Annotated in this window: 58 protein-coding genes, 1 tRNA gene and 1 pseudogene (1 of these 60 running past the window's edge); 33 read left to right on the top strand and 27 right to left on the bottom strand. The window is 37.3% G+C overall.

Translation table 11 applies throughout. The annotated features are described in order from the left end of the window. Window positions 1-367: the 5' end (the start) of a DNA polymerase IV gene (dinB, locus tag I6U49_RS11780; protein WP_198628843.1), read on the bottom strand. It extends 737 nt beyond the left edge of the window; 367 of the gene's 1,104 nt are visible here — the first part of the coding sequence; the start codon lies at window positions 365-367; its stop codon lies beyond the left edge, outside the window. A gap of 295 nt (window positions 368-662) precedes the next feature. Between dinB and I6U49_RS11775 the strand changes: the two genes are divergently transcribed. Genes I6U49_RS11775 through I6U49_RS11755 form a run of 5 tightly spaced genes read left to right on the top strand, consistent with a single transcriptional unit; the run spans window position 663 to window position 3,565 of the window. Next, the gene (locus tag I6U49_RS11775; protein ID WP_193711925.1) at window positions 663-1,328 is read left to right on the top strand and encodes an NAD(P)H-binding protein; all 666 of its coding nucleotides are present in this window, start codon (window positions 663-665) and stop codon (window positions 1,326-1,328) included. After that, window positions 1,329-1,796 (top strand): CYTH domain-containing protein, encoded by a 468-nt coding sequence (locus I6U49_RS11770; protein ID WP_198628842.1) that lies wholly within the window; start codon window positions 1,329-1,331, stop codon window positions 1,794-1,796. A gap of 10 nt (window positions 1,797-1,806) precedes the next feature. Continuing rightward, entirely contained in the window at window positions 1,807-2,307 is a 501-nt protein-coding gene (locus I6U49_RS11765) for a YciI family protein (RefSeq protein ID WP_198628840.1), read from the top strand. A 32-nt stretch (window positions 2,308-2,339) separates the two neighbouring features. Next, window positions 2,340-2,621, top strand: a complete 282-nt coding sequence (locus I6U49_RS11760; RefSeq protein WP_193711928.1) for a GNAT family N-acetyltransferase — start codon at window positions 2,340-2,342, stop codon at window positions 2,619-2,621. Between the two features lie 17 nt (window positions 2,622-2,638). Next, window positions 2,639-3,565, top strand: a complete 927-nt coding sequence (locus I6U49_RS11755; RefSeq protein WP_232804704.1) for a DUF5996 family protein — start codon at window positions 2,639-2,641, stop codon at window positions 3,563-3,565. Between the two features lie 78 nt (window positions 3,566-3,643). Here I6U49_RS11755 and trxA read toward each other — a convergent pair whose 3' ends face one another. The 7 genes from trxA to I6U49_RS11720 form a co-directional block, all read right to left on the bottom strand. After that, window positions 3,644-3,943: a thioredoxin gene (gene trxA / locus I6U49_RS11750; RefSeq protein ID WP_193711930.1), complete on the bottom strand. Its 300-nt coding sequence runs from the start codon at window positions 3,941-3,943 to the stop codon at window positions 3,644-3,646. A 134-nt stretch (window positions 3,944-4,077) separates the two neighbouring features. Continuing rightward, window positions 4,078-5,484 (bottom strand): efflux transporter outer membrane subunit, encoded by a 1,407-nt coding sequence (locus I6U49_RS11745; protein WP_193711931.1) that lies wholly within the window; start codon window positions 5,482-5,484, stop codon window positions 4,078-4,080. Window positions 5,485-5,486: 2 nt separating this feature from the next. Continuing rightward, complete coding sequence (locus I6U49_RS11740; RefSeq protein WP_198628838.1) at window positions 5,487-8,648, bottom strand: efflux RND transporter permease subunit; 3,162 nt, start codon at window positions 8,646-8,648, stop codon at window positions 5,487-5,489. A 9-nt stretch (window positions 8,649-8,657) separates the two neighbouring features. Then, a complete protein-coding gene (locus I6U49_RS11735) occupies window positions 8,658-9,779 on the bottom strand; it encodes an efflux RND transporter periplasmic adaptor subunit (protein WP_198628836.1) in 1,122 nt (373 codons plus the stop codon). Between the two features lie 16 nt (window positions 9,780-9,795). Further along, on the bottom strand, window positions 9,796-10,278 hold the full coding sequence (locus I6U49_RS11730) for a GbsR/MarR family transcriptional regulator (RefSeq protein ID WP_227740414.1): 483 nt from the start codon (window positions 10,276-10,278) through the stop codon (window positions 9,796-9,798). Between the two features lie 71 nt (window positions 10,279-10,349). Next, a complete protein-coding gene (locus tag I6U49_RS11725; protein WP_198628835.1) occupies window positions 10,350-11,189 on the bottom strand; it encodes a phospholipase A in 840 nt (279 codons plus the stop codon). 155 nt (window positions 11,190-11,344) lie between these two features. Then, window positions 11,345-12,421 (bottom strand): isoaspartyl peptidase/L-asparaginase family protein, encoded by a 1,077-nt coding sequence (locus tag I6U49_RS11720; protein ID WP_198628833.1) that lies wholly within the window; start codon window positions 12,419-12,421, stop codon window positions 11,345-11,347. 196 nt (window positions 12,422-12,617) lie between these two features. Between I6U49_RS11720 and I6U49_RS11715 the strand changes: the two genes are divergently transcribed. From I6U49_RS11715 to I6U49_RS11695, 5 genes are all read left to right on the top strand, one after another. Beyond that, complete coding sequence (locus I6U49_RS11715) at window positions 12,618-13,160, top strand: 3-hydroxyanthranilate 3,4-dioxygenase (RefSeq protein ID WP_193711936.1); 543 nt, start codon at window positions 12,618-12,620, stop codon at window positions 13,158-13,160. 60 nt (window positions 13,161-13,220) lie between these two features. Beyond that, window positions 13,221-14,774 carry an L-piperidine-6-carboxylate dehydrogenase gene (gene amaB, locus I6U49_RS11710; RefSeq protein ID WP_193711937.1) on the top strand — a complete coding sequence of 518 codons (1,554 nt, stop codon included), beginning with the start codon at window positions 13,221-13,223 and terminating at the stop codon, window positions 14,772-14,774. A 213-nt stretch (window positions 14,775-14,987) separates the two neighbouring features. Beyond that, window positions 14,988-15,380, top strand: coding sequence for a YkvA family protein (locus I6U49_RS11705; RefSeq protein ID WP_193711938.1), 393 nt, complete (start codon window positions 14,988-14,990; stop codon window positions 15,378-15,380). 72 nt (window positions 15,381-15,452) lie between these two features. Continuing rightward, window positions 15,453-16,142 (top strand): hypothetical protein, encoded by a 690-nt coding sequence (locus I6U49_RS11700; protein WP_198628831.1) that lies wholly within the window; start codon window positions 15,453-15,455, stop codon window positions 16,140-16,142. Between the two features lie 254 nt (window positions 16,143-16,396). Beyond that, window positions 16,397-16,747, top strand: coding sequence for a hypothetical protein (locus I6U49_RS11695; protein ID WP_198628829.1), 351 nt, complete (start codon window positions 16,397-16,399; stop codon window positions 16,745-16,747). A 306-nt stretch (window positions 16,748-17,053) separates the two neighbouring features. On the opposite strand, the gene I6U49_RS11690 is transcribed toward I6U49_RS11695, so the two are convergent. From I6U49_RS11690 to I6U49_RS11680, 3 genes are all read right to left on the bottom strand, one after another. Further along, window positions 17,054-18,058: an acyl-ACP desaturase gene (locus tag I6U49_RS11690; RefSeq protein ID WP_193711939.1), complete on the bottom strand. Its 1,005-nt coding sequence runs from the start codon at window positions 18,056-18,058 to the stop codon at window positions 17,054-17,056. Window positions 18,059-18,227: 169 nt separating this feature from the next. After that, a complete protein-coding gene (locus I6U49_RS11685) occupies window positions 18,228-18,956 on the bottom strand; it encodes a metallophosphoesterase family protein (RefSeq protein ID WP_198628827.1) in 729 nt (242 codons plus the stop codon). Between the two features lies 1 nt (window position 18,957). Continuing rightward, window positions 18,958-20,094 (bottom strand): ATP-binding protein, encoded by a 1,137-nt coding sequence (locus tag I6U49_RS11680; RefSeq protein ID WP_198628826.1) that lies wholly within the window; start codon window positions 20,092-20,094, stop codon window positions 18,958-18,960. 377 nt (window positions 20,095-20,471) lie between these two features. On the opposite strand from I6U49_RS11680, the gene I6U49_RS11675 reads away from it, so the two are divergent. From I6U49_RS11675 to I6U49_RS11625, 11 genes are all read left to right on the top strand, one after another. Next, entirely contained in the window at window positions 20,472-21,278 is an 807-nt protein-coding gene (locus I6U49_RS11675; protein ID WP_198628824.1) for a DUF4382 domain-containing protein, read from the top strand. A 134-nt stretch (window positions 21,279-21,412) separates the two neighbouring features. Then, window positions 21,413-22,417, top strand: coding sequence for an AAA family ATPase (locus I6U49_RS11670; RefSeq protein WP_198628823.1), 1,005 nt, complete (start codon window positions 21,413-21,415; stop codon window positions 22,415-22,417). A gap of 120 nt (window positions 22,418-22,537) precedes the next feature. Beyond that, a complete protein-coding gene (locus I6U49_RS11665) occupies window positions 22,538-23,404 on the top strand; it encodes a DUF58 domain-containing protein (protein WP_198628821.1) in 867 nt (288 codons plus the stop codon). A 5-nt stretch (window positions 23,405-23,409) separates the two neighbouring features. After that, window positions 23,410-25,035: an LPXTG cell wall anchor domain-containing protein gene (locus tag I6U49_RS11660; protein ID WP_198628819.1), complete on the top strand. Its 1,626-nt coding sequence runs from the start codon at window positions 23,410-23,412 to the stop codon at window positions 25,033-25,035. An 8-nt stretch (window positions 25,036-25,043) separates the two neighbouring features. Further along, the gene (locus I6U49_RS11655; RefSeq protein ID WP_198628817.1) at window positions 25,044-26,048 is read left to right on the top strand and encodes a vWA domain-containing protein; all 1,005 of its coding nucleotides are present in this window, start codon (window positions 25,044-25,046) and stop codon (window positions 26,046-26,048) included. An 18-nt stretch (window positions 26,049-26,066) separates the two neighbouring features. Then, complete coding sequence (locus tag I6U49_RS11650; RefSeq protein WP_198628815.1) at window positions 26,067-27,113, top strand: VWA domain-containing protein; 1,047 nt, start codon at window positions 26,067-26,069, stop codon at window positions 27,111-27,113. Between the two features lie 103 nt (window positions 27,114-27,216). After that, window positions 27,217-28,107, top strand: a complete 891-nt coding sequence (locus tag I6U49_RS11645; RefSeq protein WP_198628813.1) for a tetratricopeptide repeat protein — start codon at window positions 27,217-27,219, stop codon at window positions 28,105-28,107. Window positions 28,108-28,165: 58 nt separating this feature from the next. Next, window positions 28,166-29,920 (top strand): BatD family protein, encoded by a 1,755-nt coding sequence (locus I6U49_RS11640; protein ID WP_198628811.1) that lies wholly within the window; start codon window positions 28,166-28,168, stop codon window positions 29,918-29,920. Between the two features lies 1 nt (window position 29,921). Beyond that, window positions 29,922-30,671, top strand: a complete 750-nt coding sequence (locus I6U49_RS11635) for an SH3 domain-containing protein (RefSeq protein ID WP_198628810.1) — start codon at window positions 29,922-29,924, stop codon at window positions 30,669-30,671. A gap of 114 nt (window positions 30,672-30,785) precedes the next feature. Next, entirely contained in the window at window positions 30,786-31,040 is a 255-nt protein-coding gene (locus tag I6U49_RS11630; RefSeq protein ID WP_198628808.1) for a hypothetical protein, read from the top strand. Window positions 31,041-31,243: 203 nt separating this feature from the next. After that, window positions 31,244-32,803: a SulP family inorganic anion transporter gene (locus I6U49_RS11625; RefSeq protein WP_198628806.1), complete on the top strand. Its 1,560-nt coding sequence runs from the start codon at window positions 31,244-31,246 to the stop codon at window positions 32,801-32,803. Window positions 32,804-32,853: 50 nt separating this feature from the next. Here I6U49_RS11625 and I6U49_RS11620 read toward each other — a convergent pair whose 3' ends face one another. Then, a complete protein-coding gene (locus I6U49_RS11620; RefSeq protein ID WP_198628804.1) occupies window positions 32,854-33,399 on the bottom strand; it encodes a CvpA family protein in 546 nt (181 codons plus the stop codon). A 141-nt stretch (window positions 33,400-33,540) separates the two neighbouring features. Between I6U49_RS11620 and I6U49_RS11615 the strand changes: the two genes are divergently transcribed. From I6U49_RS11615 to I6U49_RS11605, 3 genes are all read left to right on the top strand, one after another. Further along, window positions 33,541-33,897 (top strand): hypothetical protein, encoded by a 357-nt coding sequence (locus I6U49_RS11615; protein ID WP_193711980.1) that lies wholly within the window; start codon window positions 33,541-33,543, stop codon window positions 33,895-33,897. A gap of 66 nt (window positions 33,898-33,963) precedes the next feature. Continuing rightward, on the top strand, window positions 33,964-34,983 hold the full coding sequence (pheS, locus tag I6U49_RS11610) for a phenylalanine--tRNA ligase subunit alpha (protein WP_193711954.1): 1,020 nt from the start codon (window positions 33,964-33,966) through the stop codon (window positions 34,981-34,983). Between the two features lie 208 nt (window positions 34,984-35,191). Beyond that, window positions 35,192-35,593, top strand: coding sequence for a hypothetical protein (locus I6U49_RS11605; protein WP_232804703.1), 402 nt, complete (start codon window positions 35,192-35,194; stop codon window positions 35,591-35,593). A gap of 5 nt (window positions 35,594-35,598) precedes the next feature. Here I6U49_RS11605 and I6U49_RS11600 read toward each other — a convergent pair whose 3' ends face one another. Next, window positions 35,599-36,594 (bottom strand): NAD(P)H-dependent glycerol-3-phosphate dehydrogenase, encoded by a 996-nt coding sequence (locus tag I6U49_RS11600; protein ID WP_198628802.1) that lies wholly within the window; start codon window positions 36,592-36,594, stop codon window positions 35,599-35,601. A gap of 377 nt (window positions 36,595-36,971) precedes the next feature. Between I6U49_RS11600 and lysM the strand changes: the two genes are divergently transcribed. After that, window positions 36,972-37,469, top strand: a complete 498-nt coding sequence (gene lysM / locus I6U49_RS11595; RefSeq protein ID WP_198628800.1) for a peptidoglycan-binding protein LysM — start codon at window positions 36,972-36,974, stop codon at window positions 37,467-37,469. 172 nt (window positions 37,470-37,641) lie between these two features. On the opposite strand, the gene I6U49_RS11590 is transcribed toward lysM, so the two are convergent. The 5 genes from I6U49_RS11590 to I6U49_RS11570 form a co-directional block, all read right to left on the bottom strand. Then, complete coding sequence (locus I6U49_RS11590) at window positions 37,642-37,836, bottom strand: hypothetical protein (protein WP_193711958.1); 195 nt, start codon at window positions 37,834-37,836, stop codon at window positions 37,642-37,644. A gap of 59 nt (window positions 37,837-37,895) precedes the next feature. Next, complete coding sequence (locus I6U49_RS11585; protein ID WP_198628798.1) at window positions 37,896-38,165, bottom strand: Bor family protein; 270 nt, start codon at window positions 38,163-38,165, stop codon at window positions 37,896-37,898. A 109-nt stretch (window positions 38,166-38,274) separates the two neighbouring features. Further along, window positions 38,275-38,859, bottom strand: a complete 585-nt coding sequence (gene nadD / locus I6U49_RS11580) for a nicotinate (nicotinamide) nucleotide adenylyltransferase (RefSeq protein WP_198628796.1) — start codon at window positions 38,857-38,859, stop codon at window positions 38,275-38,277. Further along, a complete protein-coding gene (gene gmk / locus I6U49_RS11575) occupies window positions 38,852-39,445 on the bottom strand; it encodes a guanylate kinase (protein WP_198628794.1) in 594 nt (197 codons plus the stop codon). The genes nadD and gmk overlap by 8 nt, the downstream gene beginning before the upstream one ends. Further along, entirely contained in the window at window positions 39,446-40,303 is an 858-nt protein-coding gene (locus I6U49_RS11570) for a YicC/YloC family endoribonuclease (RefSeq protein ID WP_198628791.1), read from the bottom strand. Window positions 40,304-40,451: 148 nt separating this feature from the next. Here I6U49_RS11570 and I6U49_RS11565 point away from each other — a divergent pair, with 148 nt between their 5' ends. Beyond that, window positions 40,452-40,877 (top strand): hypothetical protein, encoded by a 426-nt coding sequence (locus I6U49_RS11565; protein WP_198628790.1) that lies wholly within the window; start codon window positions 40,452-40,454, stop codon window positions 40,875-40,877. 57 nt (window positions 40,878-40,934) lie between these two features. Here I6U49_RS11565 and I6U49_RS11560 read toward each other — a convergent pair whose 3' ends face one another. Continuing rightward, window positions 40,935-41,903 (bottom strand): YheT family hydrolase, encoded by a 969-nt coding sequence (locus I6U49_RS11560; protein WP_198628788.1) that lies wholly within the window; start codon window positions 41,901-41,903, stop codon window positions 40,935-40,937. Window positions 41,904-42,117: 214 nt separating this feature from the next. Here I6U49_RS11560 and I6U49_RS11555 point away from each other — a divergent pair, with 214 nt between their 5' ends. Continuing rightward, a complete protein-coding gene (locus tag I6U49_RS11555) occupies window positions 42,118-42,612 on the top strand; it encodes an acyl-CoA thioesterase (RefSeq protein ID WP_193711965.1) in 495 nt (164 codons plus the stop codon). A gap of 195 nt (window positions 42,613-42,807) precedes the next feature. Then, window positions 42,808-43,314, top strand: a complete 507-nt coding sequence (locus I6U49_RS11550; protein WP_198628786.1) for a hypothetical protein — start codon at window positions 42,808-42,810, stop codon at window positions 43,312-43,314. 2 nt (window positions 43,315-43,316) lie between these two features. On the opposite strand, the gene I6U49_RS11545 is transcribed toward I6U49_RS11550, so the two are convergent. Genes I6U49_RS11545 through I6U49_RS11535 form a run of 3 tightly spaced genes read right to left on the bottom strand, consistent with a single transcriptional unit; the run spans window position 43,317 to window position 45,365 of the window. Further along, the gene (locus I6U49_RS11545) at window positions 43,317-44,216 is read right to left on the bottom strand and encodes a DMT family transporter (RefSeq protein ID WP_198628784.1); all 900 of its coding nucleotides are present in this window, start codon (window positions 44,214-44,216) and stop codon (window positions 43,317-43,319) included. After that, entirely contained in the window at window positions 44,209-44,562 is a 354-nt protein-coding gene (locus I6U49_RS11540; RefSeq protein ID WP_198628782.1) for an arsenate reductase family protein, read from the bottom strand. The genes I6U49_RS11545 and I6U49_RS11540 overlap by 8 nt, the downstream gene beginning before the upstream one ends. 11 nt (window positions 44,563-44,573) lie before the next feature. After that, on the bottom strand, window positions 44,574-45,365 hold the full coding sequence (locus I6U49_RS11535; RefSeq protein WP_198628780.1) for a DUF3298 and DUF4163 domain-containing protein: 792 nt from the start codon (window positions 45,363-45,365) through the stop codon (window positions 44,574-44,576). 90 nt (window positions 45,366-45,455) lie between these two features. Here I6U49_RS11535 and I6U49_RS11530 point away from each other — a divergent pair, with 90 nt between their 5' ends. Further along, a complete protein-coding gene (locus I6U49_RS11530) occupies window positions 45,456-46,598 on the top strand; it encodes a cystathionine gamma-synthase (RefSeq protein ID WP_198628888.1) in 1,143 nt (380 codons plus the stop codon). Window positions 46,599-46,830: 232 nt separating this feature from the next. Here I6U49_RS11530 and I6U49_RS11525 read toward each other — a convergent pair whose 3' ends face one another. Beyond that, window positions 46,831-48,057, bottom strand: a complete 1,227-nt coding sequence (locus tag I6U49_RS11525; protein WP_193711970.1) for a cysteine desulfurase-like protein — start codon at window positions 48,055-48,057, stop codon at window positions 46,831-46,833. Beyond that, window positions 48,057-50,450, bottom strand: coding sequence for a S9 family peptidase (locus I6U49_RS11520; protein WP_198628778.1), 2,394 nt, complete (start codon window positions 50,448-50,450; stop codon window positions 48,057-48,059). The genes I6U49_RS11525 and I6U49_RS11520 overlap by 1 nt, the downstream gene beginning before the upstream one ends. A 143-nt stretch (window positions 50,451-50,593) precedes the next feature. Here I6U49_RS11520 and I6U49_RS11515 point away from each other — a divergent pair, with 143 nt between their 5' ends. Then, complete coding sequence (locus I6U49_RS11515; protein ID WP_193711972.1) at window positions 50,594-52,144, top strand: M20/M25/M40 family metallo-hydrolase; 1,551 nt, start codon at window positions 50,594-50,596, stop codon at window positions 52,142-52,144. A 232-nt stretch (window positions 52,145-52,376) separates the two neighbouring features. Here I6U49_RS11515 and I6U49_RS11510 read toward each other — a convergent pair whose 3' ends face one another. The 3 genes from I6U49_RS11510 to I6U49_RS11500 all read right to left on the bottom strand — a co-directional run bounded on the left by I6U49_RS11510 (window position 52,377) and on the right by I6U49_RS11500 (window position 54,258). Then, the gene (locus I6U49_RS11510; protein WP_193711973.1) at window positions 52,377-52,742 is read right to left on the bottom strand and encodes a hypothetical protein; all 366 of its coding nucleotides are present in this window, start codon (window positions 52,740-52,742) and stop codon (window positions 52,377-52,379) included. 43 nt (window positions 52,743-52,785) lie between these two features. Then, on the bottom strand, window positions 52,786-53,775 hold the full coding sequence (locus I6U49_RS11505; RefSeq protein WP_198628776.1) for a DUF1028 domain-containing protein: 990 nt from the start codon (window positions 53,773-53,775) through the stop codon (window positions 52,786-52,788). 180 nt (window positions 53,776-53,955) lie between these two features. Then, window positions 53,956-54,258, bottom strand: a complete 303-nt coding sequence (locus I6U49_RS11500) for a hypothetical protein (RefSeq protein WP_198628774.1) — start codon at window positions 54,256-54,258, stop codon at window positions 53,956-53,958. 123 nt (window positions 54,259-54,381) lie between these two features. Between I6U49_RS11500 and I6U49_RS11495 the strand changes: the two genes are divergently transcribed. From I6U49_RS11495 to I6U49_RS11485, 3 genes and pseudogenes are all read left to right on the top strand, one after another. Beyond that, a tRNA-Arg gene (locus tag I6U49_RS11495) sits at window positions 54,382-54,453 on the top strand. Window positions 54,454-54,918: 465 nt separating this feature from the next. Then, window positions 54,919-56,244 carry a tetratricopeptide repeat protein gene (locus tag I6U49_RS11490; protein WP_198628773.1) on the top strand — a complete coding sequence of 442 codons (1,326 nt, stop codon included), beginning with the start codon at window positions 54,919-54,921 and terminating at the stop codon, window positions 56,242-56,244. A gap of 177 nt (window positions 56,245-56,421) precedes the next feature. Continuing rightward, window positions 56,422-57,386, top strand: a pseudogene (locus I6U49_RS11485) (hypothetical protein); the annotation flags it as partial.

The raw sequence follows: 57,386 nt of genomic DNA, 5'->3' as shown, positions 1-57,386 counted from the left end.
TGGGATTTCCTTTCTTATTTTCGGTAACATCCAGGTAAGCTTCGTCTAAAGAAAGCGGTTCCACCAAATCTGTATATTCATAAAATATCTCCCTAATTTGCTGCGAAATTTCGCGGTAACGGTCAAAACGGGTTTTAACAAAAATTAGATGCGGGCAATTACGTTTTGCAATTACGCTGCTCATAGCGCTTTTTACGCCATATTTGCGAGCTTCATAACTTGCTGCGCTAACAACCCCTCTTTCTGAAGTTCCGCCTACAGCAATGGCCTTACCTCGTAACTCGGGATTGTCCAGTTGTTCTACCGAAGCGTAGAAGGCATCCATGTCTATATGAATAATTTTGCGAATGGGAAGTTTTTGGCTCACTTTACAAATTTAGTGAAACTTCAACTTGTCGTGATATAAGAGACAGCAAATTGAATAGGTAAACTTATCTCCTGTGCCGGCAGGAATTTCTTTTGAAAATTAATCTTAGGTGAACCTTGCACCCTTTTAACCAGGTATGCTTTCTTAAAGTTTCGTTAGGGCATAGGTAGAGATGGCTTATTTTGTTTATATTATTTATTGGCACCGCCAAAGGGTCTAATACCCCGAGGTAGTTTACCGAAAGCTATTATTGTTGCCAAAACAAATTAGTAACCAATTAAAAAAAAAGAATACAATGCCAAAAACAGCAATAATTTTAGGAGCTACCGGACTTACCGGAGGAATTTTACTTCAGCAATTACTGGAAGACGAGCGCTATGAAAAGATTAAACTTTTCTCAAGAAACTCAGTAGAAGTAAAACACCCTAAAATTGAGGAACATTTAATAGACTTATTCAAACTGGAAGATTATAAAGATAAATTTAAGGCAGATGAGGTTTTTTGCTGTATAGGTACTACCAAAAGTAAAACACCAGATCACGAAACCTATACCCGGATAGATCGCGGAATTCCAATTACCGCTGCGAAATTGAGTAAAGAGAATAATATTGATACTTTTCTTGTAATTTCTGCGCTGGGTGCCAATCCTAAAAGTAGGGTGTTTTATAATCGTACCAAGGGGAAGATGGAAAAAGAAGTCTTGGCGCAGCAAATTAAGAATACCTATATATTGCAGCCTTCGCTTATTACCGGTGAGCGAAAGGAGAGTAGGAGTTTTGAAAAAATAGGAAAAATAATGCTGAATTTTATTAATCCGTTTTTTCTTGGAACTTTACGAAAATATAAATCTATTTCAGCTGAAAGTATTGCCAAAGCCATGGTAGCCATTGCCAATTCACCTGAATTGGACGTGCAAAGAATACCTTCAGATGAAATTAAAAACATAGCACATAAAAATTAGATGCAGGAAATAGAACGTAAATACCTTGTCACTTCAAAAGATTTTAAAAAAGAAGCTTTTAAGAACTTCTGTATAAAACAAGGGTTTTTAAATAAAGATCCGCAGCGAACGGTTCGGCTAAGAATAACCAACGATACCGCTTTTTTAACGATTAAAGGAAAATCTTCGAAAAGTGGATTATCCCGATTTGAATGGGAAAAGGAAATTGATATTAAAGAAGCTGAAGCTCTTTTTAAGCTTTGTGAACCGGGTATTATAGAGAAAACCCGGTATTTGGTCCAAGCCGGGGAGTTTGTGTTTGAAATTGACGAATTTTATGGAGATAACGAAGGTTTAATCGTTGCCGAAATAGAACTTAATACAGAAGCCGATTCTTTTAAAAAGCCAGATTGGCTGGGAAAGGAAGTTACCGGAGACGTAAAATATTACAATTCGCAGTTAAGTGAAAAGCCTTTTAAAAATTGGTAGTCCTCACGTTATGAGAAAATTAATATACATATTCGTATTACCGCTTTTACTGGTTTCCTGTAACGAGCTACCCAAACAAAAACGTGGCTATCCGCGGGTTGAAAAAGGTTTGGAGGAGAGATCTAAAATCAATATAGATTCCGTAGAAAATGATCTAAAGCAAAAAGGCTATCAAACCTTTAGGTATAAAGCCGATGACACCACCTATTTAATGCAACAATATTATATGGTTTTTCTAAAAACCGGAGAAAATAGAAGTCAGGATTCTACCGAATTAGCTCGTTTGCAAAAGGAGCATTTGGCCTATTTAAGCAAGATGGCTAGTGAGGGCTATGCCAGTTTAATAGGTCCTTTTGGCGGTAACGGGGAAATTCGTGGAATTGCAGTTTATAATACCGCCACCCTGGAGGAAGCCGATAGTTTGGCCAGGCAGGACCCAATGGTGAAAGCCGGTAGGCTGGAGGTTGAGGTTAACCCGTGGTGGACCGCCAAAGGCGGAAAATTAAACTAAATTTTAATGAATTGAATTTAAAAATTTGAAGTATGAAGATTGAGCAAATAGATGAAGTTACCAAAGGATTTTTTAAGGCTGTAGAGTCTGGGAAACAAGCGGGGAAGATAGAATACACCTGGGCCGGAAAGAATAAATTTATAGTAGATCACACCGAAGTGAACCCAGAGTTTAAGGGAAAAGGTGTTGGTAAGAAATTGGTACAGGCAACGGTAAATTTTGCAAAAGAAAATAAGTTAAAAGTAATCCCTCTATGTCCATTTGCTAAAAGTGTGATTGAAAAAACATCGGAATTCCAGGAAATACTTGCTTGATTTTTAATGATGTAATTATGAATAGTAACTCCCTTCCTGATTTAAAATATGTGGGTTTTGAGAAAGAAAAACTTAGCCTTCACCTTTTGCTACAAATGGTGGGTAAAATTAAATTGGGGCTTATGCCAAGAAAGAATCATTGGTGGAATATAACCCATTATGTGAATCAGCAAGGTCTTAGTACAGGGGCAATTCCTTATAACAATGGATTCAGTAATTTTTCTATTGATTTTAACTTTATTAAACATCAATTGGAAATAGCCACAAGTGAAGGTGGTTTTGAGCTTTTAAAGCTGAAAAACGGTTTAAGTGTTTCCTATTTTTACAATGATATTTTTAAGGTTCTAAAAACATTGGATATAAAAGTAGATATTGTTGACAAGCCTTTTGACCTTGGAATTCAAAACAAATTTTCAAATCTTTCAGAAGTTCATCATTATCATAAAGATTATGCTGAAAAACTTTGGAAAAGTTTAGTATGGATTAATGGAGTTTTTAATGAGTTTAGTGGGAGCTTCTATGGAAAAACCTGTCCGGTACATTTATACTGGCATTCTATGGATCTCGCGGTAACCAGGTTTTCCGGTAAAAAAGCTCCAAAAATGCCAGATGCAGCCAGACTTTCAGACAAGGATGCTTATAGTCATGAATGTATAAGTTTTGGTTTTTGGCCCGGGGATGATACCTTGAAGGAGCCGGCCTTTTATTCTTATACTTTTCCTAATCCTGAAGGCCTGGAAAAACAAACCTTACAACCCAAAACTGCGATTTGGGAAATGGAAAGTGGGAGTCCTATGGCTTTACTTACATACGCTAATCTTAGGAGTGAAAAGAATCCGCGACAGGCTTTATTAAATTTTATGGAGAGTGCATATCTGGCCGGTGCCGGGCTTTTAGGCTGGTCAATTGAAGCACTGAAAGTACCAAAACTTACCAATTTATAAATATTGAGCTGAATCTAAAAAAAGACTTCTGCTATAATCCTAAATTGATGTACTGTAATTTTTGTGATGTAATTTACATTATGACTTTGAATTGATAACTTCAATTATATCGGCCTTTTGCAATACCCCAGATTGTCTCCAAAGTTGCTGGCCATTTTTAAATAGAATCATGGTGGGAACTCCACGAACCTGATATTTTCCTGCCAGTTCCTGGTTTTTATCTACATCTATTTTTACAATTTTTACTGTATCGCCTAGTTCGGCTTTTACTTCTTTTAGAATTGGCGCAAGGGTTTTACAGGGGCCACACCAGGTTGCGTGAAAGTCGACCAATACGGCCTTTTCACCTTTTATAATATCACTAAAATTACTTTTCATAAGTCTTGGATTAAGCTTTTTTAAAGCTACTAAATTTCGTGCTTTAGTCGAAAACAAATTGTTTTTATAACAAAAAACAGCCACGAAATTCATCCCGTGACTGTCTTTTCAACAATTAACAAAAATTCAAAAAATTATTGCCAGCCTCCACCAAGGGCTTTATATAGGTTTACTATTGCGTTTAATTGATTGTACTCTGCATTAATTAAATTTAACCTTGAATTTAATGCGTTTTCTCTGGCGGTTAAAACTTCAAGATAATTGGCCAAACCATTATTCAGCAGTTCTTCTGAGTATCCAGAAGCTTTATTATAGGCTTCATATTCATTATTTAGTATTTCAATACGTTCTGTACTGGCAGTGTAATTAGAAAGTGCATCAGAAACTTCCCTACCGGCTACCAATATGGCTTTTTTAAAGTTCAGCAAAGCTTGTTGTTGCTGAGCCTGGGAAACTTCATACTGAGTTCTTATTTGCCTCTTGTTAATGATAGGTTGTAATAAAGACGCTCCTAAATTGGCAAAAAGAGAGTTTGCATTTAATAATTTATCTAACTCTAAGCTTTGGAAACCTCCCGAGGCAGTTAACCTAAGAGAAGGATAGAAGTTTGCCCGTGCTGCATTGGTAAGCTCAAAAGCGTTAATAAGCCCATATTCTGCGGCAATTACATCAGGCCTGTTTCTAAGAAGTTGAGAGGGTACACCGCTATTAAGCGAAGTGTTAATACGTTGCCTTGATAATTCACTTCGTTTTATATCCTGAGGCCCTTCGCCCAACAGAATGGCAAAAGAGTTTTCAAGCAAGCGAATTTGATTTTTAAGCTGTACCACTAAAGCTTCGGCTGTGTGCAACTGTGCCTTGGTTTGTTGTACACCAACCTCGGTAACATTACCGGCTTCTTTTAAAGCCTGTGTAGTTTCAAGGCTGCTTTTTCTATATTCAAGAGTTTGCTCTGAAATTCTAAGTTGTTCGTCCAGGCTAAGTAACTGGTAATAGTTACTGGCAATACTGGCAATAAGCTGTGTTTTAACCGCTTTATGGGCGGCTTCACTTTGCAAATAAGCAGCAGTAAAAGCCCGATCGTTACTTCTTATTTTTCCCCATATATCTGCTTCCCAGGAAAGGTTCCCGGTTACATCATATTGCGTGATGTTTCCGTTGAAAAAGGAACCAAATTGACTGTTTCTGGACAATATTTGGTGACTTACAGACGGCCCTGCGCTTAAGGTTGGAAAATAACTTGCTTTCCCTTGCTTTACGTAAGCTTCAGCTGCCAGCATTTGCTGAATAGCAATTCTAATATCAATATTGTTTTCCAGCCCTTCTTCAATATGGCTTTTTAAAATAGGATCGGTGAAAATCTCCTGCCAGGAAATCATCGCAATATTTAAAGAGTCTTGCGGAAGTTTATCTGTTCTATAGAGTTCTTCCGAAATTTCTTCCAATTCAGGACGTTCGTACTCCTTGGCTGCAAAGCAGGAAACCAGTAGAAATGGTACGGCTCCTGCTAGCAACAATTTATATATTCTATTTTTTTTCATTTTTATACTTTTTCAGAAATTGATTTCTTTTCTGTTTGGGCTGCTTCCGGTGCTCCCGAAATTTTTTCTTGTAACCATTGGAATATGATATAGAGAATAGGGATTACAAAAACACCTAGAAGGGTTCCTATCAATAAACCTCCTACAGCTCCTGTACCAATAGAACGGTTTCCAGCTGCTCCTGTTCCGCCTGCAAAAACCAAAGGCAGTAAACCAATAATAAATGCGAATGATGTCATTAAAATTGGTCTTAACCTAACCTTAGCACCATCTAGTGCGGCATTTACAATAGAAAGCCCTGCTTTTCTTCGTTGCATGGCAAATTCTATAATTAGAATTGCGTTTTTAGCAAGCAATCCAATTAACATAATTAAAGCAATTTGGAAGTAAATATTTACCTGAAGTCCGGCAAATTTGGTAACCAAATAAGAACCCATTACTCCTACAGGCAGCGAAAGTAAAACGGCAAAAGGAATAAGATAACTTTCATATTGAGCTGCAAGAATAAAATACACAAACAAAATACTTAAAATTAAAATAAATGTAGATTGGGAACCAGCCGATATTTCTTCACGTGTAAGTCCGCCATAATCTATGGAGAAGTTAGATGGTAAAGATTCTGCACTTACTTCCTGAACAGCAGCAATAGCGTCTCCCGAGGAATAACCAGGAGCCGGAGCACCGTTTATGGTTGCCGAGTTAAATAAGTTAAACCTTGTTACAGATTGTGGCCCATAAACTCGCTGTAAACTCACAAATTCACTTAAAGGAGCCATTTCTCCAGATTCGTTCCTTACATATAGAGAGTTTAGATCATCTGTACTTGCCCTATCTTCTGGGAAAGCCTGAACATATACACGGTATTGTTTACCAAACCTAGAGAAGTCTGCAGCGTATATACTTCCAATATAGCCTTGTAAAGTAGAAAATATGGTAGAAATACTTACACCGGCCTCTTTAGCTTTGGGGATATTTAGCTCCATTTCGTATTGTGGATAGTTCGTATTGAAAGAACTTTGTGCATACTGTATTTCTGGCCTTTGTGAAAGGGCAGCAATATAATTTTGTGTTTGCTCATCCAGTTCCTGGAAGCTACCTCCCGATCTATCCAATAGTTTTGCTTCAAAGCCTCCGGAAACTCCAAAACCTGGAATACTGGGAGGGGAGAAGAATAGCATTTCTGCATCGGTAAATGAAGCTCCAATTTGGAATAGCTGTGCCTGTATAGATTCTACAGAGAGATGATCTTCTTCACGCTCACTCCAATTATCTAATTTAACAAAACCAAGCGCAAAGTTACTTCCTGCTCCACCAATTAAACTAAATCCATTTACTAAAGAAACCCCTTTAACTCCTTCAATTTGCTGCGCTTTCTTTTCTAATTGTGATGTAATTCCTACCGTTCTATCCAGGGATGCTCCTGCCGGTAATTCTACATTTACAAACAGTATCCCCCTGTCTTCATCTGGAACAAATCCAGTTGGAGTGGTTTTAGCTGCCCAAATAATTGCCACAACCGAGGCTACAAGCGTAAGGCCTGTAATCCATTTATGCCTATTTAGAAAGGATAGTGAATTTACATACTTATCTGTAGTTACTTTAAAAGCTGTATTAAAAGAGCTGAAAAATCGTTGTAAAAAGTTCTTTTTCTTATACTCTTCATCTTCCCGGGGTGGTTTTAGGAAGATTGCACATAGTGCCGGACTTAAAGTTAAAGCGTTTACCGCAGAAATAGCAATGGCTACAATAAGGGTAACCCCAAATTGTTCATAGAAAACTCCGGTAGGCCCGGTAATAAATGTTACCGGAATAAAAACTGCACCCATTACAAGTGTAATAGAAATAATAGCTCCGGTAATTTCATCCATAGCTTTTCTTGTACCGGTTAAGGCATCTTTGGCTCCTTCTTCCATTTTTGCATGAACGGCTTCTACAACCACAATGGCATCATCCACAACAATACCAATGGCGAGAACGAGAGCAAAAAGCGTTAAGAGGTTTATGGAGTATCCAAAAAGGTTTAAGAAAAAGAAGGTACCTATTATGGAAACCGGCACGGCAATAGCCGGAATTAATGTAGACCTAAAATCCTGAAGGAATATAAATACTACAATAAATACCAGTATAAATGCTTCTATAAGAGTAACTATTACCTTGTCTATAGAGGCTGTTAGGAACTCGTTGGTATCAAAATTTATATACACCGAAAGACCGGTTGGAAACTCCTTTTCCATTTCTTCCAGCTTATCGTGTATATTTTCAATAATTTCCTGGGCATTTGAACCTGGTGTTTGGTATACTGCCATGGCCACACCCGGCTTTCCGTTGGTGTATCCAATAACATTGTAGCCTTCAGCATCAAGTTCAACTTCTGCTACATCACCCAATCTTAGAAATTGACCATTATCAAGTGCTTTAATGATGATATCTTTATACTGGTCTTCGTTTTGATACCTTCCGCTATAGCGCAGTACATACTCGAAAGCCTCGGCATTGTTTTGACCCAAAGAACCGGCAGCCGCTTCCTGGCTTTGTTCATTTATAGCTCCAATAACATCGGAAGGAATTAAATTGTATGCCGCCAATTTTTCCGGCTGAAGCCAAATACGCATGGCATATTTCTTAGATCCAAAAACATTTACATTACCAACTCCTTTAATACGTTGTAATTCTGGAATAACGTTAATGTTAAGATAGTTTTGAATAAAAGTGGCATCATATTCTTCATTTTCTGAAAGTACTGTGAAGAACATCAATGCACTGGTTTGTTCTTTTTGAGTGGTAACCCCAGATTGCGTAACCTCCTGTGGAAGTAAGGGAGTGGCCCTGGACACCCTATTTTGTACGTTTACCGCGGCAATATCGGGGTCAATACCTTGTTCAAAAAATACCTGAATGCTGGCACTACCATTATTACTGGCAGTTGAGGTAATGTAATCCATTCCTTCAACCCCATTAATTTGCTCTTCAATAGGAATAATAACACTTTCCAGTACCGTTTGAGCGTTGGCACCGGGGAAGTTTGCGCGAACCTGTACGGTTGGCGGAGCAATGTCTGGATATTGGGTTACCGGAAGCGTTGAGATTCCCAGAATACCCAGTATCACTATTATAATGGAAACAACCGTAGATAATACCGGTCTTTCTATAAATTTCTTTAGCATCTTAAAATCTTATTTAAATACTCTATTAATGGAATTCGCAATACTGTCAAAAGGAATTTCTTGCGGTTTTATAGGGGTGTTGTTTCTCAATTTGGCAACGCCCTGGGCAACAATTTTATCGTTATTTTCCAGTCCTGATTCAACAACTATAAAATTATTTACCCTTGCGGTTTCTTTAATTGTAGTAGAAACAGCAATGCTATCGCCCTGAACTTTGTAAACATAGGTTTTCCCTTGTTGTTCAAAACTTGAAAGTTCGGGTATTAAGAGCACATCTTTATAAGTTTTTGGAATTCGAATCTTACCGCTATTTCCGTTGGACAATAGTTGGTTGGGGTTTGGGAATTTTGCTCTAAAAGTAACCGAACCTGTTGAAGGATCAATTTGTCCCGAAACAGTTTCTATTTTACCTGTTTCGTTATATTTCTCGCCGTTAGCAAGGATTAAAGAAACTTCAGGAAAATTGGCTATTTTTTCTGCAATACTATTTCCCGTAGTTTCCTGAATAAAACTCATATAATCTTTTTCATTCATAGAAAAGAAAGCGTAAACCTCATCGGTTTGGGAAACGGTTGTAAGTGGAGTAGGGTCGCCTGGAGAGACCAGGGCTCCATTTCTATAATTAATATTACCTACGTAACCATCTACCGGACTTTTAATATTGGCGTATCCTATACTGGCAGCAATACTATTGTAATTCGCCTCTGCCTGAGAAAGTTTCGCTTTTGCAGTCTCTAGCTGTACCTTACTAATAATATTTTTTTCAACAAGGGGTTTTAGTTTTTCTACTTCTACCCGGGCTGCATTTACATTGGCCTTTGCAGCTTCGGCATCGCCAGATAAAGATTCGGTTTCAAGTTTAAACAGGAGCTGTCCTTTTTTAACTTTTTCTCCGGCATCAACCAAAACATTGGTAACATATCCGGGTACCTTTGCACGTACTTCACTATTTACAACACCTTCAATACTTGTTGGATAAGAAGTGTGTCCGGTAACTGTTTTAGTAGGTACACCTATTACGGGAAAAGGCCTTGGCCCCTGGGCTCTTTGTTGTGCTTTGGTACCATCTGAGCAAGAAGTAAAAACTCCCGCACTTAGTATAAAGAGACTAAAATAAATTATCTTTTTCATTGCTATGCTTATCTAGTTATTTGTTTATATTTTCTTTTAATTTATTTACTGCTGCGATTGCTTCCTCCAGAAAAGTGAGTAAACTTCTTTGAAATTCCAGATCAAAATTATCTTCATTATCCAGCTTGTTCATTTGGGTTTTATATTCCAAAACCTCTAAGTGAACCGTTTTTTGAGCTTCCCATTTGGCGGTCATTTCATCAATGTAATTCAACATTAAATCTGGTTTTACAATAAAATAGCGTTTGCGATCACCGGCTTTTGTGTAGTATTCCATACGGTTTGTTGCCTGTAAATGATCTAAATGCGTAGAAACAGTACTTTTACCTGCGTTTAAATTAGTAACAAGCTCGTCAAAAGTAATTCCCTTTTTTCCTGTAATAATAGCCGTAGAGAAAATTCTTGCCGCTACGGGGGCTAACTGGTGTTCTTTTTCTAATTGAACGCCCAGTTTTTCAATAAGTCGCTTTTTTTGCTTTTCTAATTCTGTAATATTCATTATTGGAATTTGAGGCTGCAAAAATAATATTTGGTTCCGAATAAACCGAACCAATAAGTTTTAAATATTTGTTAAATCGCGTCAGGCAAGGATTTAAGGAAGTTTAATTCATTAGATTTTAGCACGAATCCGGCGCGAATCATACTACGTTTCTCCTGATAGTTCAAGAGACTTTCGGCATGTCCTTTAAACCACTCCAGCATCAAATTGATGTTTGAAGAATTAAATGGTTTGTACATTAAACGGGTTTGTAGCGTACCATTCCAGTTTTTTGTGCCTTTTAACAACATTAAATCTATATATAATTCGTTGGGTATAATGTTGTAAGTGAGGTTCAATTTTCCATAGCCTATATATTCCATTAAATCGGCATTATCTTCATATTTAAAAGGAACCCAGGCCTTAAGGCTTAAAAGAAGTCTTTCGTTTAATGCTGTATGATATCCCAGGGAAACCTTATTCCAGCTTCTGGAATAGATACTATCACGACCATTAGATTCGTGTTCTATTTGAAAGAATGCCATGCCGGCTAAATGATCGTTTTGGTTATAAATAGGTTTGCCAAGCGCAATTCCGGGCTTAAAGTTAATCTCTCTAAATGGACTGGAAAATTTATAAATATTCCAAAAAGCCTTTTGGGTATAGGTAAGAAACAAATGCGTGTCAAAAGGAAGGGTATTTCTGGTAATTAGGGCTTTAAAGCTAATTTGATATTTTGCATCGGCAGTTTCTGACGAGACCTCTTTATTGGTGGGGATGCCGGATATAAAATAATTATCCTTATGAATAGAAAAAACAGGCATTTTTTCTAGTGTATCATTTATTTTATCGCGAGACAATCTTTGGGAATAGGCCTGAAACGTACAAAAAGTGAAAAGGATTATTAATGAAAAGCTGTATTTACTATTCATTTTCAATTGAGGTTAAAGAAAATTAAAACAATTTACTCTATATTAAACCCTTATTTTTTGGAAAGGTTTACAATGAATGTTAGAAGCCACAGCGATTACAGGAATACGGCAATAGGTTTTTTGGTACCGGTATAAAAACAAAAAACTGGCTAATTTTAATTCTTATAAATTCCTATTTCTAATTTTCCATTTTTATTCATTTTAGCCCGGTACATGCCTGCAGTATTAAATTCCATAGAAACATTTCCCTGGTGATCTATCGCGATAATCCCGCCACTACCTCCAAGTTCCGGATTCTTTTTTTGTATTACTTCTTTTGCAGCCTGTGCAAGACTCATTTTTTTATATTCCATAAGTGCAGAAATATCGTAAGCTACCACACCGCGAATAAAAAACTCGCCCCAACCGGTTGCAGAAATCGCTGCGGTTTTATTGTTGGCATAGGTGCCGGCTCCAATTATGGGGGCATCGCCTATGCGCCCCCATTTCTTATTCGTCATTCCCCCGGTTGAGGTTCCTGCGGCCAGGTTACCGTTTTTATCTAAAGCGGCACAACCTACCGTCCCAAATTTTGAATCTTTAATAAATGGATCTACAAAAGCGGTCTTGCCATCGTGGTCCAGTTCTGTTTTTTTGGTGTTTTTTGCTTTTAAACGTTCCAGGCTTTTAAATCGGTTTTCGGTATAGAAATAACCCGGATCTACAATTTCCAGGCCGCGTTCTTTGGCAAATTGTTCGGCACCTTTTCCCGAAAGCATGACGTGTTCGGAGTTTCCCATCACTTCCCAGGCTAGATTTATAGGATTCTTCACGGTAGTTACTCCCGATACTGCCCCGGCATTTAATGTTTGACCATCCATAATAGAAGCATCGAGCTCATTTTTACCTTCGTTAGTGAAAACCGCTCCTTTTCCGGCGTTGAAAAGTGGTGAATTCTCCATGATATTTATAGTTCGCTGTACAGCTTCAATGGCAGTCCCACCATTTGCCAAAATCTTGTGACCGACCTTTATGGCTTCTTCAAGTTTGGCTTTATATTCCTGTTCCAGGGAATCGCTCATATTTTCTTTTAGAATAGTACCTGCTCCCCCGTGAATTACGATGCCAAAATTCGCTACGGAATCCTGTTGTTTTTCGGTATTATTGGTTTGTTTCGCTTCAGGTTCCTTATTAGTGGAGGTATTGCAGCTTAAAAAAAGTGATAAACTAAACAGTAGAATGATTTTTTTCATAAAATGGTAATTTTCCTTCTAAGGTAGGTATTTGTATATTTTGTATTTGCGCCAGGGATAGCAGCGTAAATCCCACAGGCGCAACAAGCGCCGAGGAATTGCAGCGAATAGCCCTTTAAGGCGCCCAAAAAGATAAGGAAATTGCCCTTTCTTTTGCGCTTTAAGTTGTAATTTTAAACAATATAATTATAAAATCATGGCAGTAAATAAACCTTTTAACCTTAATAAATGGATAGAGCAAAATCGAGAATCGTTAAAGCCACCGGTTGGTAACCGAAACCTTTATAAAGAATCTGAAGATTATATTGTAATGGTGGTGGCCGGGCCAAATGCGCGCAAGGATTACCATTATAACGAGACTGAAGAGCTTTTTTATCAGCTAGAGGGTGAAATTGAAGTGCATATTCAGGAAGATGGAAAGAAGAAAACAATGCAATTGGGGCCTGGAGATATGTATTTGCATCCGGCAAAAGTTCCGCATTCCCCGGTTAGAAAAGAGGGGTCTATTGGTCTGGTAGTGGAAAGAAAACGTGTACAGCTAGATGCAAAAGATGGGTTGTTATGGTTTTGTGATGCGTGTAACCATAAGTTGTACGAAGTTTATTTTCCGTTAAATGATATTGAGCGCGATTTTTTAAAGCATTTTAAACATTTCTACGGAAGTAAAAAGTTGCGTACCTGTGATAACTGTGGCGAAGTGATGCCGGTAGATGAAAGATTTGTGATTGATACAGAATAGTCTTTAATTTTGTTATTTTAGCAGTAAACACACAAAAGAACAGATAAAATTTACAACTTAATGAGTGAAATAGCAGAAAAATTCGGAATTAAGCAAGCTTTAAAAGATCTTGGATTGCAGGAAACCAATAACGGAACGTCTACCGGAAAAGATTTTTTTAGTAGCGGTGATGTGATTGAATCGTATTCTCCGGTAGATGGTGCGCTTATTGGAAAAGTAAAAGCCACGATCAAAGAAGATTATGAAAAGGTAATTAGCACAGCTACTGCAGGTTTTAAAGAATGGCGCACCTGGCCGGCACCACAGCGAGGAGAGGTGGTTCGCCAATTTAATGATGAATTAAGAAGGCTAAAAGAACCTCTTGGTAAATTGGTTTCTTACGAAATGGGAAAATCATACCAGGAAGGTTTGGGCGAAGTTCAGGAAATGATAGATATCTGTGATTTCGCAGTTGGACTTTCACGCCAATTGCACGGATTAACCATGCATTCTGAACGCCCGGGGCATAGAATGTACGAGCAATACCATCCGCTTGGAGTGGTTGGAATTATTTCGGCGTTTAATTTTCCCGTTGCTGTTTGGTCCTGGAATACTGCTTTAGCCTGGGTTTGCGGAGATGCTTGCGTTTGGAAAGGATCAGAAAAGACTCCGTTAACTTCTGTAGCCTGTCAAAATATTGCTGCCAGGGTTTTTGCTGAAAATAATGTTCCGGCAGGGATTTCTTCATTGATCACCGGCGATTATAAAGTGGGTGAAATGATGACCAACGATAAACGAGTGCCGTTAATTTCGGCTACCGGTTCTATTAGAATGGGAAAAATAGTTGCCCAGGCCGTGGCCGCAAGGTTAGGAAAATCGCTTCTTGAATTAGGTGGAAATAACGCCATAATCGTAACGCCAGATGCCGATATTAAAAATACGGTAATCGGTGCTGTTTTTGGAGCTGTGGGAACTTGTGGGCAGCGTTGTACTTCTACCCGAAGATTGATTATTCACGAATCTATCTACGATAAGGTAAAAGATGCTATTGTAAAAGCTTATAAGCAACTGCGTATTGGAAACCCGCTAGATGAAAATAATCACGTAGGGCCGCTTATTGATAAAGATGCTGTGAAAAATTACCAGAACGCATTGGATAAAGTAGTGGAAGAAGGCGGTAAGATTTTAGTTGAAGGCGGTGTGCTGGAAGGTGAAGGTTATGAAAGCGGTTGCTATGTAAAACCGGCAATTGCCGAAGCTAAAAATGATTTTGAGATTGTGCAGCACGAAACTTTTGCGCCGGTACTCTACATTATGAAATATTCTGGAGATGTTTCTAACGCCCTGGAATTGCAAAATGGGGTAGTGCAGGGGCTTTCTTCAGCAATAATGACCAACAATTTAAGGGAAGCAGAGCGTTTTCTTTCGGTAGAAGGTTCAGATTGCGGGATCGCCAATGTAAATATAGGAACTTCAGGTGCTGAAATTGGGGGGGCTTTTGGCGGTGAAAAAGAAACCGGGGGCGGCAGAGAATCCGGTTCTGATGCCTGGAAAATATATATGAGAAGACAAACCAATACGATTAATTATACTACCGAGCTGCCTTTGGCACAAGGGATTAAATTTGATTTGTAAGGATTTTTAGGAATTTTTTGAGAAGTTATTGCCGTAACCCTGTTTCGATGCTTCGGGACAGAATGACGAAGCAAGCCAGGTTGGAATTATAAACCAAAAAAACCTCACAGCTTTTTAAAGCTGTGAGGTTTTTTTTATCAGATTTTAGCACTTTCATAAATAGGCCTTCCATAATAATTTTATATTTTGGGGTCATCCAAAAAAAGATGAGCAATGAGTAAAATTGATGATGAAACAATAAAACAGGAACATCAAAAACGGCAGGAGAATTTTGAAGAGGAAGATGTACATGGGGTGCTGGAAGATGAGGAGGAAATCAAATCTAAATTTGAAAGTAAAGGGAAATTGCAGCGATATGTAGATGATGCGCAATTACTTTTTAACTTATTACGGGATTACGCAAGCGGAAATTACCGGGAAGTCCCTTTTAATGTAGTTGCGGCTATTGGTGGAGCTTTGCTATACGTGCTTTCACCCTTAGATCTAATCCCAGATTTTATTCCAATTGTTGGGTATTTGGACGATGCGGCAGTAATTGCGTTCTGTCTAAATCTAATTGAAAAAGACCTGATTACCTATAAAGTTTGGAAAGCAGAGCGTGCCTAAGATTTTATATCGCATTAAAATTAATGAAAGTAGTTGTGCACTATTATGAAAAGGCAAAACCCTAAATCATTTATGAAACAAACGATTTTATTTTTTGCCTTATTAATTCTAACATCCTGCGGAGTTCAGAAAGTTCCACTAAATGAATTACATACTTTGGAGCCAGTCAAACTTTACGAAAATTCAAATGATTTCCTAAACAAACAACCGATGGAAAAGGAATTCGGAATTTTGGTAAAAGACAAAAGCGATCAACACATAACTACAAAAGGAATATTTGACTTAAAAACTGGTGAAAAAAGCAAAAATGGAATTTCAGCTTGGGCTATTGAATACAATAACAATCATTATTTCAACTTGGGATATTCAACCGATGTGAACCATTGGGGTTCTTATGCCAAATTTGACATCGAAGGAAAATATTGTGCTATAATCATAGATGAAAATTCACCGTATATTCTCAAATCAACGAGCCAAACTTATGGTGGAGGACTTGCAGGCAGTTTAATCGCTGAATCACTAAAATGGGGGAAAAATTGGAAAGACGAAGAAGGTAATAAAAAAAGAATTTTATTTATCGACACAGAAGATATCCATAACAAAATGATGAGTCGGAATGAAAGCGCTCACGGAAATTATTTTACGAAAAAACAATTTAAGAAAATATTGGATGAGACAGGAACAGTTTTAACTGACGAAAAAATAAAAGAAATTGAATTTCACAGAATAATCGAACTGATTAAAAGTGCTAATGAAAAATAACAGTGCAACAATGCGTCTTCTGAAAAGCTCTAGTAGACTTCTTTAAAGTTAATGTTTTATTTTCAATTACCTCATATTGTTGATTTTGAAGTGTTGAATCGTTAATAATTATGGCTAAATACTTAATCGAAATTCAATTGTTTTAGCTAAATTTATTTTGAGTAGACAAAATCTGGTAACCCAACCCGCAACTAGCCATACTAAGAATTGTTGGCAGCAACGGCAGAAATTTTCACTAATTAACTACAACAGGTATGAAAATTTTTTTGTTATTAACAACCACATTATTAATTGGTATTTCAGTTAGCGGACAAGTATCAGATACAGTTTATAATGAAAATAAAAATATTAGATTATACTGTAAAGCACAAGAATTAGAAAATGTACCTTACTTTTTTCTTGTGTTAGGTAAAAATGAGATCGAACTTGACAATGAGAAGTTAGGTTTAATTGATTTAGATTGGATTGAAAACTTACATGTTTTGACTAAAGAAATAGCTATCAAAAAATTTGGATCAAAAGCTGAACATGGTGCCATTTCAATTAAGATAAAAGAAAAAAATATTAAAGATCTTAAGGAGAAACTAAGGACTAAAAATAAGTAATTAATGCTGTGCTACGGCTGCGAACTATTAATCGTAAATAAGCGACAGCTTCAGAAAGAAAATAATTGATTTATCAACAAACCATTATTAAGTTCACAAATCTGCGCCCCAACTCTACCAATTGGTAATAGACCACTACTTAAAAGTCAATTTTCGTCAAGCTGAACTCGTTTCAGCTTCTAACATGTCATTTAATTATCAACATATTAGGTCTCCGAATAAATTTCGGAGCAGGCTCTGAACTAAATTCAGGATGACGATTTTGACTTTTCAGACAGCCTCCTATTTTATAAATTTTTCAAATGATTATAGCCTTCCGTTGGCTTCTACCCATTTAAAAGTATATTGATCTTCGGGGATAGCCATTCTTCCTGCAATTCTTCGCATTCTATCTGGTAATTTCATCAAATAATCCCTTGCTTTTTCGGCCTCATCGGTTAATGAGCGCATTTTATCTATCTCCCAATAACCGTTTAGTTTTTCAAGGATTTCTATATAATCGTAGGTTGTATAAACGCCAAGTCTTTGTGCTGCGTTCGAGAAATTTTCAAAAGCTTCGGCAATACCCTGGCCGCTTTCCCTTAGAAATTGGGCCGGCATTACTATTTTTTTCTTCATCATATCGTGAAAAGCCAACATCATTTCACTGGGGTCATGTTCAAAAATTGTTTTTACGAATTCCCGGTAGGCCATATAGTGCCTCATCTCATCTCCTGCGATGATATTACACATTTTTCCCAGCATTTTATTGCCTTTCTTTTTAGCCAACTGCCCAACTCGCTTGTGTGAAATATTGGTTGCTAGCTCCTGGAAACTGGTATATACAAAGTTTTTGTAAGGATCACGACCGGTACCAATATCAAAACCATCGTTTATTAAATACTGTGTGGTCTTTTCAATCTCACGCATATTTACCCTTCCCGATAGGTAAAGATACTTATTTAGGGTGTCTCCGTGGCGATTTTCTTCACCGGTCCAGTGGCGAACCCATTTAGACCAGGCGTTTTCCTCACCGCGCATTTTCCCATGCTGTTCTACCCCTTCCATATCCATAAGCCAGGACTCATAAGTTGGTAATGCTTCTTCGGTAACCATATCGGCCACTAAAACTACCCAAAAATCGTATTCAAGCTCTTTTGCTTCTTCCCTAATTTGGGTAATTTGATCCATATAATTTTCTCCCTGTAAGTTTGGAAGAAGATCTGTAGGTTGCCAAATATCTTCTACAGGAATAAGATATTTTTCAATGAAATCGTCTACCTGTTTTTCAACGGTATTCATTACTTCTAATCTAATATTGTCGAGGGCCATTTCATTTTGTTTTGAAGCAGAAATCTAAAAATTCTGCCGGTATTAATCAACTCTTAAGCAAGAATTGGATTTAAAATATGCTGTTTAAAAATTTTTACTTGCAAATAAAGCCTAAAATCCTAGAGTTACAAAGATAAAAAGAGAAAAGGCATTTTGTGGTAAATTCGTCTTAATTTCTGCCTTTTTCACTTGGATAAAATTTATAAACAGGTTCACTTTGCCAAATTTCTTTTGTATTTACTTCCATTGCCGAGAGCTTGCCCTTAAAGGCAGCACCGGTATCTAAATTCCAAACACTGGCCCGTTTTATGGGAGTGGTTTCATTGACTCTGGTTACCGGGGTGTGTCCAATAAAAATTTCATCAAAAATTTGAAGTCGTTTTGGATAATTTGTATCGTTTGGGCTAATAGACCCATCCATAGAGAGTGCCATTTCCCACAAAGTTCTATCCCAATAAAATCCTGTTTGGTGATATTCCTGTTCCGGGCCGTGTTGGTTGGTAAACCCGGCATGTACAAAAAGCCTGTTTTCCTCGTCGATATAGTAATTTAGCATCTGATTGTAAAACCTGAGATGTGCTTCTATTTCTTCTGAAGAAAAATCTCTGTACGCATCAATACTGGATTGCCCGCCGTGCTGCAGCCATTTTTCATTGAATTCTCCGGTTTCCAGCCAGCGATGGGTAAGATCATCATGATTGCCGCGTAAAAAAATACAGGTATTTTGTTTTGCGAGTTCTATAAGGTAAGAAACCACCTTGCCCGAATCGCTCCAGCCGTCTACATAATCGCCCAGAAATATTAACTTATCGCTTGGGGTTACCTCTATTTTTTCCAGTAGTTGTATTAAAGCTTTTAGCCCGCCGTGAATGTCTCCAATAGCAATATTTCTACCCATTTTAATTGTATTTTACTTTTCTTAAAATTCGCATACTTTCTTTATAGTAATTATAAACCTCCCGACTGTATTCTTTTAAATATGGTTTTGCTTCTTCCAGCTTATCTATGGCCTGCTCAAAATTATTTAAATAACAAAGCAAATAGGTGGAAGGTAAATTTTTAAGATCTTTTTTTTGTTGATTGTTTAGTTTAAGCTTCTTTTTTAGTCTTTCAACCAGGCTATTGTTTGTGTTGTAAATATGATAAAGTGTCTTTTTGTCGAACTTTGGTGGTTCAAACAAAAGCTTACTTTCAATATCGTAACTAACATTATCTTTAAAGTTTATAATAACTTCTTCTAACGGATAAAATTTATACTTATCGTGCAGGCCTAACTGCACATATTCAAGGATTTTAAACTCGTTGTTAGAAAGGCTAATGCTTACCTGGTCCATATCTGAATAGAACAATTTCACCTGTTCGTTAATTAGTTCTATATCTACCCTGGAGTAAAAAGTTTCGTCTTGTGATTTTATCTTTTTTCCGGCCCAACAAACCACAAAATATTCTTTAAAAACTTTATAAGTAGCGTTATAGTCTTTTCTTTTTTGAAGAAAATCGAATACCCCGTCCAGGGTTAACTCAATATTGTTGTGGGAATGTTTTTCTATGGCCGCAACTATTTCCGAGTTCACATTTTTAATTTTTACATCAAAAACCTTGGGCATACTAATGCTTCCTTCCCTAAAAAAGACCGAACCCCCATAATATTTCCAAATGTACTTTTTAAGCGAACATATTTTTCCATGATTTGGTCTAATACTTACCAGTCCAACAACCAGTTTACCTGGTAGGTGCGGAAAAGGGATATTCTCGTAAGAAATTAAAGGCGGATTGCTTAAATAGGCATTAACGAGATTCTGAATTTTGCTATCGTCAAAAAAATCAGTGCCAACAATACTATTGTCTTCATCTCTTACGCCAATAACGATATAAGAATTGTTTTCGGGGTTAGAATTAGAAAGGGCGCAAACGTGTTTTAGGAATTTGGCTTTTCCTTCTTTCTCACCAATATTAAGCTTCAGTTTTTTGTCATAAAAACTGTTCTCATCGTTGTGAGCAAGTAGATTTTTTATTAAAAGCCGTTTGTTGATCATAATTTATTTGTCGTTTCTACTAAAAGTTAGGCTCCCTTCCTTATTAGTTTTTGTAAGTATATATATCATAAATTATATTTTTCAATTGTAACATAGCCATTGTTAGACTGTTATTTTTATTGTGCAAAACCTGACCCCCCCCCCTCTTTTAATGCACCTAGACGCGTTTTTGTTTTTTAGCATGCCATTTTGGTAATCAATGCTATCTTAGTAGGTTTTTTTAGTCACTAAAGTAATTATAAGTAAGTAGCCTAACTTTAAACATGTCGTTTAAAGTCTTGTTAAATTTAGTTAATCTCAGGTTTAAGATATAATTTCTTTCAATGTGCTGCGTTTTGCTCACTAAACAATTAATTAACCTAATTAAGATACAAACAATGAAAAACCTTAAGTTAAAAAGTTTATTGCTTGCAGCAGTAGTTGCCTTTGGATTTACAAGTTGTAGCGATGATGATGAAAATGGAGGAGTAGAAGGAAACGCCCAGTTAACCCTTAGAATGACAGATGCTCCCGGTGATTACGACCAGGTTTGGGTAGATGTGCAGGACGTGATGATTAAAACTGAAGCTCCTGTTGGTGAAGAGGAAGCTGAATGGGAAAGCCTTGCCAACGTAGAAGCAGGACGTTATGATCTTTTGCAATTAACCGGAGGGGTCTCTCAGTTATTGGCCGATGTAGAAATTCCGGCTGGTTACCTTGATCAGGTAAGATTGATTTTAGGACCCGATAATGCTGTAGTGGTAGATGGAGTAGAAATTCCTATGGCTACCCCAAGTGCACAGCAGTCTGGTTTAAAATTAAAGGTAGAGCAAGAGCTTGAGCCAGGGGAAAGCTATGAATACCTTTTGGATTTTGATGTAGATGAATCTGTGGTAACCACAGGAAACGGAGGTTATATTCTAAAACCGGTAATTAGAATGATGGCGATGGCCAATACGGGTTCTATTGTGGGCGAAATACATCCTACCGAAACAAAGTCTTTAGTAAAAGCCCAGAATGCAAGCTATACCATTTCGGCTTATACAGATGAAGCTGGAAACTTTGTATTACACGGTGTTCCCGCGGGAACTTATAAAGTAACCGTTACTCCAGATGCTGAAACTGGCTTGGAGGTGAAAACAATAGATAATGTTAAAGTAGAGGAAGACACTCCTGTAGATCTTGAAACAATTTATTTGGAATAGATAAAATTATTCCTATCTAAAAAAAGAGCGGCTAATAAAGGCCGCTTTTTTGTTTTTTAACCATACATTAACAGCCTATACGCTAATAATTTTCCAATTTGCGACACGAATTTAAGGTCTTTAATACGAATAAAATGATAGATAACAAAGCCTCTGTAGATATAGCGAGTTTAAATGAAAAAATTGAGAGGGAGAGCGCTTTTGTAGATTTGCTAAATACCGAAGTAAACAAGGTAATAGTTGGGCAAAAGCACATGATGGAGCGCTTGCTTATTGGTTTGTTAGGGCAGGGCCATATTTTGCTTGAAGGTGTTCCCGGTTTAGCCAAAACACTTGCTATCAATACGCTTTCTAAGGCTGTTCACGGTAGCTTTAGCAGAATTCAGTTTACACCAGATCTTCTGCCGGCAGATGTTGTGGGAACACTAATCTACAACATGAAATTAAATGATTTTAGTATTAAAAAAGGACCCATTTTTGCCAATTTCGTATTGGCTGATGAGATTAACCGGGCTCCAGCCAAGGTACAATCGGCTTTGCTGGAAGCTATGCAGGAAAAGCAGGTAACCATTGGGGAAGAAACATTTATCTTAGGTAAACCATTTTTAGTAATGGCCACCCAAAACCCGGTAGAGCAGGAAGGTACCTACCCATTGCCTGAAGCGCAAGTAGACCGTTTTATGTTGAAAACCGTTATAGACTATCCTGAAATTAACGATGAACAACTAATTATGCGTGCCAACTTAAAGGGTGAATTTCCAAAGGTGAACCCTGTGGTAAGCATAGAGCAAATTTTGCGTGCGCAGCAAACGGTGCGGGAAGTGTATATGGATGAAAAAATAGAAAAGTATATCCTGGATATTATTTTTGCTACCCGTAATCCCGAAAAATATAATTTAAAAGATCTAAAACCGCTAATAAGCTTTGGTGCCTCCCCGAGGGGAAGTATTAACCTGGCCAGAGCTGCAAAATGCTATGCGTTTATTAAGCGCCGTGGGTATGTAATTCCCGAAGATGTACGAGCTGTTGTTTTAGATGTACTTCGCCATAGAATTGGAATCACATACGAGGCCGAAGCAGAAAATGTTACTTCAGAGGATATTGTAAACAAGATAGTAAACGAGATAGAAGTTCCGTAGAAAAAAGTTAGCAGTATCCAGTTGCGTTGGTAGCTGTACTGTTAAATACTAACTTGTATACTGCATCCACTTATCTATATTGAATACTGCAAACTGAGACAGCATACTGCACACTAAAAAATGGACACCAAAGAGCTCTTAAAAAAAGTAAGAAAGATTGAAATAAAAACCCGGCGTTTGAGCGATCACGTTTTTGGCGGGGAATATCATTCTACTTTTAAAGGTCGTGGAATGACTTTTAGTGAGGTGAGGCAATACCAGTTTGGGGACGATGTTAGAAATATAGACTGGAATGTTACCGCTCGTTATAACGAGCCTTTTGTGAAGGTTTTTGAAGAAGAACGTGAACTTACCATGATGCTTATGGTAGATGTTTCAGGTTCTGAATTCTTCGGAACAAAAAATCAGCTAAAAAAAGAGGTTATTACCGAAATTGCAGCCACTTTGGCTTTTTCGGCCACCCAAAACAACGATAAGATTGGGCTGATGCTTTTTTCTGATAAAATAGAGCTTTATATTCCGCCTAAAAAAGGGCGGTATCACGTATTGCGAATTATAAGGGAGTTAATAGAGTTTAAACCACAATCTAAAAAAACCGATATAGCGGCGGCCATAAAATATCTTTCTAACGTCATGAAGAAAAAGGCCATTGTTTTTATGCTTTCTGATTTTATGGACGATGAGTACCAGCAAACCTTAAAGATTGCAGGTAATAAACACGATGTTACCGGGATTAGGGTTTTTGACCCGGCTGAGGAGGAAATCCCTGATTTAGGCCTTGTACAAATGTTGGATGAGGAAACCGGAGAGTTAGTAACGGTAAACACCGGTTCAAAAGCGGTTAGAAGGAATTATGCCGAATATTATCGAGGTCGCGCAGCTTATTTTAATGAAAGTTTTACGCTTAGTGGTGCCGGGGTGATCAATAACCGAGTAGACGAAAGTTATGTGAAGAAATTACTGGGTTATTTTAAAAGAAGAGGCTAGAAAGAATGAAGGAAAAGTCTTTAATAACTAAATTTAAATTTGGGGCGGCAAGTTTGCTGCTTTTCTTGTTGTTTCCTTTTTTGTCTTTTGCCCAGCAAGCAAAAGTAAATGCTGGAATAGACTCTACCTCCATAAAAATTGGCGAGCAAATTATCTTTAGTATTGAAGTAGAAACCGATTCTACCAATTTGGTGGTTTTTCCTGAAGGACAAGCTTTCAAGCCTATGGAAATGGTGGAATCTTTAGGGGCCGATACTACCACGGTTGAAGATAAGTTTAAACTTTTAAAAAAATATTCGCTTACTCAGTTCGATTCGGGAGCTTACACTATCCCGCAGCAAAAAGTAATTATTCAAAACCGGGAATATTTAACCGACTCTTTTAGGCTTGAGGTAGCCAATGTAAAGGTAGATACCACCCGGCAGAAAATGTACCCTATAAAACCGGCAGTAGATGTGCCGAAAGGCTTTGAGTTTCCAAAGTGGATTTGGTGGCTTCTGGCCGCTCTGGTATTGCTTGGTGTTGCTTTTTATTTCTTCAGAAGAAAAAAGAAAAAGCAGGAAGAAGTGCCTGAACTACCTCCATACGAACAGGCAATGCTTGAGTTAAAACAGCTTGACGACTCTTCTCTATTGCCCGATAGGGAAATAAAGGAGTACTACTCACAGCTTACTTTTAGTGTTAGGAAATACCTGGACAGGAAGATTTACGACAGGGCACTGGAGAGCACTACTTCAGAGCTTATTGCTTATCTGGAACTAAGAAAACAAGCAGGAGAATTAAGTTTAAAAGATGCGTCTATAGGCAATCTTCAACACTTATTAAAACGTGCCGATTTGGCCAAATTTGCTAATTCCAGGCCCGATGTGATTACCGCAAAAAGCGATAGGACCAAAGTAGAACATTTTATAAAAGATGTTAGGCAGGTGGTTCCTGAACCAACCGAGGAGGAATTGATGCAGGACGAGAATTACCGAAAGGAAAAACTACAGCGTAAAAGAAGAAATAAGATTATTGCAATACTTGGGGGAGTAATAGTTGCAGCACTTGTGGTAATTACGGTGCTTATAAATACTAAAGGTTTTGACTTTGTAAAAGATTCGGTTTTAGGGAATGAAACCAAAGAATTACTGGAAGGTGATTGGATTAGAAGTGAATACGGTACGCCCCAGGTTAGCATTATCACTCCCGAAGTTTTGGTAAGAAAAACGGTAGATCGTAATGATGAACTCCAGGAAATGTTATTGGGGAGTGAAACCTTTGATGCGGGAACGCTTGAAGGAAATTTATATACCTTACTTATTACCGGGCCTGTAAATCCACAAGGCGATTTCGATTTGCAAAAGGCCGTAGATGGTATTTATACCTCCCTGGAAGCCAGAGGGGCCAGGAATATTATTATAAAGCAGGAAGATTTTTCTACTATAAATAATACCGAAGGAATAAAAGTGTTTGGAACTTTTAATCTTGAAAACCCGGTAACCGGCGGGCCGATTAAAAAGGAATATGCCATTTTAAATTTTGGTGCCAATGGCGGTTTTCAACAAATTATGGTAGTCTTTAATGAAGGAGATGAATATGCCGAAGAAATTTCACAACGTATTGAGAATTCGGTTCAATTAAAAAATTAGGTTAATTAATGTTTGCTAATTATACATTCGAAAATCCGGAATTTTTCTGGTTGTTATTGCTGCTTTTGCCGGCAATAGCCTGGTATTTCTGGAAGCGTAAAAAGCAAACTCCAGAACTTAAAATGTCTAGCGTTAAAGGTTTTAAAGTAAAGCAATCCCTGCTTTCAAAACTAAAACCTGTGCTTTTTGTATTGCGCTTACTGGCTTTGGCGCTCTTAATTACTGCTATGGCAAGGCCAAGAACCGTAGATGTTACCACGCAAAGTAGCAATATTCGAGGAATAGATATTGTGATGGCCATAGATGTTTCGGCAAGTATGCTGGCGCGTGATTTTGAGCCTAACCGACTTGAGTCTGTAAAAGAAGTTGGGGCCGAATTTATTGAAAACCGCCCAAATGATAGGATTGGTCTAGTGCTTTTTGCCGGTGAGAGTTTTACTAAAACACCAATTACCAGCGATAAGAGTATTGCTTTAAGGGCTATAGAGGAAATTGAGTATAGCAATGTTTTACAAAATGGTACGGCAATAGGTTCTGGCTTGGCAACTGCCGTAAATCGGTTAAAAGATAGTGACGCCAAAAGTAAGGTGATTATTTTATTGACCGATGGGGTAAACAATTCAGGGTTTATAGATCCTAAAATAGCCAGTGAACTCGCAGTAGAATTTGGGATTAAAACTTATACTATAGGAGTGGGAAGTAACGGCAATGCATTAACACCGGTTGGAATTTTACCTAACGGAAGATTTCAATACGGGATTCAAAAGGTAGAAATTGACGAAGCTTTATTACAACAAATTGCCGCAGATACCGGAGGCGAATATTTTAGGGCTACCAATAATGAAAAACTGGAAGAGATTTATGAAGAGATAGATAGCCTGGAGAAATCTGAAATTGAAGAATTCAGGTATTATAATTATACCGAAAAGTTTAGGCCTTATGCTTTGTTGGCATTGGGCTTACTGCTTTTTGAAATAATCTTGAGATACACCGTATTTAGAGGTTTTATTTAAAACTTGAAGGGAAGTTTAATGATCTTAGAAGAGAAAATATATTTATGGTTTTTACTGCTTATACCGGCGGTCCTTCTGTTGTACCTTATTTTTAGGATATGGCAAAAGCGCGCCCGTTCTAAATTTGCCAGGCCAGAACTTTTAAGCTATTTATCGCCTAACAGGTCTTCTTTTAAACCTTTGCTAAAGTTATTGCTGGTTTTATTGGCATTGGGCGCCCTTGTAATGGGACTTGTAAATCCTAAAATAGGTTCGCAATTAGAAACCGTAAAGCGTGAAGGCGTGGATATTGTTTTTGCGGTAGATGTTTCTAAAAGTATGGAGGCAGAAGATATTGCTCCAAACCGCTTAGAAAAATCGAAGCAATTAGTTCGGCAAATTATTGGCGATTTAGGAAGTGACCGTGTGGGGATTATTGCTTATGCCGGTAGTGCTTTTCCGCAACTGCCAATCACCACAGATTATGGTGCTGCCGAAATGTTTCTGGAGAGCCTAAATACCGATATGATTTCTTCCCAGGGTACGGCGATTGGAGATGCTATAGACCTTGCCATTGGTTTTTTTGATGATAATCAACAAACCAACCGGGTTATGTTTATTCTTAGTGATGGGGAAGATCATGGAGGAAATATTGAAGATATGGCCAGGCAGGCTTCAGAGGCCGGGATTAGAATTTATACCATTGGAGTAGGTACAACCAAAGGCGGGCCTATCCCTATAAAAAGAAATGGTGTAGTTCAAAATTATAAAAAAGACAATCAGGGAGAAACGGTAATAACCAGGTTAGACCCCGGTGTTCTTCAAGAGATTGCAAAAGAGGCCAATGGTCAATATATCGATGGGAGTGTCACTGCAGAAGTTACCGAGAAAGTGCAGGAAGAGTTACTTGGCATTGAAAAAACAGAATTTGAGGCCAAGCAATTTGCCGATTATAAATCGCAGTTTCAGTGGTTTGTTGGTTTGGCAATTTTACTGCTGTTGTTAGATATATTTATGCTGGAAGGTAAAACCGGCTGGATTAGAAAACTTAATTTATTCAACGAAAAAAGAAAAACGGGGGAGTGAGCTAATGAAAGGTTCTTTAAGACACATATTACTCGATAATAGCGGCTTGAAGGTTTTGGGATTTTGCCCTAAACTCAAATTGTCCCTTTTCTCAGTACACCTTATGCCTTCTCTAAGAGCTAGTGTATTTTTAATTCTTGGCTTTTTGTTTTCATTTCAGGTTGTTGCCCAACAACAAAGCGATAAAGATAGAGAACAAGCCCGGAAAGAGGCATTACAATTTATGAAGGAGGCCGATGAAGCCCTTGGTGAAAACAATTTTCCCGAAGCAGAAGCTGCTTACAGGAAAGCCATCGCAAAAGATCCTGAAAACAGTACTGCCAGGTATAATATGGGAAATATGTATTATACCCGCGAAAATTCACCGCAGGCAGCACAACGATTTAAGCAGGCTGCCGAGGTTGCCGATACAAAAGAAGCAAAACACAAAGCAAACCATAACCTTGGAAATGCTTTTATGAAGCAGAAAAAATATCAGGAAGCTGTTGAGGCTTACAAGGATGCTTTAAGAAATAACCCTACCGATGATGAAACCCGGTATAATCTGGCCTTAGCTAAAAAAATGCTGGAACAGCAGCAACAAGATCAAAACCAAGACGGAGGCGATAACGAAAATCAGGACCAGGAGAACCAGGACGAGGAGAATCAAGATCAAAACCAGGATCAGGAAAATAAAGAAAACCAGGAGAATCAAGATCAGGAGAATCAGGGAGAAGGAGAGAACGAAGGAGATAAGGATCAACAAGATAAAGATCAGGAAGAGCAGGAAGGCGACCAGGACGAAAAAGAACAGCCAGACGACGGGCAGGGTGACCAGGAGGAAGAAGATAAACAACCTCAACAAGCCCAACCTCAGCCGGCGCAAGGACAGTTGTCTCCAGAGCAAATACAGCGTTTGCTACAGGCAATGAACAATGAAGAAAGAAAAGTACAGGATAAAATAAATGCAGAAAAACAAAAAGGTGCCAAAGTGAAATCTGAAAAAGATTGGTAAAATTTTTGATATATTTCTTGCCAAAATCATACTTATCTTAAAGAAAGGGATTTTACAGATGAAGTTGAAATTTTTAATACTCAGTGTTATATTTTTTACCGGCCTTGGTTTGCAGGCCCAGGTGAAATTCGAGGCTAAAGTGAGCAAGAATAAACTAGGGGTAAACGAACGTCTTAGGGTAGATTTTGAGATGAACCAGGATGGTGATAACTTTCGTCCACCTTCTTTTGATGGATTTACCGTGGTTGGTGGGCCAAACCAGGCGGTGAGTAACCGTTGGATTAATGGAAACCGCACCTATTCCAAAACTTATTCCTATTACTTACAACCTAACTCAAGGGGTAATAAAACCATTGCCCAGGCCGAAATTACCGTAGATGGCAAGGTTTATAAAACAACACCCATAGATATCCAGGTAACCGCAGCGGTAGATAAGCCTATGGATGGGGATAATTCAGAATTAATAGCTTCAGATAATTTACATTTGGTGGCAGAAGTTTCGGATGCAACACCCTATTTAAATGAAGGGATTACGGTAATTTATAAACTCTATGTGAGTCCGCGAATTAGCGTGAGTAATTTTAGAGAGGTAGATAGTCCTAAGTTTAAAGATTTTTGGAGTCAGAATATCGAAATAAGGGAATTAAGGCCCGAAAATGGAGAATATCAGGGAGAGCCTTATCGTTATGTAGTCCTTAAAAAAGCAGTGCTTTATCCGCAAAAAACCGGAAAATTGGAGCTAGAGCCACTTACCTTGTCGGTTTCGGTAGATGTGCCCAGTGACAGGCGTGATATTTTTGGAAGTAGGATTTATAAAACCATCAATAAAACGGTGGCAGCCGGCACCAGAACCATAGATGTAAAAGCCTTGCCGGGGAACAAACCCGCCGGATTTACCGGTGCGGTTGGAAAATTCAGCCTGAATGTAAGTACGAATAAAGACCAACTAAAAGCTTCAGAATCTTTAGAGGCCAAAGTGGAAATTAGAGGAAACGGAAATTTAAATTTATTTGAATTACCGGCGCTGGAAGTACCTTCTTCATTAGAAATGTATAGTCCCGAAAGAATAGAAAACGTAACCACTACGCTTAATGGGAAACAGGGAAGTATAATAGACAACTACACCATTGTGCCAACAAGAAAAGGGCAATATCCTATAAAACCCCTTAATTTCTCTTATTTTGACCCACAAACCGAAACCTATAAGAGCCTGTCTTCCCAGGAAATTATAATAGACGTAGAAGAAGGCCCAGCGTTGGCGGGGGGGAATACTATTGCAGGAAACAATAAGCAAGCTTTAAACCTTCCTTCAGAGCAGTTTAGGTTTATAAAAACAGCTACTAATTTAAAACCTTTAGAGCAGCAGGCATTTTTTAGGTCCTGGACCTTTTGGGGGTCTTTAGTTCTGCCTTTTGCTGCAATTCCGCTAGTTGTTTTATTCGGAAAAAGAAGAGAGGCCAAAGCAGCCGATGTTACCGGAAGCAAAAGGAAGAAAGCCGATAAACTGGCTCGAAAATATCTTTCGGAAGCAAAGAAGAACCTTGGTGATCAACAAAGTTTCTATGAGGCTTTAGAGCGGGCTATGCATAATTACTTAAAGGCGAAGTTACATATACAAACCTCTGAAATGAGCAAAGAAAGGATTTTAGAGATTTTGAATGAAAAAAATGTAGCCAGTGAAACTTCAGCAGAATTTATAGCGGTATTAAAAAGTTGCGAGTTTGCCCGTTATACACCTGCCTCTAATACAGCGCAGCACGAAGATTATGATAAAGCGGTGAGGGTAATTTCAAAACTTGATAAAGATTTGTAGTATGAAAAAACAGGTATTGATATTGCTCCTATTTTTATCTTCTTTGGCGCAGGCCCAAAATACAGCGCTTTTTGAAGAGGCCAATGAAGCCTATGCCAATAACGATTTTGAAACTGCGGTAAGCAAATACGAAAAGATCCTTGAAAACGGAGAGACTTCGGTAGCGGTTTATTATAATTTGGGAAATGCATACTATAAGCTAAATAATGTAGCGCCCAGCATTTATTATTTTGAGAAGGCGCTCCAGTTGGACCCTACTGATGAAGATGTACAAAACAATATAGAGTTTGCACGAAGCATGACTATTGATGATATTCCGGTAAGCGAGAAAACCGGTTTTCAAAAGACTATTAATAGCTTTATCTCTACTTTCTCATACAATACTTGGGCCTTTATAGCTATTGCTTTATCGGTGATTTTTGTGGTTTTGTTTTTACTATATTATTTTAGCAGGACATCTTTACAAAAACGCATTTTCTTTGGCCTGGCGATGTTTGTTTTCGTATTAGGGGGTATGTCGGTTTTTTTCGCATTTCAGCAACAGGAAATTCAGTTTAATAATCAATTTGCGATTATTTTTGCTGACGAAGCCCCGGTAAGAAACGAACCTTCACAAAGGGGCGATGCGGCATTTAGTCTTCATGCCGGAACCAAAACCAAGGTGCTGGAAGATTATCAGGGGTGGTTTAAAATAGAGCTTTCTAACGGCACCCAGGGCTGGATAGAAGGCGATTATTTGAAGCAACTATAAATTGTATCAATATTAGTTTAACATTAAAGTATGACTTTTTCTTTTTAGTTAAAAACATTTCTCATTATTTTTGCCGCTATGAAAATGTGGGCCTACATTCTAAGTTTTATTTTTATGGCATTTATTGCTACTCCAACCATTGTGGCCTATATTGATAATTCTGTAGACATATCGTTTGCCTTTAATGTAAATGAAGAAGAGAGTTCTTCTAAAAATCAAATCAATCTGGAATTCAATTTGGAAAAGCATAATTCTAATTATGCCAGCATACAATACCTACAGAGGAATACATTTATAAAAGATTATTATTCACATAGCTATCCCAGCATTTTTTTGGATGTTATTTGCCCGCCGCCCAAACAGGCCTAATCTAATTTAAACCTTTTCTGAATTTTTATAAAGCTTATGCAATTTTTGCAAAGGGCCTGCTGTGATTTACTTGTACATGCAGGATAAAATTCTATTCAATTATTTTTTAAAATTAGACTAATAGGTCAATTCAGGCATGCCTAAACTTAATTTTAAAGGTGTGATCCTGAAATGTTTTGATCTTCAAAATAAAAAAGCGTTTTATGTTTAAACATTTAAATAAAGATTTTCCGGCGAGTATTGTAGTATTTTTTGTGGCCATTCCATTATGTTTAGGAATAGCCCTTGCCAGTGGAGCCCCATTATTTGCCGGTTTAATTGCCGGTATGGTTGGTGGTATTGTGGTGGGAAGTATTTCTAACTCTCAACTTGGGGTAAGTGGTCCCGCTGCCGGCCTGGCTGTAATTGTACTGGGAGCTATTCAATCTCTTGGTAGCTATGAAATATTTTTAGTGGCTGTTGTAATAGCCGGACTTCTTCAAATTATTATGGGAGCTTTAAAAGCGGGAATAATTGGATATTATTTCCCCTCTTCGGTAATTAAAGGGATGCTTGCCGGTATTGGTATTACCATTGCTATTTCCCAGATTCCAAATGTGCTTGGCTTTTCGGCCGATTTGGAGATTTTTTCTATAGACGGCGGTATTGGTGCTGCCCTGGCGAATATTGCTGATAACCTTCATTATGGTACTTTACTAATTAGTTTCGTTGCCCTGGGGATTCTATTGTTATGGGAAAAAGTACTTACTAAAAAAAGCAAGATTTTTAGTATTGTCCCCGGTCCCTTAGTTGCTGTTGCTATGGGGGTGGTTTATTATCTTGTGGTAGATGGGCCTACTTTTGGAATTAAAGATTTTCAATTGGTTTCTGTACCTGTACCCGATAGTGCAGCTTCTTTTTTTGGACAATTTTCTATACCCAATTTTGCAGAAATTACTAACCCCGAAGTTTGGGTGGTTGCAATAACTATAGCAATAGTTGCCAGTTTAGAGACTCTATTAAGTGTAGAAGCTATAGATAAAATAGATCCGCTAAAAAGGACTACAAATACCAACCGTGAGCTTTATGCACAGGGTGCTGGTAATATGGTATCGGCACTTATTGGAGGTTTACCGGTTACTCAGGTAATTGTAAGAAGCTCAACAAATGCACAGTCTGGAGGAAGAACAAAGATGTCTGCCATTTTACACGGTTTCCTAATTCTGTTCTCTATTATTGCTATTCCAACGGTATTAAATATGATTCCTTTAGCCGTTCTTGCCGCCGTACTTTTACTGGTAGGCTACAAGTTGGCTAAACCGGCTTTATTTAAACAGATGTTTAAATTAGGGAAAGGTCAGTTCCTTCCTTTTATAATTACAATTCTTGGAGTGGTGTTTTTAGACCTTCTTATGGGAATAGGGCTGGGTCTTGCTGTAGGTATAGGTGTTATTTTAATTAATAGTTACAAGAACTCCCACTTTTTACATAAAGAGGGGTACGATATTAATGATGGTAATTATAAAATTACCCTTGCCGAAGAACTTTCTTTTTTAAATAAAGGAGCCATTTTAAGGGAGTTAAATGAAATACCAAAAGGGGCAAGCGTTTTAATTGATGTTAGGCAAACTAAGGTGCTGGATTATGATGTTCTTGAAATTTTAGATGAATTTGCAATAAAAGCCAAACGTAAGGATATTACTATTAAACTGGTATCTGGTAAAGGGGAAGTTACAAATCCCAATAGTTTCAGGAGGTATTTCGGGTTGGACGTACCGGTATAACCCCGGGAGCTAGAAACAACTTTGTTTGTGGTAAGAGGAGGTTTTCCTGGCTAGGCCTCCTCTTTTTTATTTTCAAAAAGATCACCTTCTTTATCTAGTATCTTCCTGTCTCTTGCTTCCCGAAGAATAGAAGGGAGCAGCATAGGAGCAATAACTTTAACCGGGTTGTACAGCTTTGATTTCTCAAGGCTTTCTTTGCTAACCAGATTAATATCTTCGTTCGTAGCAGCAAAAAACATAATTATTACACTGGCAATAAATGTCATTTTTAACAGTCCGAAAGCGCCACCCAGTAGTTTATTTACAATGCCTAATGCCGCAAAACCGGCTACTTTAGTTAAGATTCTACCGGCTAGTGAGATTAGGAATACAATAAGGATAAAGGTGATGGCAAATGCAATTAGGTTTACGTATTCTGAATCCCAGTTCATATTTTCAGCAAAGAAATCACTTAAAATATAGGAGAAATGAATAGCCCCGTAAATTCCGGCTACTATACCCACAAGAGAGGCAATTTCAGCTAAAATCCCTCTAAAAAAGCCTCTAACGAGTCCGTAAAGCAGAATCAGGGCCAGGACAATATCTATTGTGTTCATTTTTCAAATATAGTAAAATACCGGTGGTGGTCTTTAGGCATGCAGTGACAAATAGGGCTAGAGATAGCATGAAGAATAAGGCCAAATATTTTAAGTCCTGGTATGGCTTCATTTCAAAAAGGAAGATATTATCTTTGTGGCATGACACGAGACGAAAATTTGAAAGATAGATGGGAGGGTTTGCAAAAGAAACTTTCTTATCAGTTTGCCGATGGGGAATTAATGGATTTGGATGCGATAATTTATGTTATTGGTGTGCAGGAATTAGGGCAGCCGCATAGGAGGTTTAAAAAAGACCATAAAATAGACCTAATGCACATTGCCATTTGCCGTTTGTTAGAACCTTATGGTTATTATGAGTTTGATTATTTTGATGAAGATGGATGGCCGCATTATAAAACTTTAGAACAGTTGCCCAGTCTTAAACCGGGAGAACAATCGGTTTTAATGAAAGAGGCCATTGTAAATTATTTTATCAATAATCAATATATAGATTAAAGTAGCTATGTGCTGCCTAAAACTACATTTTTACTAAATTTGCCCTTTTGAAAAGAAAAAGATCTCATGATAGATAAAATTAAGCAACATATAGCTGAAGTAGAAGCTTTTAAAACCGAGTCGGCCAAAGAAGTAGAGGCATTCAGAATTAAATATCTCGGTAAAAAGGGGATTTTAAACGATTTCTTCGCGTCTTTTAAGCAAGTGCCAAACGAACAGAAAAAGGAGTTTGGGCAAACTATAAATGCCCTTAAAAAAGCTTCAGAAGCTAAAGTTGCAGCCTTAAAAGAAAACCTGGAAAGCAAGCAGGAAGAAAAAGGAATTTACGGAGATCTTTCAAGGCCCGGCGAGCCTATCGAAATTGGAGCCAGGCATCCTATTTCTATTGTTAAGAATCAAATTATTGAGATTTTTTCCAACATAGGTTTTAATGTTTCTGAAGGACCGGAAATGGAAGACGACTGGCATAACTTTACAGCCCTTAACCTTCCTGAGTACCATCCGGCACGTGATATGCAGGATACTTTCTTTATTCAAACAGATCCCGATATTTTACTGCGCACCCATACTTCCTCTGTGCAGGTGCGATATATGGAAAACAATCAACCGCCAATTAGAACTATTTCTCCGGGACGCGTTTTTAGAAACGAAGCCATCTCGTCACGTTCACATTGTATTTTCCACCAGGTAGAGGGTTTATATATTGATAAAAATGTGAGTTTTGCCGACTTAAAGCAAACTTTGCTCTATTTTACAAAGCAGCTTTTTGGAAAGTCTAAAATTAGATTGAGACCTTCTTACTTCCCATTTACTGAACCAAGTGCCGAGGTTGATATTTACTGGGGCCTTGAAACTGAAACCGATTACCGAATTACAAAAGGAACAGGTTGGTTAGAGATTATGGGTTGTGGAATGGTAGATCCAAATGTGCTTAAAAACTGTAATATAGACCCTACGGAATATTCAGGTTTTGCCTTTGGTATGGGAATAGAGCGTATAGCTATGTTGCTGTATCAAATTGGGGATATTAGAATGTTTTATGAGAACGATATTAGGTTTTTAGAGCAATTTAAATCGTCGTTCTAGCTGCTTTAACCATAGCCTGGGATAGCCTGGGATTATAATAATTGTAACTATGAAAAAGCTTGGGTTAATTATTTTAGGGGTACTTGCCCTTGCGGTTGTCATTATTTTAATAGCAGTAGAAATAATTGAAATTACATTAGGAAATATTTTATAAGCAGTTAGGCTTTCTTCCCAAAATTTGTTGAAAAAAGCCTAAAAATAAGGTTGAATGCCAGTGAAAAAAGATATTGACATACCCGTAGTAGAAGAGGTGTACGTAGCCGCTGAAAAGGTTTATAATGAATCTTTTAAAGTAGAAGAGTGGAATGCCTATCTTATAAACAATAGAGACGAGACCATTGAAATGGCTCTAATTGTAAGCAAAGGTTACGATGATGAAAAACAGACCTCTGTTATACGCCATAAGCTGGAAAAGCTTCCTTCTAAATCTTTTGCGAAAATTGAATTTCTTCAAGAAGAAGTTCTAAAATTGAACAACCAGTTTCAGGTAACTTTTTTCGCTGGTGGTAAAATGTTTGAAAAGAAATATATATTCAGAAAAAATAGCGTAAACGAAAAGGCATTACGTGAAATTCCTATTATTCCCAATAGAGGGATTCTAGCCGAATAAACCGCTTATGTAAGCTTTTCGGCTAGTTTTTTAATTACTTTTTTAGGGTTTTTACCTTCGTAAAGAATTCCGTACACAGCATTAATTATAGGTGTTTTTGCCCCTTTATCTTTGTTTATTTTATAAGCACTCTCGGTAGCGTAATAACCTTCTGCAATCATGCTCATTTCCATTTGGGCACTCTTTACGGTGTAGCCTTTACCAATCATATTTCCAAACATACGATTTCGGCTAAATACAGAGTATCCCGTTACCAGAAGGTCACCAAGGTATGCAGAATCGTTAATGTTACGCTTCATATTGTGTACTTTCTTGATAAAGCGTTTCATTTCTTTTATCGCGTTGCTCATCAACACACTCTGGAAGTTATCTCCATAACCTAATCCGTGAGCTATTCCGGCGGCAATTGCATAAATATTTTTCAGCATTGCTGCATATTCGGTTCCCGTAACATCGTCGCTTAGCTTACACTTTATGTATTCACTGCTTAAATTATCTGCAAGTAATTTGGCTTTCTTTTCATCGGTACAGGCAATAGTGATGTAAGAAAGTCTCTCCAGGGCTACTTCCTCGGCGTGGCACGGACCTGTAATAACGCCAATGTTATTGGCGGGAACCTGATGGTATTCTTCAAAGTGTTCACCAACAATAAGGCTGCTCTCGGGTACAATTCCCTTAATTGCCGAAAATATAATTTTATCTTCCAGAGAGACGGTTAAAGCATCTAATTCCCGTTTTACAAATGCTGAAGGGATAGCAAAAATAAGGTAATCTGCCGCGGCAACTGTTTTATTAATATCATTACTAAGCTCTAGTTGGTTAATATCAAATTCAACCGAGCTCAAATAGTTTGGATTATGATCTTGTTTTTTAATATGTTCAATGGCATAATTGCTTCGCATATACCAATATATGGTATCTACATTTTCACTAAGCATTTTTACAATTGCAGTAGCCCAGCTACCGCCGCCAATAACGGCAAACTTTGGGGACTTATTCATAGATTGATTTTCTGTAATCCAAAAATAAACAATTTTCTAAGTATATCTAAAAGCATAGGGTTTATAAAGCTATTTATTAATTATTAGCTAAAAAATTGTCCTAAAAGTTTAACATATATAAATTTTATAATTCACAATTCTAAAAGATTTAGTGCGTTAGTCTATTAACAAAGAGCTTTCTTTTAATAAAAGGATTTTCTTAGTTTTTGGTTGGTTATTTAGTTTGAAAACCGCAAATGCAAAATTTAACTCTGCTTTGCGGTTTTTGTTTTCTTACAGTAGGCTGGCAAAAATCTAACAAAGTTTTAGGAATTAAAACAAGTGTTGGATTCTATTTCTTTTGTATTTTTCGGTGTAATAAATTAATTATCAGTGTTATGGGGGTGTTTTCATTTATAAAAGATGCCGGAGAGAAAATATTTGGTAAGGTGAAGGAGCAGGAAGAAGAGAATATAGAAGTATCTGAAGCAAAGAATGAGATATTACGAAAAGAGAATGTAAAGGCTGCCGGTAAACTACTGGAGATAATAGAAAAATTTGATCTTTCTGTAGAGAACCCGGTAATTAATATTGAAGGAAATACGGCTACTGTATATGGGTTGGCAGATTCTCAGGAAATTCGTGAGAAAATTGTTCTTTTAATAGGAAATTCTGAAGGGATTGCAAGGGTAGATGATAGGTTGGCCGTGAAAATAGAAGCGCCTGAAGCTAGTTTTCGCACAGTAGAACGTGGTGAAAATTTAAGTAAGATTGCTAAAGAATACTATAAAGATGCCAATAAGTATATGGTGGTTTTTGAAGCCAATAGACCAATGCTTAAAGATCCGGATAAAATATATCCCGGCCAGGTTTTAAGAATTCCACAGCAACAATAAGAAATAAAGATTAAAGACTGTTTAAAGTTTTGAGGTTGTTACATTGAGGGCAGTCGACGTCCTAAAGCTTGTAGTTCCACCATGAAAAAAGTAGGTTCAATCAGCTAAGTAGAATGGCCAAAATAAGGTTTTAAACAGTCTTTTGTTATTGAGTACGGTGTTGGATTGAGTTTTAATTGGTTTTTTGAGATTTGGGGAATAATCTCCAGGAAAGAAAGATAAAAATTAAAAGAAGAATAATTTCTCCCACAAAATATCCCCAACCATATTCGGTTAGGTTATTGAGGTCTACCAAAGCAATTTTAAATACCTTCCAGGTTAAAAACAGGGAGATTATAATACAAACGAAGAAAAAAAAATTTTTCAATTGAATAGGATATTTAAAATCCGGTGGGCTATAAAGTGCCCACCGGGTTTTTATATTTCTTATTTTGTTACAGTAGTAGTAGTTGGACTATATAGACCAAAGGTAAGAGCTGATACTAAACCATTCACGAAGGTTTGTCTAGTGTGCACATTGTAGTTTTCTGCCCCTTCAGCCATTTCTTTAGAATCAGAAACTCCTACTGGTGCCAAACCGTATACTACGTAATGGTTCCATTCAGTTTTTTCCTGATTTCCCTGAGCGCCTTCACCTACAACACTTGTGTAAGAATAGCAAGAAGTTAATAAGATAGAAGCCACCGCGGCAACCATACCAAGTTTGGTAGTTTTTTTAATCATAATGAATAAAATTAAATTGTTAAAAAATGATTTTTTGAGTAGGGTGGCGCGAAATTAGTAAAAAATCTATGTTAAAATAGAATTACCTATAAAAATTCATAAGTTTAATATAATCCCAAACAGATTGGGTTAACAAGGGCTTTATAAATTTATCTTCTTTTACCGCTCTTCTTATAAATGTTGAAGAAATTTCAACCACGGGAGCGTCTACCCGTTTAATTTTTGGATGGTTTTTAAACTCATTTTCAACCTCTCCTCCAGAAATTCGAGGGTAAACATAGATTTCATGATTTTCTAAGATTACCTCATAATTCTTCCACTTGTGAAAAGTTTTTAGGTTGTCTTCCCCCATAATTGGGCAAAATGTGTTGGTAGGATATTTTTCCTGAAGGTGTGCCAGGGTAATACAGGTGTAATTTGGTTGGGACAAGTTAAACTCTACATTAGAGGGTTTTAAATGTTCATAACCTTCACAGGCTTTATAAACCATGTCCAAACGATGGTGATTAGCTAAAAGCGTACTTTTCTTTTTATGTGGATTATGAGGTGTAACCACTAACCAAACTTCGTCTAAATCTGAAAACTCTGCCATGTGGTTGGCGATAATAAGATGCCCGGTATGAATTGGATTGAACGTCCCAAAAAACAAACCTACTTTCCTATTCATTTTTAGCTGGTTTTTTTGCACCAACATAACTAGCCACCAACTCGTAAGCTTCTTTTAGCGCAGTATCCAAATGATGGTTCTCAATAATAAAATCAAATTGCGGAGCCGTGGCCAATTCGATGGAGGCCTTGGCTACACGCATATTAATCTTGTCATCGGTCTCAGTTTTACGTTTTTTCAGCCTTATTTTTAATTCTTCAATACTTGGGGGCTTCACAAAAACCGCCAGGGTTTTATCTGGATAGATGTTTTTTATATCCAATCCGCCAACTACGTCTATATCAAAAATTACGTTTTTTCCCTCGGCCCAAATACGCTCTACTTCACTTTTTAAAGTTCCGTAAAAATTATCCCGATATACTTCTTCCCATTCCAGGAATTCGTCGTTTTTAATCTTTGTTTTAAAGTCTTCTAAAGATAGAAAATAATAATGCTGTCCATCTTTTTCATCGCCCCTGGGAGCGCGCGAGGTTGCAGAAGTTGAAAATTCCAGATTTAGCTCTTTGTGCTTCAACAAATGTTGAACTATGGTTGTTTTTCCCGATCCAGAGGGGGCCGAAAATACAATAAGTTTACCATTACCCATTTAAAGTACGTTTAAAAGTTGTTCTTTAATTTTTTCAAGCTCGTCCTTCATTTGCACCACTAATTGCTGCATAGGGGCATAATTAGATTTGCTGCCAATGGTGTTGATCTCACGCCCCATTTCCTGAGAAATAAAACCAAGTTTTCGGCCGTTAGAATCGGGTGAATTTATGCTTTCGTTAAAATAAGCAAGGTGGTTTTCCAGTCTTACTTTTTCTTCGGTAATGTCAAATTTTTCAATATAGTAAACCAGTTCCTGTTCAAAACGGTTTTCATCTACATTTTCTTTAAGATCGGCAATTCCTTTTCGCAAGCGTTCTTTAACGGCATCAATTCGCTCGGGATCAATCCTTAGAACCTCCTGCAATAAAGTCTCAATATTATTTACCCTAAGCTTTAGGTCTTTTTCCAAAGCTTTTCCCTCGTCTTTTCTAAATGTATTGATTTCCTCTAAAGCTTCAATTACGGCGGCTTCAATGGCTTTAAATTCAGATTCATCAATCTCTTCACGCTCGGTGGTAACCGCATCAGGCATTCTAACAGCCATTTTTAGCAACTCGGTTTCGTTGCCGTCTACAATATTCTTTAATTGCTGTATATAATTTTTAACTACGCCGGTGTTTACAGAGGCCGTAGTTTCTTCACCTGTAATCTCTACATAAAGGGAGAAATCTACTTTTCCGCGATTAAGCGATTTTGAAATTGTATTTCTTAGTTGAAGTTCTTTTTCGCGATATTGCGAAGGAATTCGGGCGTTTACATCAAGATTTTTGCTGTTTAGCGATTTGATTTCAACGGTTATCTTTTTGGTTGGGAGTTGCGTTATGCTTTTCCCAAAACCTGTCATTGACTGGATCATGAGTGATTTTTAAGCTTGTGCAAAGATAATCAATTCTATAGCAGTGCAAAGCCGCCAAAAAGGTATTTTGTAGATTCTAAAACTTTAGCGGAAAGCTGCGCAACTAATCCGTCAAATCTGCATCTAATAAAAACACAAATAACGTAGTATGAATAAAATACTCATTTTACTAATACTGGGAATTGCCTTGTTTAGCTGTTCTAGTGATGACACTAATGAAAAACAAAACAACTGTGATCTAAAAACTATAATTAGCACGGAAGATTATATAGAGGCGCCTTCTAATTTTTTAACTATTAATAGTTTAGAGATAAACAATAACTGTCTAAAAGTTAATTTTAGTGCCGGAGGTTGTAATGGAGATACCTGGGAAGTAAAACTAATTGATTCAGGAGAAATTTTGGAATCTGGGATACCACAAAGGAATTTAAGATTGTCGTTAAAAAATGAAGAGTTATGCGAAGCCTACATCACAAAAGAACTTATTTTTGATATTTCGAACCTAAAAGTTAATGGAAACAAAGTTCAATTAAATATTGAAAACTCGGTTGAAAGTATTTTGTATGAATATTAAATTGTGGGGCAATCCATATGCTTAACTACGCCTAAGGACTTTTTTCGCTTAGTATTTTTAAGCTTGTTTTAATTCTTCTATAAAGGCCAGGGCTCTTTCTTCGTGATAATAGGCTTTATTATGTTGAATATAGCCCACGTGCCCCCCGTGTTTAGGGGTTTCTAAATAAAGAAATTTAGATTTTTTTGCTATTTCTTCAGGATAGGAATGAGCCGAAAGAAAAGAATCGTTTTTTGCGTTTAACAGAAGCGTGGGAGTGGTTATATTTGATAGAAAACCTATACAGCTGCATTTTTTATAATAATCTGCTGCATCTCTAAATCCGTGTGCCTTGCTTGTGTATACTTCGTCTATGGCCAGCAGCGAATTGCATTGTGTGATCTCTTCTTTAGTAATCTTTTGGGGAAAATGGGTTTGCCTTAGTTCTAGCTCTTTTTTCAGGTTTTTTAAAAAACGTTTTGAGTATATAAAATTACGGGTTCTATTAAGCTCTTTCAGGGAAGCTGCAAGGTCGCAAGGGGTAGAAATGGCTACCGCCGATTTGATTTCGGAAGGAATATGAGCCTGTTCGCCCAGATATTTTAACAGTAAATTTCCACCCAGGCTAAAACCAATTAGGGCTATTTTTTTATACTGGTTTTCCTGTTGTATAAATTTTATTACTGCTTGTAGATCTTCGGTAGCGCCGCCGTGGTAACTTCGATATAGCCGGTTCATTTCTCCGCTACAACTTCTAAAGTTTAGAGAAGCCACATCCCAACCTTGGTCCTGAAACTGTTTTGCCATTCCCAGCATGTAGGGTCTATTAGCGTTTCCGGCAAGCCCATGAAGTAGAATTATAATTTTGTCATTTTTTGGAGAATAAAAACCCCGCTCCAAATCTAAAAAATCTCCATCGCTTAATTCTATACGGTCTGCAGTATGAAAACTATAAGCTACTTTTCTAAGCGTAGCTGCATAAATGCTGGCTATATGAGCGTTTTTGAAAATCCCGGGCGCTTTATATTTAGTTTTAAGTATAGGCATAGCGTACAAAGTTAAGTAGTATTATGCTAAGGGAAGAATCTTGTTGATAAGTCTATAATCTATATGTGATTTTCCAAAGCTTATTTAGAGAAAATCAGGTTGAAATAAACTTCCTTCATTTTAAACTGTAGTATACTGTACAGTAGAAATTTTTAAAATACTTATGCATGCATACTAATTATGCTTAGTTTTATTGAAAAAAGTAGAAGAGAACATGTACACGAAAGAATTTGAAATACGCTGGAGCGATATAGACGCCAATAGGCATTTGGCCAATACGGCTTATGTGAATTTTATGAGCCATACCCGAATGGCTTTTTTAATGGAAAATGGTTTTGGCCAGGAAGACTTGGCTAGAGAAAACATTGGTCCGGTGGTATTTTATGAGCATATTTATTATTTTAAAGAAGTGTTTGCCGGGAAACCTATTAAAGTTACTTTACAATTAAAAGGTCTTGCCGAGGATGGCATGTACTTTGAATTTTTGCATAATTTTTATGATGAAAATGGTCAAAATTTTGCCAGCTGTGAGATGATGGGAGCCTGGATAGATTTAAAAGAAAGAAAGCTTACAAAACTCCCCAAAGCCCTGCGTGATAACCTGGACAGTTTGGGCCATACCGATGACTTTAAAGTTTTAACCAAAGAAGATACCAGGAAATTTGGAAAACGTCCACAACACGTGGAGCCAGAGAAAATAGGACTCTAAAAATCCCTTTTTTACACTTAATGACATTTTCTTATCAAAAAGCATAATTTCTATATAAAATCAGACAAAGAACAAACCCGGGAGATTCTTAAGTTTTCCGGGCTTGCTTTTTTTATTTTTTTACTATTCGGCCTAATAGCTATATTTTTTGAATGGTATTATTTGCCCTTGTTTATAGCCCCGCTTATACTTACTTTGCTCGCGCCATTTATAGATACGCCCCAGGGTAAAAAACAAGGTAAATTAATCTATTATACTCCGCTTTTCATTGCCGAAAAAGAGAAAAACGAAAAAATTATAATACACGGCGGAACCCTATTTGATTATTATTATATGATTGATAGAAATTGGAAGGGAAAGCAACGTATACGATTTATTCTTAATCAATATATTTTAGGTTTAATAGAACTTGGCGATTCATACAGCGAAAAAGAAGCAGAAAAAATAAGCCTGGAGGGTACAAGCTATATTCTTAACGACCGAACTGCCGAAAAACTGGGTTTCCAAAAACAACGAATCAATCTGCTGCAAAAAATCATTCTTTTTTACAATTATGTGCAGATACTTCTGGCAAATTCAATCGCGAAAGGCAAGCTTAGTTTTCCTGCAATTGGTAGGGTAAGTACTTTTACCGCACCCCTTTCAGCAATTAAGGCCAATAAGGCTTATTTAAAAAAATTGGCTAAAAAACTAGAGGATTAAAATTAAGTCCGAACTTCGGTTTTCTTTTTGGTTACCATATAAACTCCTATAAAAACTAATATGGCCGCAACTGCTTTTACCAGGTTAAGCTCATCGGCGCCAATTAAAATGGCATATACAATCGCAATAAGCGGTTGTAGGTAAATAAAAACACTTATGGTAGATGCCGAAAGTTGTTTTAAAGCATAAATATTGAGTAAATAGGTAGAAAATGTAGTTCCGGCTACCACAAATGCCATTTTCCAAATAGCATCAAACGGTAAACTGCTCCAGTTTACTTCGGTAAATTCGCCAATGGTGATGGGGAAATTGATAACAACCCCAATAAGAAATAACCATTTCATTAAAGTAAGCGCGTGATATTTTGCGGTAAGTGGTTTTACCAAAATAAGATATAGCCCATAGCTAAATGCGTTTACTATAAAAAGTACATTTCCGAGGGGAATATTGGGTGCATTTTCGGTACTATCGGTACTAAAAAGCACCAAAACCAATGCGCCGGCCAGGCCTACAATAATTCCGAGTGTTTTTAATAAAGTGATACGTTCCCTTATTAGAATAGATGCCAGGATAAGCACCATAACCGGGGAAAGTGTTACAATTACCGAACTGTTTATTGGAGTAGATAAACTTAGCCCCTTAAAGAAAAATAGCATGTTAATGACCATTCCAAAAACGGCACAACCTAAAATCCTGGGCCAGTCTGAAGTAGCAATTTTTTCTTTAGGTCCCAGCCAGCTAATGCTCCAAAAAAGGATTGCCGCCCCAAAAACCCTTAGAAATATAAATCCAAAAGGTTCAATATAGGTAGGCATCACACCTTTGGCAATAGTATGGTTAAGGCCATAAATTGTGCCGGCGCCAATGGCCGCAAGTATGGCCAGAAAGCGTTTCTTATCCATGAATAGCAGCTTTGGCCGCCGCGACGGTTTTTTTAGAATTGCCTATAAAAATTTCGTCATTATAAATAATCACGGGTCTTTTAAGAAAAGTATAATGATCTAAAATAAGGTCTTTATAATCCTGTTCAGAGAGCTCTTTTTTATTGAGTTCCCTTTCACGATATAGGCGTGCCCTACGGCTAAATAATGCCTCATAACTTTTGGCCAGCGCGTGCATCTCTTCTACCTGTTCTTTGGTAATTTCTTCTGCTTTGATGTCCTGAAGCTCAAAAGAGTTTGGCAATTCCAATTCTTTTATAATCTTTTGGCAGGTGTTGCAACTGGAGAGGTGATATACTTTTTTCATAGCTAGTTTAATTAGTAGTTAAGCCATTCGCTTACTTTATTCTTCGGAAAAGACAACTTTAATTCCCCTTCGGCATAACTGGCGGCTTCGTAGCGATTATAGACCAGGATAACCCTATTTTTGGTGACAGCTATATTTTCCGGAAGCGCAAATGTATCATTTTCAAAGAAAAATCCTTTGGCATTAATGTTTTCCCCTTCCGGAATTTTGTATTTTTTCCTGAATTCTTTTTCAGCATAATTTCGGAAAGCATCCAGGTTCGAAAACAAATCTTCATGATCTAATAATTCGCCTGAGGCCACATCAAAATTAGCAAAACGTTTAGCGCCATAACCGTGGGCACCCCCGGTAAAAATGTAGAAATCTGTTTCCAGAACCAATAAATCTTTAGTTTGGCTCAAAACCGATTGAGAAATTTCAACTTCGTAACCAATAGCAGAATTTGGAAAATCCTTTTTAAAATTCTGATAATCTTTAATAAATTCTTCTACGGCTGCTTTAACACTTTTGTTCTCCGTAGTTTCTTCAGCATTATCAAATATCTTAATAAGGTTTTTTTCATTATAACGATTCATTGCCAGGGCAGCTTCGCGATCTTCCCTAAACTTTAAATAGTTTACCCTTATTTTTGGGCATTTGGCATTTTTACAATCTTCAAAATCCTTAGGTAATAGGCCTTCATCATAAAAGCTTAAGGCTTCCATATCACCTTTTACCTGATTTACACCCGCATCAGATTTTTCATCGCGACAGGCACTTAGAAAGACAAAAATAACAAGGAGGGAAAGAAATTTTCGGCACATAAAAAAAAGCTGTTAAATAAAGTGAATAAAGATAAACCTATTTTGCGTAAAGACAATGAGCCTGTTACTTTTGCTATAAACCTGAAAATTATGAAATTTAATACCAAGACAATACACGGGGGGCAGGAAAATATAGATCCTGCATACGGTGCTGTGATGCCACCAATTTATCAAACCAGTACTTATTCACAAAGTACTCCAGGGGGTCATAAAGGCTATGAATACTCCCGAAGCGCAAACCCTACAAGAACAGCCCTGGAAAAGTCTATTGCCAGTATTGAAAACGGAAATTTTGGTTTTGCATTTGGCTCTGGTCTTGCTGCTATAGACGCTGTTTTAAAGCTTTTTAAGCCCGGGGATGAAATTATTACAACCAAAGATCTTTACGGTGGATCTTACCGCTTGTTTACCGGTATTTTTGAAGATTTTGGTGTTAAATTTCATTTTATTGAAATGAATCAAGCCGAAAATATTAAAGGCTATCTAAATGAAAATACCAAATTAATTTGGATAGAGACACCTACCAACCCAATGATGAATATTATTGATATTAAAGCGGTGGCTAAAATCGCGAAAGCCAACAATTTACTGTTAGCGGTAGATAATACTTTTGCCACGCCTTATTTACAACAGCCTTTGGAGCTTGGTGCCGATATTGTAATGCATAGCGCTACAAAATACTTAGGTGGTCATAGCGATGTGGTTATGGGGAGTCTGGTTGTTAACGATAAACAATTAGCGGATAGAATTTATTTTATCCAAAAGGCCAGTGGTGCTATTTGCGGACCACAGGATAGTTTTTTAGTACTGAGAGGAATTAAAACCCTGCACCTTAGAATTCAACGGCATTGTGAAAATGGAGCTGCAATCGCAAAATTTCTAAAAACACACCCAAACGTGGGAAAAGTATACTGGCCGGGTTTTGAAGATCATCCAAACCACGAGATCGCGAAAAAACAAATGAAAGATTTTGGAGGAATGATCTCTTTTACCACAAAAGAAAATACACTGGAAAGTGCTACCAAAATCGTAGAAAAACTAAAGGTATTTACCCTGGCCGAATCACTGGGAGGTGTGGAATCTTTAGCCGGGCACCCTGCAAGTATGACTCACGCATCTATACCCAAAGAAGAAAGGGAAAAAACAGGAGTGGTAGATTCTCTTATCAGGTTAAGTGTAGGGATTGAAGAAGAAGAAGATTTAATACAAGACCTGAAGCAAGCTTTAGGCTAGTTGATTTTTCGAGGGAGAGAAGTAATCTTTCCATTTGCAGTAAAGGATATATAGATTACTTTACTCTGTTCATAATGAATTTTATATTAGTAAATTAGGTCAAAAAAATAAACCGTCAAGCTGAATTTATTTCAGAATCAAATAAGTTAGAAGCTGAAACAAATTCAGCTTGACGAACTCAAAATTGAGTTTTTTAATTATAATCAATTAGAAATAAGTTACCGCGAATTGACTAAATCACCTTCTTTAAAACCCAAATCAATCTTTTTACTTCATCTAAAGAGTTATAATGAACCAAACTAACTCTCACAACCCCATTCTTTTCTTTTAAACCTGCGTCTTCAATAAGCTTTTTGGCATAAAAATCCCCAAACCTAATGCCTACACGATAATCATCTACACGTTCAACAATTTCATCGCTTTTCATCGTGCTATGAACAAATGAAATGGTGGGGACCCTTTTTTTCCTATCGGCAGTGGCTTTGCCAATAATTTGAATATCTGGATGTTCAGATAAATAATTAATTAGGGGTTTACTAATTCGCTCTTCATGCTTGCTAATATGCTCAAAGACCTTATTCATCTTGTCCTGGAAACCTACCTTTTTCGCTTTGGGAAATTCGTTTTTGAATAATTGTTCAAAATATTCTGTAATTCCTAATAGGCTGTAAGTGAGTTCAAAATTGAAGTTTCCTGGTTGAAATTTATAAGGCACATCTTTTTTCTTAAAAAAATAATGGTTTATACCGTCCATTTGATGTAACAGATTATATCTGCCATACATAACGGCCAGGTGGGGCCCAAAGGTTTTATACCAACTAAACACATAAAAATCTACATCCAGCTTTCTAACATCTATACGTCTATGCGGAGCGTAAGCTACTCCATCTACACAAATAAGCGCACCGGCTTTGTGTACGGTTTTTGCAATTTCTTTTATAGGGTTTATACTTCCTAAAATATTGGATGCGTGGGTTACAGCTACGAGCTTAGTGCGTTTGGTGAGTAGTTTGTTGAGGTCGCTTAGTTCAAGTTCCAGGCTTTCGGGATTTGCTTTCCAAAGCTTTACGTTTATTCCTTTATTCTTTAAATCGGTCCAGGGAGAAACATTGGCTTCGTGGTCTGTATTGGTAACAATTACTTCGTCGCCTTCCTTCCATTGCTTGCTAATACAAGTGCTTAAAATTCGTAGTAGCATACTGGAAGAAGGTCCCATAACCACCTCTTCAGGTCTTGCTGCATTTATATATTCGCATACTTTTTTGGTGGCATAATTGAGTTTTTCTCCTGCTTCCCTTGAAACTTTGTAGGAAGCACCTAACTGCACATTATGGTGTAACAAATAACCGCTAATGCGTTCAGCTACTTTTCTTAAAGTTTGCGAACCCCCGGCATTATCCATAAAAGTGAATTCTCTTTCCAATGCCGGAAACTGGCTTCTTACATATTCAATATCCATTACTCTAAAAGGCTTTCGTTGAATAATTTTAGAATTCTTCTATATTCATCTGTCCAACTGCTGGGTTCTACAAAACCATGATCTTCTACCGGGTAAACTGCCATTTCCCAGTTTTCTTTCCCTAATTCAATTAAACGTTGGGAAAGCCTTACCACATCCTGAAAATGAACATTTACATCTACCATTCCGTGGGCAATTAATAAATCGCCTTCCAGGCCTTCAGCAAAATAAATGGGCGAAGATCTTTTATAAGCAATAGGATCGGCGGCGGGTTCGTTTAAAATATTGGAAGTATAACCGTGATTATAATGCGCCCAATCGGTTACCGATCTTAAGGCGGCACCGGCTTTAAAGGTTTCGGGTTCTGTAAACATTCCCATTAAAGTGATGAAGCCACCATAACTTCCACCATAAATCCCCACTTTTTCGGGATTTATTCCGTGATTCTTAACTAAATATTCCACGCCATCTACCTGGTCAGAAAGGTCTTTTCCACCCATATGTCGGTAAATTCCTGTTCTCCAGTCGCGACCATAACCTGCGCTTCCGCGGTAATCTATATCTATAACAGTATACCCAAGGTCTGTTAAAAGGTTATGGAACATATATTCCCTAAAATAGCTGCTCCACCATTTGTGTGTATTTTGCAGGTAGCCCGCACCGTGCACAAAAACCACGGCAGCGTTATTTTTTACATCGGCTTCAGGGATATATAGCCTGGCCGGAACCATAGCACCGTCCCTGGCTTTAAACTCTATCAACTCAGGAGTTCTCCAGGGGTAACTGCTAAATGCTTCAGATTGCCCTTCTGTTAGTTGTTTGGCTTCAGCATTTGCTTTTGTCTTCTTTAGGTATAATTCCCAGGGCTTATTGCTATAGGAATATAAAATGGCCATGTGTTTTTCATCTGGAGAAAGATAAACATCATTATTGCCCTCCATTTTAGTTAGTTTTTCCATCTTACCGCCCATCACCGGCATCTTATAGAAATGACGTTCACCGGGTCCAACCTCTGAAGTGGTTAAAAACCAATGCTTTTTGTTATTAGAAAGCTCGGGGTCAAAAACTTCAAAATCTCCCTGGGTAAGTGCTTTTTTGTTTCCGGTGGTAACATCCAACAGGTAAAGATGAGAGTATCCCGTTTCTTCACTTTGAAAATAGATATGTTTATTATCTGGTAACCACCCCATTTCTTCGCCTCCGTAAAAGGTGTAGCCAATTCCGGGACCTGCAATCCAGGCTTCATCACGCTGGCGATCTAGTGTATTTAAGGCGCCTGTTTCAAGGTTAATTTTTGCTATCCAGCGGTCTTTATTGTCTTTAGACCTAATATTAACTACAGCGTGCTCGCCGTTTTCTGAAAAATAAACCGTAGTTGGAACTACTTCCCTCTCGGTCTCTTCCCAGTCTTTATCGGGGTAATCTTTAACGTAATCCGGTAAATCAGTAATTCCGGGAAGTTCACTTGTGTTTAAGGTGTAAACCGTATCTTTTTCGAAATTGTAAATAGCAAGCTCAACTTTAGTATTATTCTCACCAACCTTGCTTCGTGCGGGCAGGTTTACGGTGTATCCAGATTCATCTACATAATTTGGAACTTCAGTATTTTCGCCGCGTTCACGGGTAATAAGTTTAAAAGTTGCAAATTTTGCATCAGGCGAAACCTGAAGGTTACTTAGGTTTTTATCTTCAAGGTAGAAGCTAAATTGTTCCTTTTTAGCCGTGGCTTCCCTGTATGCTTCTTTATTTTCTTTGTTGGTTTTTCGCTGATTTACCACTTGTAATAGTTCCAGGTTTTCGTCTCTTATCCAGGCATTTTTTTCTGAAACTTCTTTTTCTTTCCCGTCTTTTGCTGTACCGGTTTTAATATTGGTAAGTTGCTTAATACTACCTTCTTTTCTATTATAAACAAAAGCATTCTTATCTAAAATAAAGCTGACTTTGTCCTCGTTAGCAAGAAATTTTGGGTTTTCAATTGCTTTTGAAAGATCAAGGAGTTGGGTGGTTTTACCGGTTTTTATATTATAAAGTTTAAGGCTTCCATTCTCGCTAAAAATCTTTGCAGTTCGGTCTTTATTGAAATCGCCATATCGCGGACTTAAATTTTGCTCTTCCTTTAGATCTACCTTCTTTATTTTTGAAGTATTTCGCAATTCAATCTTGTAAAGTGAATCAGAAACATTCTGCTCGGGATTGTAATCAAAATAAATGGTTTCACTATCGGCACTCCACTTTATATTAGAGGGAAAATTCCCCATCCAATTAGGGTCTTGCATTACTTTTTCTACCGAAAGTTCACTGGTTTGGGAAACTCCTGTATAACCAAAACTTAAGAGTGTTAAAAAGAGAACATGAAATTTAAACTTGAAGGAATAGGCTAAAATCTTTTTCATCAATTTAAGGAGTTGTGGGTTTATTTTTTAATAGCAGGCGGCAATATAGTTAAAATGCTAAAAATGATAAAGCTTAAGCCTTAAGATAGATTAGATATAATTGATATCTTTAGCCTTTATTTTTAAAAATTGATTAAAACAGTATGAAGAAAAATTTACGTACACTTTTTAGTTTATTTCTTGTGGCCGGCACATTACAGGTACAGGCTCAGCAAGAAATGGTAGACAAGATTGTAACCGAGGTCAATGAAAATTCAAGATTAGAGGAGCTGGGTCACGAGATGATAGATGTGATTGGTCCTAGATTGGTTGGGACTCCACAAATGAAAAATGCACATGACTGGGCGGTAAAAAAATATGAAAGCTGGGGAATTTCTGCCGAAAATGAGGAATATGGAACCTGGCGTGGCTGGGAACGTGGAATTACCCATATAGACCTTGTAGAACCAAGATTAAGAACCTTGCACGGAAGACAATTGGCCTGGAGCCCTTCTACAGGAAAAAAAGGCGTAACTGCCGAGGTAGTGATTTTACCGGAAGCAAGTAGCCCTGATGCCTTTGCCGATATGCTTTCTTCAGTTAAAGGAAAATTTGTGATGATTTCGGTAAATGAACCTACCGGAAGGCCACCATATAACTGGGAAGAGTGGGCCACAGAAAAATCGTGGAAGAACATGCAACAAAGCATAAAAGAAACCGATTCTCTATGGAGAAGCCGAGTTCAAAATACCGGTTATAGCTATCGCGAACTCCCAAAAGTTTTGGAAGAAGCCGGTGCAGTGGGTATTGTGACTTCTAACTGGTCTCACGGTTTTGGTGCTAACAAAGTGTTTGGTGCATATACCAATGATATTCCTACTATAGATCTTTCTTTAGAAGATTATGGATTGCTTTACCGTTTAGCAGAAAACAATAATGCGCCCGAAATAAAGGTAGTTGCCCAATCTAAAGATCTTGGAGAAATGCCAACATTTAATACCATTGCAAGGATTGAAGGAACCGAAAAGCCTGAAGAATATGTTGTTCTTTCGGCACATTTTGATTCCTGGGATGGTGGTACCGGAGCAACCGATAATGGTACCGGCACCATGGTGATGATGGAAACAATGCGAATCTTAAAGAAATTATATCCAAACCCAAAGCGAACTATTATAGCCGGACACTGGGGTGGAGAAGAGCAAGGGCTTAACGGTTCTCGTGCTTTTGTAAAAGATAACCCCGAAATTGTGGCTAATGTACAGGCTTTGTTTAACCAGGATAACGGAACCGGAAGGGTAAAAACTATTAACGGACAAGGATTTTTGCATGCTTACGATTATATAAGCAGTTGGTTAGAGCCGGTGCCTCAGGAGATAAAATCTGAGATTGAGACTTCCTTCCCTGGAACCCCTTCCAGTGGTGGAACAGATCACGCTTCTTTTGTGGCTGCAGGAGCACCTGCTTTTATGCTGAATTCTTTAAACTGGTCTTATTGGGATTATACTTGGCATACCAATTTAGATACGTACGATAAAATTGTTTTTGATGATGTACGCAGCAATGTGATTTTGACTGCTATTATGACTTATATGGCGAGTGAAGATCCTGAAACTACCTCACGAGAAAAGGCCGTTTTGCCAATTAACCGAAGAACCGGTGAGCAAATGACCTGGCCTGAGCCAAGAGATGGAGAAAGAAGAGGAGGATTAGATTAGGCTTTTATTAATAAGAAGCTTGTTTGATTTTTTTTTCTCTATATAGTCAAGCTGAACTTGTTTTTATTTTCAAGATCTTAGATCCCCGAAAAAATAATCGGGGCAGGCTCTGAAACAAGTCAGGATGACGAACTAAAAAAACGTCATTACGAGGAACGAATAATCTGTAATTTAATGGCAGATTACTTTACTCCGTTCGTAATGACGTTTTAATTTATAGAATCTTCTAGATTTAACCTTTCAAATCAGCACCTACGGGAATGCTACAATCGTGATAGGGTTCCCCGTGTGCAGGGTTTTTAGTTGGTTTGTCTTCCCTAAGCCTTATGGGAGATGAGGTCATTTCCTGTTGTTGGCTTGAGCTGTTTGACTCGGTTAAAGATGCTCCTACCGGCATATCACAACGATGTCCAGGTTGGCCATGTGGAGGGTTGACATCTGGGGTTTCTGCATTTTCAGATGTGTTTCCACTCATTTGGGTATTTTGGATAGTTTGGGTTTCTTCAGCAGTTTTCTTTTCTGCGTCTTTACAAGACGTAAAAGCCGTAAGTGATACAACGGCAATTCCCAATAGAATTTTATTAAAGGTAATTTTCATAACAGCATTATTTTAAGTGATAAAGATACTAAATATGTGTAGATTACTCAGTAAGCATCTCTAATTCCCCCTTACTAAGATTTATGAGGCCGGCTTTGGGCAAACGCTTTAGCATAATTTTCCAGTTTTTATCTTTATCAAAGATTCTTTGAAAAATTTGTTTTGCTTCTTCCAGTCTATCGCTATTGGCAAGGGCTACTGCTTTCCAGAATCGCATTTCCAGGTTGTTTGGAAACATGTTTTCGGCTGTGCTGTATTGTTTCAGTGCTTCTTCCACATTCCCCGTTTCCATAGCGAGATCGCCACGATTCATAAACTGGTAAGCCCGGGCTGTTCTTAGCAACCGGTCCAGTTCTTCTATCGGATTTTCGTGATCGTCTACTCTTAGGTCTATTTTTTTATCCTTCCAGACTTCTTCAACTTTATCTGGTCCAACCACAATTAATGCGGCCGATTGTTTTCCGCGGATATCCCCACCGGCTTTTTGAGCAGCTTTTAAAACCCTAAGTACTCTTTCGGCCAGGGGTAGGTTAATATTTTCGGTAAAAGCTTTAGCCATTTCAGGTACAACCTTGTTGTTTAACATCATATTGGCCTGAACTGCAAAATTTTCACCCGTAATATGGCTCGCTTCAGCTACGCAATTCTTCCCGGTATAGGCTGCATTTTGCCCAAATTTATTTAGAATGGCCAATTGCCTATAATCACGGGCTTCATCGTTATTAATAAGGCTCTCTAAAGCTTCTTCGGGAGTATAAGCTTTGTTTAAAAGTTTAAGACCTTCCGGGCCAAAAGCCGGGTTTACAAACGACTGCGTAGCAACTACACCCACTCCCGATTTTCCCCAGGCGACTAGTGGTCCTACCGAAAACCAATGACTTTGAACACCAACAGCCATTTCTCCGGTTTTTGCATCCCTGGCAACAATAGAATAGGTATGTGCAAATGGATCTCCGCTAATCTCCGGATTTTGGGCCTGGCCATTCAAAAAAGATATGAAAGTGATAACCGTAAAGAGTAAAAAATTTTTCATAATACCTGATTTCTGTTTAAAACCAAGATAACGAAACTTTACTCGATAATCTAGATTAAATGTTTCGTGGCTTGCCTCTAAATTCAAAAAATTCTCATTTAATACCTCGTTGGCTTCCCGGGAAATAATTCACTAAATTCTCTTTTTGTGTTTTAAGACACCACTTGATATAGAAATGATTTATAATTGTTTTGCATTGGTGACCAAAATATAGAGAGGCCCGCCATCTACTGGATAACCATCTATCCTTGAGCCGGAAACCGTAACTTCTTTTCCGATAAATTTATCCAGATCTATTTTGTCGCTTCTTAACGCATAGAATTCATTTTCCGTTTTTAGAACATGTGTGCCATATTGATAAGAAGTAATTCCCTGGCTTTCTATTTTACCGGTAAGTTCCATTTGGCCTTCTGTTTCCTGGCGGTTACAGGTATTGGCAAAAAAGATGAGTGCTGTAAAAAAGCTTAGGGCAAAAAATTTCATAGAGGTTGATTTTAAAAATATGTCTTTAAGATTAAAGTTAAAAAAAGCCGGGAAACTACCGGAAGTTTTAAGTTTTAATATGATGAATTTCTGAAAACATTATTATTTTTGTGGCACTTATAGGGCCTCGTAGTTCAACGGATAGAATAGAAGTTTCCTAAACTTTAGATCCAGGTTCGATTCCTGGCGAGGCTACTTTTTTGGTATCTTAAACCGTTAGATGCACTAAACTCTTTTTCGTAATAGAAGAATAAAAGTTTGCCTTGAAGCTAGATGTGGCTTTATATCCAGGTTAAGCTTGCCCCAGGTTATTTGAATCTTATGAAGATGTAATAATAGAGGTAACTTTGTTAGCTGAATATTATTTCTTGTTGTTTTTATTTTAGGTATTATAAATAACCTTATATTCTTTTTCGGTTTAAATAGCTTATTATCAATTTATTAACTACAATTTTTTTCTATACCTCTTGTGCTTGTAATGTGTTAATTGTTCTATCAACCCCCCTGGTTTTTAAAAGAGTTGGTTTATATTTGTAATCTTTTCTTTACAAACTTTTAATACTATTCAAAGTAAAACTTACTTATTTTGAATGGTATTAAACAATAAAAATTCTGGTTATCAGGTCGTTATATTTCTTTTTTCTTTTAAATCTTATTTTTTTGGGCACTAACTTATGTGCAGCCAATAGTTTGCAACAGGATAAAGGTTTGCCTGAAATAAGTGTTATTACAGATAAAAGTGCACTAAAATATATAAATGAGGCGCAGGTACTTATTGATATTGCCGAATATGAGAAAAGTTTAAGCCTTTTAAAACTTATTTCTAAACAATATAAGGGAGATAGTAAGGAAGTAAAGGCTCGAATATTAGGTGGGTTAGCAAGAAACTATTTAAATATTGGCCTTTTTAAGGAAGCCGTAAAAACCTGGAGCAAGGCTGTAGAACTTTGTAAGGGGCTTGAGAACGGAGAATATCTTTCTGCTATTTTTTATAATAATATCGCAAGTGCCTTTTTAAAATTAGGTGAGTCGGAGAAAGCAATTATCTATTATAAGAAATCTTTGTCTATATACCCATTTTCTTCAACATATCGAGGCTTATCGAAATTAGCAATAGATACAGAGAGTGATTTTGATTTATCAAAGTCATATTTAGAGGCTGGCGCCGAATTTATAAGGGATAACAGGAACCTTAATGGCTATGCAGACGCTTTGGATAGTAGTTATCTTTTTAAGTTTGATCAAGCTACTATTTTAAAAGGTTTTGCCTATCATTATTTTAAAATGGGAGATGTTGAGACCTCTATAGATAAATACCAACAAGCATTAGATATCTCGAAAAGATTAAAGAGAATAAGCCTAAGTGTTGAAATTTTAAAAGAAATGGGTTATGTGTATAGAACACAAGGTGACCTAAAAAATTCGAATAAATACTTTGCAGAATATATTCACCTCAATGATAGCCTAAGCATGGCAAAAATGAAATCTTTAAGTATTCCTCTTAGAAATTTTATCGTAGAGGAAAATAACTCTAAAGAAATTGATGTCGACTCTGATTATTCTTTCGTATTTGGGGTATCTGCTTTAGTTGGAACTTCGTTTGTTTTACTTTTTATAGTTCGGCATAACAGCAGGCAAAAGAAAAAAATAGAAATTTCCAGAAAAGAAAAAGAGCGTTTAAAACAGAGTTTGAATGAAAGCTTTGATGAGGTTATAGATTTAGCAAGAAATAATGATCCCGCTTTTCTAGGAAAATTTAAACAGGTATACCCAAGCCTTTATGGAAAGTTAAGCGCTACAGAAATAAATTTAACCGATTCAGAAATCGCATTATGTGCTATGATTTGGTTGAAATTCTCTACAAAAGAGATTGCTCAATTCACATTTGTTCAACACAAAACCGTACAAATTAAGAAATACAGGTTGCGCAAAAAACTTTCTTTACCTAAAGGAACAGATTTGTACAAATGGATGGCTTCTTTGTAATTGTCTGCTCGTAAGCTGTTTGAGTGTTGTTTTATAGATGTAGTATCTATGTAATACCCGTGAAACGGGCTTTATCTAGTTATATTTTGCAATTTCGCGAAAAATTTAAGCCTAGAATTATTTTACCGTTTAATCCAAAAAAAATCTTGGTGTAAACCATTTCTAAAAGTACTTTCTATGAAGAAACTATTACCTCTGCTATTTATTTTTATTGGCTTTTCTGTTAGTGCCCAGGTGGGTATTGGAACCGATATGCCAAATCCTTCAAGCCAATTGGAGATAGTAGCAAACGATAAAGGTCTATTAATACCTCAGGTTGCACTTTTAAATTTAACAGATGAATCTACAATTACCAATGGGAATGTAGAAAGTCTTTTGGTGTTTAATACCTCTGCTAACCAAAGTATGTCACCGGGGTATTACTACTGGTATAACGGTAGCTGGAAAAGAATAGCTACTTCTAATGATTCTACTTCTAATATCCCCGATAATATAGTTATTTGGAATGCCGAGAATCAGGAGTTTGTTTATTTAGATCAGGCGGGAGATCGTATAAGTATAAATTTAGATGAGATTGTAAACGAAAGTATTACTAAGCTTGTTGATAATTTAGATGGAACTTACACTTACACCAGTGAAGATGATACAATTACTACCATAAATGTTCCTGCCGATGTTATAAGTAATATTGATAATAACGGAGATATCTATGAAAGAATTATTGAGCTTATAACCAGTAATTCTTATATCTCGAATATAACCGATAATGGCGACGGGACCTTTAATTTTACCGATTCTCAGGGAAATACAACCGAATTCGATGCTAATACTACCAATCTTGTAGATAACGCCGATGGGACTTATGATTTGACTAATGCTAATGGCAGTACAATTAATATCAATACCAATGCAGATAGTAATAGCTACGACAATACCAATTCAGGTCTTGCTGCCGGAAACGTACAGGATGCTTTAGATGAGATTCAGCAGAACCTTGAAGATACCAATGCCGATTTAGGTAATATTGACCTGACCGATAATGGGGATGGTACTTTCACCTATACCGATGCAGAGGGTAATATTATAGACTTTGATGCCAATACTACCAGCTATACCGAAAATGGGGGAGGTAGTTATACCTT

It is taken from the genome of Salegentibacter maritimus (assembly GCF_016236915.1).
Classification (GTDB): Bacteria; Bacteroidota; Bacteroidia; order Flavobacteriales; family Flavobacteriaceae; genus Salegentibacter; species Salegentibacter maritimus.
Note: the sequence above shows the minus strand (reverse complement) of the source record. Positions and strands in the feature narration are given on the sequence as shown.

Excerpts from the sequence above, each read along its gene's own strand:
- I6U49_RS11615 (WP_193711980.1), top strand. The coding sequence starts at position 33,541 with ATGACACGAGACGAAAATTTGAAAGATAGATGGGAGGGTTTGCAAAAG.
- I6U49_RS11690 (WP_193711939.1), bottom strand. The coding sequence starts at position 18,058 with ATGGCCCTCGACAATATTAGATTAGAAGTAATGAATACCGTTGAAAAA.
- I6U49_RS11745 (WP_193711931.1), bottom strand. The coding sequence starts at position 5,484 with ATGAAAAAAAATAGAATATATAAATTGTTGCTAGCAGGAGCCGTACCA.
- I6U49_RS11735 (WP_198628836.1), bottom strand. The coding sequence starts at position 9,779 with ATGAAAAAGATAATTTATTTTAGTCTCTTTATACTAAGTGCGGGAGTT.
- I6U49_RS11600 (WP_198628802.1), bottom strand. The coding sequence starts at position 36,594 with ATGAATAAGTCCCCAAAGTTTGCCGTTATTGGCGGCGGTAGCTGGGCT.
- I6U49_RS11500 (WP_198628774.1), bottom strand. The coding sequence starts at position 54,258 with ATGAAATTTTTTGCCCTAAGCTTTTTTACAGCACTCATCTTTTTTGCC.
- I6U49_RS11770 (WP_198628842.1), top strand. The coding sequence starts at position 1,329 with ATGCAGGAAATAGAACGTAAATACCTTGTCACTTCAAAAGATTTTAAA.
- I6U49_RS11775 (WP_193711925.1), top strand. The coding sequence starts at position 663 with ATGCCAAAAACAGCAATAATTTTAGGAGCTACCGGACTTACCGGAGGA.
- I6U49_RS11545 (WP_198628784.1), bottom strand. The coding sequence starts at position 44,216 with ATGGATAAGAAACGCTTTCTGGCCATACTTGCGGCCATTGGCGCCGGC.
- I6U49_RS11570 (WP_198628791.1), bottom strand. The coding sequence starts at position 40,303 with ATGATCCAGTCAATGACAGGTTTTGGGAAAAGCATAACGCAACTCCCA.
- I6U49_RS11585 (WP_198628798.1), bottom strand. The coding sequence starts at position 38,165 with ATGGTTGCCGCGGTGGCTTCTATCTTATTAACTTCTTGCTATTCTTAC.
- I6U49_RS11715 (WP_193711936.1), top strand. The coding sequence starts at position 12,618 with ATGGCAGTAAATAAACCTTTTAACCTTAATAAATGGATAGAGCAAAAT.
- I6U49_RS11755 (WP_232804704.1), top strand. The coding sequence starts at position 2,639 with ATGAATAGTAACTCCCTTCCTGATTTAAAATATGTGGGTTTTGAGAAA.
- I6U49_RS11720 (WP_198628833.1), bottom strand. The coding sequence starts at position 12,421 with ATGAAAAAAATCATTCTACTGTTTAGTTTATCACTTTTTTTAAGCTGC.
- I6U49_RS11565 (WP_198628790.1), top strand. The coding sequence starts at position 40,452 with ATGAATAAAATACTCATTTTACTAATACTGGGAATTGCCTTGTTTAGC.
- I6U49_RS11540 (WP_198628782.1), bottom strand. The coding sequence starts at position 44,562 with ATGAAAAAAGTATATCACCTCTCCAGTTGCAACACCTGCCAAAAGATT.
- I6U49_RS11560 (WP_198628788.1), bottom strand. The coding sequence starts at position 41,903 with ATGCCTATACTTAAAACTAAATATAAAGCGCCCGGGATTTTCAAAAAC.
- I6U49_RS11515 (WP_193711972.1), top strand. The coding sequence starts at position 50,594 with ATGAAGAAAAATTTACGTACACTTTTTAGTTTATTTCTTGTGGCCGGC.
- I6U49_RS11635 (WP_198628810.1), top strand. The coding sequence starts at position 29,922 with ATGAAAAAACAGGTATTGATATTGCTCCTATTTTTATCTTCTTTGGCG.
- I6U49_RS11620 (WP_198628804.1), bottom strand. The coding sequence starts at position 33,399 with ATGAACACAATAGATATTGTCCTGGCCCTGATTCTGCTTTACGGACTC.
- I6U49_RS11625 (WP_198628806.1), top strand. The coding sequence starts at position 31,244 with ATGTTTAAACATTTAAATAAAGATTTTCCGGCGAGTATTGTAGTATTT.
- I6U49_RS11650 (WP_198628815.1), top strand. The coding sequence starts at position 26,067 with ATGATCTTAGAAGAGAAAATATATTTATGGTTTTTACTGCTTATACCG.
- I6U49_RS11725 (WP_198628835.1), bottom strand. The coding sequence starts at position 11,189 with ATGAATAGTAAATACAGCTTTTCATTAATAATCCTTTTCACTTTTTGT.
- amaB (WP_193711937.1), top strand. The coding sequence starts at position 13,221 with ATGAGTGAAATAGCAGAAAAATTCGGAATTAAGCAAGCTTTAAAAGAT.
- I6U49_RS11555 (WP_193711965.1), top strand. The coding sequence starts at position 42,118 with ATGTACACGAAAGAATTTGAAATACGCTGGAGCGATATAGACGCCAAT.
- I6U49_RS11675 (WP_198628824.1), top strand. The coding sequence starts at position 20,472 with ATGAAAAACCTTAAGTTAAAAAGTTTATTGCTTGCAGCAGTAGTTGCC.
- nadD (WP_198628796.1), bottom strand. The coding sequence starts at position 38,859 with ATGAATAGGAAAGTAGGTTTGTTTTTTGGGACGTTCAATCCAATTCAT.
- I6U49_RS11670 (WP_198628823.1), top strand. The coding sequence starts at position 21,413 with ATGATAGATAACAAAGCCTCTGTAGATATAGCGAGTTTAAATGAAAAA.
- I6U49_RS11705 (WP_193711938.1), top strand. The coding sequence starts at position 14,988 with ATGAGTAAAATTGATGATGAAACAATAAAACAGGAACATCAAAAACGG.
- I6U49_RS11730 (WP_227740414.1), bottom strand. The coding sequence starts at position 10,278 with ATGAATATTACAGAATTAGAAAAGCAAAAAAAGCGACTTATTGAAAAA.
- lysM (WP_198628800.1), top strand. The coding sequence starts at position 36,972 with ATGGGGGTGTTTTCATTTATAAAAGATGCCGGAGAGAAAATATTTGGT.
- I6U49_RS11535 (WP_198628780.1), bottom strand. The coding sequence starts at position 45,365 with ATGTGCCGAAAATTTCTTTCCCTCCTTGTTATTTTTGTCTTTCTAAGT.
- I6U49_RS11645 (WP_198628813.1), top strand. The coding sequence starts at position 27,217 with ATGCCTTCTCTAAGAGCTAGTGTATTTTTAATTCTTGGCTTTTTGTTT.
- I6U49_RS11685 (WP_198628827.1), bottom strand. The coding sequence starts at position 18,956 with ATGGGTAGAAATATTGCTATTGGAGACATTCACGGCGGGCTAAAAGCT.
- I6U49_RS11605 (WP_232804703.1), top strand. The coding sequence starts at position 35,192 with ATGCCAGTGAAAAAAGATATTGACATACCCGTAGTAGAAGAGGTGTAC.
- I6U49_RS11660 (WP_198628819.1), top strand. The coding sequence starts at position 23,410 with ATGAAGGAAAAGTCTTTAATAACTAAATTTAAATTTGGGGCGGCAAGT.
- I6U49_RS11665 (WP_198628821.1), top strand. The coding sequence starts at position 22,538 with ATGGACACCAAAGAGCTCTTAAAAAAAGTAAGAAAGATTGAAATAAAA.
- I6U49_RS11740 (WP_198628838.1), bottom strand. The coding sequence starts at position 8,648 with ATGCTAAAGAAATTTATAGAAAGACCGGTATTATCTACGGTTGTTTCC.
- I6U49_RS11680 (WP_198628826.1), bottom strand. The coding sequence starts at position 20,094 with ATGATCAACAAACGGCTTTTAATAAAAAATCTACTTGCTCACAACGAT.
- pheS (WP_193711954.1), top strand. The coding sequence starts at position 33,964 with ATGATAGATAAAATTAAGCAACATATAGCTGAAGTAGAAGCTTTTAAA.
- I6U49_RS11765 (WP_198628840.1), top strand. The coding sequence starts at position 1,807 with ATGAGAAAATTAATATACATATTCGTATTACCGCTTTTACTGGTTTCC.
- I6U49_RS11505 (WP_198628776.1), bottom strand. The coding sequence starts at position 53,775 with ATGAAAAATTTTTTACTCTTTACGGTTATCACTTTCATATCTTTTTTG.
- I6U49_RS11520 (WP_198628778.1), bottom strand. The coding sequence starts at position 50,450 with ATGAAAAAGATTTTAGCCTATTCCTTCAAGTTTAAATTTCATGTTCTC.
- I6U49_RS11530 (WP_198628888.1), top strand. The coding sequence starts at position 45,456 with ATGAAATTTAATACCAAGACAATACACGGGGGGCAGGAAAATATAGAT.
- gmk (WP_198628794.1), bottom strand. The coding sequence starts at position 39,445 with ATGGGTAATGGTAAACTTATTGTATTTTCGGCCCCCTCTGGATCGGGA.
- I6U49_RS11695 (WP_198628829.1), top strand. The coding sequence starts at position 16,397 with ATGAAAATTTTTTTGTTATTAACAACCACATTATTAATTGGTATTTCA.
- I6U49_RS11630 (WP_198628808.1), top strand. The coding sequence starts at position 30,786 with ATGGCATTTATTGCTACTCCAACCATTGTGGCCTATATTGATAATTCT.
- I6U49_RS11655 (WP_198628817.1), top strand. The coding sequence starts at position 25,044 with ATGTTTGCTAATTATACATTCGAAAATCCGGAATTTTTCTGGTTGTTA.
- I6U49_RS11640 (WP_198628811.1), top strand. The coding sequence starts at position 28,166 with ATGAAGTTGAAATTTTTAATACTCAGTGTTATATTTTTTACCGGCCTT.
- I6U49_RS11700 (WP_198628831.1), top strand. The coding sequence starts at position 15,453 with ATGAAACAAACGATTTTATTTTTTGCCTTATTAATTCTAACATCCTGC.
- I6U49_RS11525 (WP_193711970.1), bottom strand. The coding sequence starts at position 48,057 with ATGGATATTGAATATGTAAGAAGCCAGTTTCCGGCATTGGAAAGAGAA.
- I6U49_RS11510 (WP_193711973.1), bottom strand. The coding sequence starts at position 52,742 with ATGAAAATTACCTTTAATAAAATTCTATTGGGAATTGCCGTTGTATCA.
- I6U49_RS11760 (WP_193711928.1), top strand. The coding sequence starts at position 2,340 with ATGAAGATTGAGCAAATAGATGAAGTTACCAAAGGATTTTTTAAGGCT.
- trxA (WP_193711930.1), bottom strand. The coding sequence starts at position 3,943 with ATGAAAAGTAATTTTAGTGATATTATAAAAGGTGAAAAGGCCGTATTG.